Annotated in this window: 55 protein-coding genes and 1 tRNA gene (1 of these 56 running past the window's edge); 25 read left to right on the top strand and 31 right to left on the bottom strand. The window is 56.1% G+C overall.

Annotated elements, in window-relative coordinates; genetic code table 11:
• Positions 1-95 precede the first annotated feature (95 nt).
• The 6 genes from coq7 to CPY64_RS01565 are packed head-to-tail and all read right to left on the bottom strand — an operon-like array spanning position 96 to position 4,984.
• A complete protein-coding gene (gene coq7, locus CPY64_RS01590) occupies positions 96-764 on the bottom strand; it encodes a 2-polyprenyl-3-methyl-6-methoxy-1,4-benzoquinone monooxygenase (protein WP_042482945.1) in 669 nt (222 codons plus the stop codon).
• 31 nt (positions 765-795) lie between these two features.
• The gene (locus tag CPY64_RS01585; RefSeq protein ID WP_042482941.1) at positions 796-1,431 is read right to left on the bottom strand and encodes a hypothetical protein; all 636 of its coding nucleotides are present in this window, start codon (positions 1,429-1,431) and stop codon (positions 796-798) included.
• Positions 1,431-2,066 (bottom strand): SCO family protein, encoded by a 636-nt coding sequence (locus CPY64_RS01580; RefSeq protein ID WP_042482938.1) that lies wholly within the window; start codon positions 2,064-2,066, stop codon positions 1,431-1,433. Before CPY64_RS01580 ends, CPY64_RS01585 begins: the two co-directional genes overlap by 1 nt.
• A 21-nt stretch (positions 2,067-2,087) precedes the next feature.
• On the bottom strand, positions 2,088-2,675 hold the full coding sequence (locus tag CPY64_RS01575) for a c-type cytochrome (protein WP_026485026.1): 588 nt from the start codon (positions 2,673-2,675) through the stop codon (positions 2,088-2,090).
• 55 nt (positions 2,676-2,730) lie between these two features.
• On the bottom strand, positions 2,731-3,321 hold the full coding sequence (locus tag CPY64_RS01570) for a cbb3-type cytochrome c oxidase subunit II (RefSeq protein WP_042482935.1): 591 nt from the start codon (positions 3,319-3,321) through the stop codon (positions 2,731-2,733).
• Between the two features lie 7 nt (positions 3,322-3,328).
• Positions 3,329-4,984, bottom strand: coding sequence for a cbb3-type cytochrome c oxidase subunit I (locus CPY64_RS01565; RefSeq protein ID WP_042482931.1), 1,656 nt, complete (start codon positions 4,982-4,984; stop codon positions 3,329-3,331).
• Positions 4,985-5,495: 511 nt separating this feature from the next.
• Between CPY64_RS01565 and CPY64_RS01560 the strand changes: the two genes are divergently transcribed.
• The 3 genes from CPY64_RS01560 to CPY64_RS01550 are packed head-to-tail and all read left to right on the top strand — an operon-like array spanning position 5,496 to position 7,220.
• Positions 5,496-5,918, top strand: a complete 423-nt coding sequence (locus CPY64_RS01560) for an OsmC family protein (protein WP_009461122.1) — start codon at positions 5,496-5,498, stop codon at positions 5,916-5,918.
• A gap of 7 nt (positions 5,919-5,925) precedes the next feature.
• On the top strand, positions 5,926-6,726 hold the full coding sequence (locus tag CPY64_RS01555) for a thymidylate synthase (RefSeq protein WP_042482928.1): 801 nt from the start codon (positions 5,926-5,928) through the stop codon (positions 6,724-6,726).
• Positions 6,723-7,220: a dihydrofolate reductase gene (locus tag CPY64_RS01550; RefSeq protein WP_042482925.1), complete on the top strand. Its 498-nt coding sequence runs from the start codon at positions 6,723-6,725 to the stop codon at positions 7,218-7,220. The genes CPY64_RS01555 and CPY64_RS01550 overlap by 4 nt, the downstream gene beginning before the upstream one ends.
• A gap of 182 nt (positions 7,221-7,402) precedes the next feature.
• Here CPY64_RS01550 and gcvH read toward each other — a convergent pair whose 3' ends face one another.
• The 7 genes from gcvH to apbC all read right to left on the bottom strand — a co-directional run bounded on the left by gcvH (position 7,403) and on the right by apbC (position 19,091).
• A complete protein-coding gene (gene gcvH, locus CPY64_RS01545; RefSeq protein ID WP_021446974.1) occupies positions 7,403-7,777 on the bottom strand; it encodes a glycine cleavage system protein GcvH in 375 nt (124 codons plus the stop codon).
• A gap of 86 nt (positions 7,778-7,863) precedes the next feature.
• The gene (locus tag CPY64_RS01540; protein WP_080723717.1) at positions 7,864-9,093 is read right to left on the bottom strand and encodes a BaiN/RdsA family NAD(P)/FAD-dependent oxidoreductase; all 1,230 of its coding nucleotides are present in this window, start codon (positions 9,091-9,093) and stop codon (positions 7,864-7,866) included.
• A gap of 6 nt (positions 9,094-9,099) precedes the next feature.
• Positions 9,100-11,373: an arginine/lysine/ornithine decarboxylase gene (locus CPY64_RS01535; RefSeq protein ID WP_042482921.1), complete on the bottom strand. Its 2,274-nt coding sequence runs from the start codon at positions 11,371-11,373 to the stop codon at positions 9,100-9,102.
• A gap of 9 nt (positions 11,374-11,382) precedes the next feature.
• Entirely contained in the window at positions 11,383-11,946 is a 564-nt protein-coding gene (gene dcd / locus CPY64_RS01530; protein ID WP_009461128.1) for a dCTP deaminase, read from the bottom strand.
• A 126-nt stretch (positions 11,947-12,072) separates the two neighbouring features.
• Positions 12,073-16,221 carry a translocation/assembly module TamB domain-containing protein gene (locus tag CPY64_RS01525; RefSeq protein ID WP_042482914.1) on the bottom strand — a complete coding sequence of 1,383 codons (4,149 nt, stop codon included), beginning with the start codon at positions 16,219-16,221 and terminating at the stop codon, positions 12,073-12,075.
• Entirely contained in the window at positions 16,221-17,999 is a 1,779-nt protein-coding gene (locus tag CPY64_RS01520; RefSeq protein ID WP_042482911.1) for an autotransporter assembly complex protein TamA, read from the bottom strand. Before CPY64_RS01520 ends, CPY64_RS01525 begins: the two co-directional genes overlap by 1 nt.
• A 6-nt stretch (positions 18,000-18,005) precedes the next feature.
• The gene (gene apbC / locus CPY64_RS01515; protein WP_042482907.1) at positions 18,006-19,091 is read right to left on the bottom strand and encodes an iron-sulfur cluster carrier protein ApbC; all 1,086 of its coding nucleotides are present in this window, start codon (positions 19,089-19,091) and stop codon (positions 18,006-18,008) included.
• Between the two features lie 102 nt (positions 19,092-19,193).
• Here apbC and CPY64_RS01510 point away from each other — a divergent pair, with 102 nt between their 5' ends.
• From CPY64_RS01510 to CPY64_RS01500, 3 genes are all read left to right on the top strand, one after another.
• Positions 19,194-19,451 carry a hypothetical protein gene (locus tag CPY64_RS01510; RefSeq protein ID WP_042482904.1) on the top strand — a complete coding sequence of 86 codons (258 nt, stop codon included), beginning with the start codon at positions 19,194-19,196 and terminating at the stop codon, positions 19,449-19,451.
• 218 nt (positions 19,452-19,669) lie between these two features.
• On the top strand, positions 19,670-21,739 hold the full coding sequence (gene metG / locus CPY64_RS01505) for a methionine--tRNA ligase (RefSeq protein WP_042482901.1): 2,070 nt from the start codon (positions 19,670-19,672) through the stop codon (positions 21,737-21,739).
• 196 nt (positions 21,740-21,935) lie between these two features.
• The gene (locus CPY64_RS01500; RefSeq protein ID WP_042482898.1) at positions 21,936-22,832 is read left to right on the top strand and encodes a cation diffusion facilitator family transporter; all 897 of its coding nucleotides are present in this window, start codon (positions 21,936-21,938) and stop codon (positions 22,830-22,832) included.
• 45 nt (positions 22,833-22,877) lie between these two features.
• Here CPY64_RS01500 and CPY64_RS01495 read toward each other — a convergent pair whose 3' ends face one another.
• Positions 22,878-23,780: a LysR family transcriptional regulator gene (locus CPY64_RS01495; protein ID WP_042482895.1), complete on the bottom strand. Its 903-nt coding sequence runs from the start codon at positions 23,778-23,780 to the stop codon at positions 22,878-22,880.
• 314 nt (positions 23,781-24,094) lie between these two features.
• Here CPY64_RS01495 and CPY64_RS01490 point away from each other — a divergent pair, with 314 nt between their 5' ends.
• The 9 genes from CPY64_RS01490 (at position 24,095) to CPY64_RS01450 (ending at position 34,812) form a co-directional block, all read left to right on the top strand.
• Complete coding sequence (locus tag CPY64_RS01490; protein ID WP_042483533.1) at positions 24,095-24,931, top strand: bifunctional allantoicase/(S)-ureidoglycine aminohydrolase; 837 nt, start codon at positions 24,095-24,097, stop codon at positions 24,929-24,931.
• 176 nt (positions 24,932-25,107) lie between these two features.
• A complete protein-coding gene (locus CPY64_RS01485; RefSeq protein WP_042482892.1) occupies positions 25,108-25,581 on the top strand; it encodes a nucleoside deaminase in 474 nt (157 codons plus the stop codon).
• 131 nt (positions 25,582-25,712) lie between these two features.
• The gene (locus CPY64_RS01480) at positions 25,713-26,882 is read left to right on the top strand and encodes a YncE family protein (RefSeq protein ID WP_042482889.1); all 1,170 of its coding nucleotides are present in this window, start codon (positions 25,713-25,715) and stop codon (positions 26,880-26,882) included.
• Between the two features lie 370 nt (positions 26,883-27,252).
• Positions 27,253-28,662, top strand: coding sequence for a GNAT family N-acetyltransferase (locus CPY64_RS01475; protein ID WP_042482886.1), 1,410 nt, complete (start codon positions 27,253-27,255; stop codon positions 28,660-28,662).
• Positions 28,663-29,034: 372 nt separating this feature from the next.
• A complete protein-coding gene (locus CPY64_RS01470; protein ID WP_026485007.1) occupies positions 29,035-29,820 on the top strand; it encodes an aldolase in 786 nt (261 codons plus the stop codon).
• Positions 29,821-29,859: 39 nt separating this feature from the next.
• Positions 29,860-31,188: an MFS transporter gene (locus tag CPY64_RS01465; protein WP_042482881.1), complete on the top strand. Its 1,329-nt coding sequence runs from the start codon at positions 29,860-29,862 to the stop codon at positions 31,186-31,188.
• The gene (locus CPY64_RS01460) at positions 31,185-31,793 is read left to right on the top strand and encodes a 2-hydroxychromene-2-carboxylate isomerase (RefSeq protein ID WP_042482877.1); all 609 of its coding nucleotides are present in this window, start codon (positions 31,185-31,187) and stop codon (positions 31,791-31,793) included. The genes CPY64_RS01465 and CPY64_RS01460 overlap by 4 nt, the downstream gene beginning before the upstream one ends.
• Before the next feature lie 690 nt (positions 31,794-32,483).
• Complete coding sequence (locus tag CPY64_RS01455; protein WP_042482874.1) at positions 32,484-33,362, top strand: response regulator transcription factor; 879 nt, start codon at positions 32,484-32,486, stop codon at positions 33,360-33,362.
• 310 nt (positions 33,363-33,672) lie between these two features.
• Entirely contained in the window at positions 33,673-34,812 is a 1,140-nt protein-coding gene (locus CPY64_RS01450; protein ID WP_042482871.1) for a calcium:cation antiporter, read from the top strand.
• Positions 34,813-34,842: 30 nt separating this feature from the next.
• Here the strand turns inward: CPY64_RS01450 and CPY64_RS01445 are convergent, their stop codons facing one another.
• Complete coding sequence (locus tag CPY64_RS01445) at positions 34,843-35,742, bottom strand: LysR family transcriptional regulator (RefSeq protein WP_042482868.1); 900 nt, start codon at positions 35,740-35,742, stop codon at positions 34,843-34,845.
• Positions 35,743-35,935: 193 nt separating this feature from the next.
• Here CPY64_RS01445 and CPY64_RS01440 point away from each other — a divergent pair, with 193 nt between their 5' ends.
• Positions 35,936-36,709: an SDR family oxidoreductase gene (locus CPY64_RS01440; RefSeq protein ID WP_042482865.1), complete on the top strand. Its 774-nt coding sequence runs from the start codon at positions 35,936-35,938 to the stop codon at positions 36,707-36,709.
• Between the two features lie 136 nt (positions 36,710-36,845).
• Here CPY64_RS01440 and CPY64_RS01435 read toward each other — a convergent pair whose 3' ends face one another.
• From CPY64_RS01435 to CPY64_RS01425, 3 genes are all read right to left on the bottom strand, one after another.
• Positions 36,846-37,049: a helix-turn-helix transcriptional regulator gene (locus CPY64_RS01435; RefSeq protein ID WP_042482862.1), complete on the bottom strand. Its 204-nt coding sequence runs from the start codon at positions 37,047-37,049 to the stop codon at positions 36,846-36,848.
• On the bottom strand, positions 37,050-37,460 hold the full coding sequence (locus tag CPY64_RS01430; protein ID WP_042482859.1) for a hypothetical protein: 411 nt from the start codon (positions 37,458-37,460) through the stop codon (positions 37,050-37,052).
• Positions 37,461-37,625: 165 nt separating this feature from the next.
• Positions 37,626-38,573: an AraC-like ligand-binding domain-containing protein gene (locus CPY64_RS01425; protein WP_052362912.1), complete on the bottom strand. Its 948-nt coding sequence runs from the start codon at positions 38,571-38,573 to the stop codon at positions 37,626-37,628.
• Between the two features lie 285 nt (positions 38,574-38,858).
• On the opposite strand from CPY64_RS01425, the gene CPY64_RS01420 reads away from it, so the two are divergent.
• Positions 38,859-39,494, top strand: coding sequence for a cysteine hydrolase family protein (locus tag CPY64_RS01420; protein WP_042482854.1), 636 nt, complete (start codon positions 38,859-38,861; stop codon positions 39,492-39,494).
• Between the two features lie 108 nt (positions 39,495-39,602).
• Here CPY64_RS01420 and CPY64_RS01415 read toward each other — a convergent pair whose 3' ends face one another.
• The 4 genes from CPY64_RS01415 to CPY64_RS01400 all read right to left on the bottom strand — a co-directional run bounded on the left by CPY64_RS01415 (position 39,603) and on the right by CPY64_RS01400 (position 42,908).
• The gene (locus CPY64_RS01415) at positions 39,603-40,640 is read right to left on the bottom strand and encodes a DUF72 domain-containing protein (protein ID WP_042482850.1); all 1,038 of its coding nucleotides are present in this window, start codon (positions 40,638-40,640) and stop codon (positions 39,603-39,605) included.
• Between the two features lie 27 nt (positions 40,641-40,667).
• Complete coding sequence (locus tag CPY64_RS01410) at positions 40,668-41,894, bottom strand: type II toxin-antitoxin system HipA family toxin (RefSeq protein ID WP_042482848.1); 1,227 nt, start codon at positions 41,892-41,894, stop codon at positions 40,668-40,670.
• A complete protein-coding gene (locus CPY64_RS01405; RefSeq protein ID WP_042482845.1) occupies positions 41,894-42,307 on the bottom strand; it encodes a helix-turn-helix domain-containing protein in 414 nt (137 codons plus the stop codon). The genes CPY64_RS01410 and CPY64_RS01405 overlap by 1 nt, the downstream gene beginning before the upstream one ends.
• 527 nt (positions 42,308-42,834) lie before the next feature.
• Positions 42,835-42,908: transfer RNA gene (locus CPY64_RS01400), tRNA-Gly, on the bottom strand.
• 202 nt (positions 42,909-43,110) lie between these two features.
• Between CPY64_RS01400 and trmB the strand changes: the two genes are divergently transcribed.
• The 4 genes from trmB (at position 43,111) to lysM (ending at position 45,639) form a co-directional block, all read left to right on the top strand.
• On the top strand, positions 43,111-43,878 hold the full coding sequence (gene trmB, locus CPY64_RS01395; protein ID WP_042482842.1) for a tRNA (guanosine(46)-N7)-methyltransferase TrmB: 768 nt from the start codon (positions 43,111-43,113) through the stop codon (positions 43,876-43,878).
• Positions 43,875-44,822, top strand: coding sequence for a prolyl aminopeptidase (gene pip, locus CPY64_RS01390; protein ID WP_042482839.1), 948 nt, complete (start codon positions 43,875-43,877; stop codon positions 44,820-44,822). The genes trmB and pip overlap by 4 nt, the downstream gene beginning before the upstream one ends.
• A 42-nt stretch (positions 44,823-44,864) precedes the next feature.
• Positions 44,865-45,065 carry a sulfur carrier protein ThiS gene (thiS, locus tag CPY64_RS01385; protein ID WP_042482836.1) on the top strand — a complete coding sequence of 67 codons (201 nt, stop codon included), beginning with the start codon at positions 44,865-44,867 and terminating at the stop codon, positions 45,063-45,065.
• Between the two features lie 130 nt (positions 45,066-45,195).
• Entirely contained in the window at positions 45,196-45,639 is a 444-nt protein-coding gene (lysM, locus tag CPY64_RS01380) for a peptidoglycan-binding protein LysM (RefSeq protein ID WP_042482834.1), read from the top strand.
• A gap of 153 nt (positions 45,640-45,792) precedes the next feature.
• Here lysM and ffh read toward each other — a convergent pair whose 3' ends face one another.
• On the bottom strand, positions 45,793-47,217 hold the full coding sequence (gene ffh, locus CPY64_RS01375) for a signal recognition particle protein (protein ID WP_042482833.1): 1,425 nt from the start codon (positions 47,215-47,217) through the stop codon (positions 45,793-45,795).
• A 103-nt stretch (positions 47,218-47,320) separates the two neighbouring features.
• Between ffh and CPY64_RS01370 the strand changes: the two genes are divergently transcribed.
• The 3 genes from CPY64_RS01370 to ampD are packed head-to-tail and all read left to right on the top strand — an operon-like array spanning position 47,321 to position 49,056.
• The gene (locus CPY64_RS01370; protein ID WP_042482831.1) at positions 47,321-48,172 is read left to right on the top strand and encodes a cytochrome C assembly family protein; all 852 of its coding nucleotides are present in this window, start codon (positions 47,321-47,323) and stop codon (positions 48,170-48,172) included.
• The gene (locus CPY64_RS01365; RefSeq protein ID WP_042482829.1) at positions 48,165-48,416 is read left to right on the top strand and encodes a PP0621 family protein; all 252 of its coding nucleotides are present in this window, start codon (positions 48,165-48,167) and stop codon (positions 48,414-48,416) included. Before CPY64_RS01370 ends, CPY64_RS01365 begins: the two co-directional genes overlap by 8 nt.
• Before the next feature lie 4 nt (positions 48,417-48,420).
• The gene (ampD, locus tag CPY64_RS01360) at positions 48,421-49,056 is read left to right on the top strand and encodes a 1,6-anhydro-N-acetylmuramyl-L-alanine amidase AmpD (RefSeq protein WP_052362911.1); all 636 of its coding nucleotides are present in this window, start codon (positions 48,421-48,423) and stop codon (positions 49,054-49,056) included.
• On the opposite strand, the gene CPY64_RS01355 is transcribed toward ampD, so the two are convergent.
• The 7 genes from CPY64_RS01355 to CPY64_RS01335 all read right to left on the bottom strand — a co-directional run bounded on the left by CPY64_RS01355 (position 49,044) and on the right by CPY64_RS01335 (position 56,455).
• Positions 49,044-50,156, bottom strand: coding sequence for an alpha-hydroxy acid oxidase (locus CPY64_RS01355; protein WP_042482826.1), 1,113 nt, complete (start codon positions 50,154-50,156; stop codon positions 49,044-49,046). The two genes, ampD and CPY64_RS01355, sit on opposite strands and share 13 nt — an antisense overlap.
• A 21-nt stretch (positions 50,157-50,177) precedes the next feature.
• A complete protein-coding gene (locus CPY64_RS01350; RefSeq protein ID WP_042482824.1) occupies positions 50,178-50,858 on the bottom strand; it encodes a Fe2+-dependent dioxygenase in 681 nt (226 codons plus the stop codon).
• A gap of 97 nt (positions 50,859-50,955) precedes the next feature.
• A complete protein-coding gene (locus CPY64_RS01345; protein WP_307188525.1) occupies positions 50,956-52,689 on the bottom strand; it encodes a TonB-dependent receptor in 1,734 nt (577 codons plus the stop codon).
• Positions 52,686-52,955, bottom strand: coding sequence for a TonB-dependent receptor plug domain-containing protein (locus tag CPY64_RS19265; RefSeq protein WP_307188520.1), 270 nt, complete (start codon positions 52,953-52,955; stop codon positions 52,686-52,688). The genes CPY64_RS01345 and CPY64_RS19265 overlap by 4 nt, the downstream gene beginning before the upstream one ends.
• A gap of 69 nt (positions 52,956-53,024) precedes the next feature.
• Positions 53,025-53,150 (bottom strand): hypothetical protein, encoded by a 126-nt coding sequence (locus CPY64_RS19235; RefSeq protein ID WP_255209288.1) that lies wholly within the window; start codon positions 53,148-53,150, stop codon positions 53,025-53,027.
• A 422-nt stretch (positions 53,151-53,572) separates the two neighbouring features.
• Positions 53,573-55,477, bottom strand: a complete 1,905-nt coding sequence (htpG, locus tag CPY64_RS01340; RefSeq protein WP_042482819.1) for a molecular chaperone HtpG — start codon at positions 55,475-55,477, stop codon at positions 53,573-53,575.
• Between the two features lie 93 nt (positions 55,478-55,570).
• Positions 55,571-56,455 carry an EamA family transporter gene (locus tag CPY64_RS01335; protein WP_042482815.1) on the bottom strand — a complete coding sequence of 295 codons (885 nt, stop codon included), beginning with the start codon at positions 56,453-56,455 and terminating at the stop codon, positions 55,571-55,573.
• A 166-nt stretch (positions 56,456-56,621) separates the two neighbouring features.
• Between CPY64_RS01335 and CPY64_RS01330 the strand changes: the two genes are divergently transcribed.
• On the top strand, positions 56,622-56,933 hold the full coding sequence (locus tag CPY64_RS01330) for a monooxygenase (RefSeq protein ID WP_042482814.1): 312 nt from the start codon (positions 56,622-56,624) through the stop codon (positions 56,931-56,933).
• Between the two features lie 64 nt (positions 56,934-56,997).
• Here CPY64_RS01330 and CPY64_RS01325 read toward each other — a convergent pair whose 3' ends face one another.
• Positions 56,998-57,051: the 3' portion of a carboxymuconolactone decarboxylase family protein gene (locus tag CPY64_RS01325; protein WP_042482811.1), read on the bottom strand. Its footprint extends 489 nt past the window's final position; 54 of the gene's 543 nt are visible here — the last part of the coding sequence; the start codon falls outside the window, past its right edge; it ends in the stop codon at positions 56,998-57,000.

Genomic DNA, 57,051 nt, shown 5'->3' with positions numbered 1-57,051 from the left:
GGCAAACAAAACGGGCCAGTGACTGACCCGTTTTGCTTGTCGCATCCATGAGGTCTCAACGCACAAGCACACGCGACTTGGCTCGGAGACTGCTTTTACAAGCGATACGCTGTGGTTGTCATGACTTTGGACATCATGCGCATCAAGGTTTTTACCGGAGGCGGCAAACCCGCTGCACCATGATTTTCGGCCGTGCGGCGATGCTCGATTTCGTCATCGCGCATTTTTTCCACAATGCGACGCGAACGATTATCGGTGGCTGGCAAGGACTCCAGATGGCTTTCCAGGTGTTCCTCAACCTGACGCTCGGTCTCGGCCATAAAGCCCAGGTTATACGGCACCCCTGCCCGGCTGGCGAGCAAGCCCAAGGCAAAGGAACCGGCGTACCACAAAGGGTTGAACACGCTGGGACGGCTGTCCAGTTCACGCAAACGATCATCGCACCACGCCAGGTGGTCGACTTCTTCCTGAGCGGCTTGCAGCAGTACTTCAGTTGCCTGGGGATCTTTGCACAGCATGGCCTGGCTACGATACAAGGCCTGGGCGCAAATCTCGCCCACATGGTTCACACGCATCAAGCCGGCAGCATGGCGGGCTTCGTCCACCGTGATCTCGGACACTTCCTTGCCAGCGGGATTCGGGCGCGACGCGCGTGCCGAACGTCCCAATACTTCCAGGGCCCGATTCGTCTCGCTCAGAATCTGGTCAAAAAAGCTGTTGCGCCGGTACAGACGGGTATCGCTGTTGGAAACGGTATGGCTCATAAGGACACCTGCAAAACAAAATGGATGGGTATTATTGCCGCAAAAAGGCGATCACTGCCTTGCTCTCAGACAAGAGCCACAGCAATGGCAGCACACAAGCCATGATAACCAGGCCTATGCCGGCAATCTCTTGGTCGGACTGCAGATAGAAATTACAGAGCCGAACCGGATTGTCGTAATACAGCAAACCAACAATGGCCATCATCCAACTGAAGTTACCGAAGAAGAACAAGCGAAACACCAGGTGGGCGCGTCGCCAGGACTCCATGAACAACATGCCCATCAAGACCAGACCGATATATTTGGCGGTGGCCATGGGAGGCGATACCAGAACGTCGTCCAGTGCTTTGGGAACCATCCAGTAAGCCGCGGCAAAGCTGACCATGATCAGGCCGGGCAAACCATATTCATTCAGGGCGTAATACGGGCGCAGCAAGGCCTGCATGGCAGCCGAACGGCCTACGCCCTGATAGCGCAGGGCCAACTGCAAGGTAATGCCTGACAGGACCAACAAGGGAATATGCACCAGCATGTGCAGACTCATGGAGGCCGTCAGGGGCCGGTCCCAAAAGGCGGCAGCGGCAAACAGGAGCGCCGCCAGCAAGGCCAGGGCACTGCCAAAATAAGGACGGACTTTGGGGGATTCGACGACACGCTTCAAAGACATTACATCGCTCCCTTCTTGTCCAGGTCCTCAAGGGCACGTTTGGCGTAAGCCAAGGCCAGCATGGGTTCGCCGTAATCCACAATACGCCCCAGACGCGGTTCCGAGCTGACAACGTGATAGGCCGCATTGTGCTCGTACTCATCAAAGGGGGCGGGAATGACAACGATGCCAAAATCGTCCAGCACGCGCTGGCGCTGTTCGCCGGGCATCATGGTGACAAATTGCCAGACGTCCGGATTGGCCTTCATGGTTTTGCTGTAACGGCGCAGGTGATCGGGCGAATCCGTGGGGTCGAAACTGATGCTTAGCAGGCGTATACGGTCCTGCAAGCCTTCTTCCACAATCGCTTTTTGCAGTTGCTGATACTCCGAGCCCATCGCCAGACAGAGCGTAACGCAGCGGGTATAGATGAAATTGACGATGGTGATGCGACCATCATTTTGCAGCAGGGTGCTTAGCTGGGTACTGCCCCCGGCCGGGAGCAGTACTTCGACATCGGATATCAGACGCGGTGAGGCGGCTACATCGTTGCGACGGGCCGTCTCGGCTGTCAGGGCGGAGAACCCTTGCGTCAAATGGGCCAGTGCCCCAATACCCAGGGCGAAAACCAGGAGAATACTTATAAATAGTCTCATCGCTGGCCCATCATTTCAGTCCTACTCTTCCATGGGAGCCAGGTCGGCGTCCCCATTCCAATGATCGGTTTTATCAGCTGTTTTTTCACGTTCGGCTTTGACAAAGGCCACGTCCACAGGATCGGCGCTATTGCCACCCAGTTCGGTACGCAGGTAATTAACAACGGCCGTCATTTCCTCGTCATTGAACTTCTCGCGGAACTCAGGCATGGCACCATTGTACTTATTACCCTTGACCGTGATCTCGCCCGTAATACCGTGCAGCATGATCTGGACCAACACTTCTGGCTTGCGCAGCACCCACTCGGAACCGACCAGTGGAGGGAACACGCCAGGAACACCGGCACCCGTTGCCTGGTGACAGGCTGCACATTGGGCCACAAACAGCTGCTGACCATCTACTGCGCCTTCTGGCAACTCGAAGTCGGCAACGATACGGTTGTCGCCCACGGTTGCGTCATGGCTCAGGTCACTGCTGAAAATATAGTAGATACCCCACAGGAACAGACCTGCAATGATCAGCAGAACCACCCAAGGGATCGGTGCTGCGTTCTCTTCCGGATCGGAATGCTCACGCAGCTGTGCTTCATATTTACGATTGTCGCTCATTCTAATTCTCCGAGGCGCCCCGCCCTGCGGGGCGCGCTAGCTCAGCAATGCCTGTTTATTTGATAACGCTGGCTGGCGATACGGGATACGTGCGATCCAGCGCCAACAGGTATTGAACCAGGTCCAGGGCCTCTTGCTTGGCCACAACCACCTTGCCTTCGGGTGCGAAATCACCAGGCAAATTGACAACCTTGTCGCCGTCCTCTGCCTTGTCCTTGAGCTCGAACATGAAGGGGTAAGAAGGCATATTGCTGCCAGGGGTATAAGCACGAGGCTGATACAAGTGGCCCAGGTGCCAGTCCACGCTAGGCTGACGTGCACCAATATTGAGCAGGTCAGGACCGGTACGCATGGTGCCGAGCAAGTGTGGTGTGTCGTAGAAGTAGTCACCTGCTACCGAGGCACGACCCCAGCCACGCTGGAAGTCAGGAGCCTGGTTCTGGCTACGTGGCTGCTGCGAGTGACAGTACACACAGCCCATATCAATGTATTGCTGACGGCCGCGCAGCTCTACCTCGGTGTAAGGCTTGAGCCCTGGAGAGGGCTCCACCTTCTTGACTTGCAGGTAAGGGACAACGACCAGAGCCGATGTGGCCAGGGCCAGCGTCACCATGGCGCCGCCCAATAGTTTGTATTCGCTTTCCATGACTAAATCATGCCTCCACTACATTGCGAGTTGCCGAGCGCTGGTGAAACAGGGCTGGACCAATACGACGGCTGCCATAGCGCAAAGCCATTGCCACAAAGTGGAAGGCAAACACAAGGTGACCCAGAGTCATCAAACCACCGCCAATCGAGCGCGACTTCAGGTAAGGCATCGTGACAAACACCGATTCCATGAAGGCTTTGGCAGGATCAAGCATGGCCAGACCTTGCAGCCAGCCGCCAATGCTCAAACCAATGGCGTAGATGGAGAAACCAATCACAACCAGCCAGAAGTGCAGGGAGATCAGTTTGGGGTAAGGCCATTCCCAGGACATCACACGTGGCATCACGTAGTAAATGGCGCCGAACATCACGATGGTAAAGAAGCCGTACAAGCCGATGTGGGCGTGGGCAACTGTGAAGTGCGTGAAGTGGGTGATCGTGTTGATGCTGCGCAGCGCTTCAAAAGAACCTTGAATGGAGCTGACGGTGTACATCATGCCGCCCAGCACGATAAAGCGCAGGGTGGGCGAGTGAATCAGGGTACGGAAGTGACCCTTCATGGTGTAGTGCTGGTTGATCGAGAAAGCCAGCACAGGGATGATCATCATCATGCTTTGCACGATGGACAGGGTAACCATCCACTGCGGCACGGGACCACCAACCAGGTGGTGACCACCGACCTGACCGTAGAAAAATGCCAGGCCCCAGAAACCCACCAGAGACAGGTTGTAGGAGCTGATAGGCTGACCAATGATCTTGGGCAGGAAGTAGTACACCGAAGCCAGAGCCATCGGGGTGTAGAACAGGCCCAGCACGTTGTGGCCAAACCACCAGTTCATGGTTGCCTGTTCAACACCCACGTGCACGGCAGGCAGGTTGCCGACCAGGAACAGGATGGGGAACCAGAACAGGGCAGCGCCCATGTACCACACCGACACATACAGGTGGTGAGCACGACGGTTTTGCAAGGTGAAGACCAAAGGCAAGGCAGCCAGGGCACCACCGATAACCATCAGGATATCAACCTGCCAAGGCATTTCCAGCCATTCCATACCGTCGGTGATACCCATCGCGATACATGTCAGACCGATAGCCAGACCAATGTTCCACAAGATCCCGCCCGTGATGGCGTAACGCGCACCGATCAGGGGAGTCTTGAGCAAACGAGGCAGCATCCACATGGCAACACCGAAAGCGGCCATCGGCGCCCAGCCATAAGCCACACCATTCAGGTGCAGCGTACGCATGCGGCCAAATGTCATCCAGGCGTGTTGCGTCAGAAATTCGGGATCGTGCAGCTTGATCGAGCTGATCAAGCCTGCCGTCGAGGCAAAGATCAGCCAAAAGACCGAACAGGCCAGCAAAATGAACGTGACCTTGGCGGAGGAACGGTCGGCTTCCACGCGTTCTGCCAATTCGAGGCTCAGCGCCTGACGATCTTCAGCAGAAATTGTCTTGCGACCCATTTCTTCTTGAAGTGCCTGACGTTGTTCAGGGGTGGCGGAGGGGTCATCTACCTGCCCGATTTCGCCTTTGGAGAAGATCTCGCGCGAAGCAGCGGGGCTGTGGTCAAAGAAGTTACGGCGTAACGACCAGATGAAAACAAAGAGTCCTGTAACGGACAATATGAAAGCTAGTAGCAGTATTGAAACGGTATTCACAATGATCCAGGCCTGGTTAATGTGAAGCTGCCAAGCAGCTCGGCGGCACCTTGACGCGTCGCAGATCAAAAGAGCATGGACGCAAAAAATCTGCGACTGCCTAGGTCGCGAGAGCCGTCATGTTAAAACACCCGCTTGTGACGTCCGAATAAAGCCCCCATTGAAAGCAAGGTTTATTGAGACAGAACAAATACGAGCACGACATTTTTTGGTATACGGGCGACAGCCATTATAGGCGAGGGTAAACCCCTGTGACATATCTGTTTCAAAATGCCGTGTACCGCACAGCAGTTTATCCTAGGACAAACAACAAAACCAGTCTAAATCTTACAAAGAGCGTGGTTCTGCTCTGATTTGCGTATATGGAATTTCTTATACGGGCACACCATCTGCCTCAAATCACGCCAGGCCAGCTTGTTAACCGGGCGCGACACAGCCCTCATCAAAAAAGTACAATCACGACTATCAATCTACTGACGAGTCTTGGCTCGCACTGCAAAAAGGAATTCATATGGAATGCACAATCGACTGGGGCGGCAAAGACGGAATGTTGTTCGTTGCCCGTACAGGCAGTGGTCATGTGACGGCCATGGACGGTGCACCCGAAGGTGGCGGCAATAACCTGGCCCCACGCCCCATGGAAATGCTGCTGACCGGCGCCGGTGGCTGTGCAGCGTATGACGTGGTGCTGATTCTCAAGCGCGGTCGTCATGCCATTACCGGCTGCCAGGTCAAGCTGACGGCCGAACGCGCCGACACCGACCCCAAAGTCTTCACCAAGATTCACTTCACCTTTGTGGTCACCGGCAAGGACCTGCCCCAGGCCGCCGTTGAGCGTGCCGTACAACTGTCGCACGACAAGTACTGCTCCGCTTCGGCCATGCTGGGCAAAACCGCCGAGATCACCTATTCCGTCGATATTCAGCAAGCCTGAGGCCCCCATGTCCCTCTATCCCTACGAAGACCTGCTGCGCCTGGTCTACACCCAAGGCACTCCCAAAGGTGACCGCACAGGTACCGGCACGAACTCGGTATTTGGTCACCAAATGCGCTTCGATCTGTCGCAGGGTTTCCCGCTGATCACCACCAAGAAGCTGCACACCCGCAGCATCTTTATTGAATTGCTGTGGTTTTTGCGCGGTGAGTCCAATGTGCGCTGGCTGCAAGAGCGCGGCGTATCCATCTGGGACGAATGGGCCGACGAGGACGGCAATCTGGGCCCGGTCTATGGCGTGCAATGGCGCTCCTGGCCGACCCCCGACGGTCGTCACATCGACCAGATCAGCCAGTTGGTGGAACAGATTCGCAAGAATCCCGACTCGCGTCGCCTGATCGTCTCGGCCTGGAACGTAGCGGATGTGGGCCAGATGGCTCTGCCCCCTTGCCACGCCCTGTTCCAGTTCTATGTAGCCGATGGCAAGCTGTCCTGCCAGCTCTACCAGCGCAGTGCGGATATTTTCCTGGGCGTGCCCTTCAATATCGCCAGCTACGCTCTGCTGACCCACATGATGGCCCAGCAATGTGATCTGGAAGTGGGCGACTTCATCTGGACAGGCGGCGACTGCCACCTGTATTCCAACCACTTCGAGCAAGCCGAATTGCAGCTGTCGCGTGAACCACGCCCCTACCCCAAGCTGACGATCAAGCGCAAACCCGCCAGTCTGTTTGATTACGAGTACGAAGACTTCGAAATCACCGACTACGATCCTCACCCCCATATCAAGGCGCCTGTTGCCGTATGAGTTCCACCCCTTTTATTCGTCTGGTCGTTGCCTATGCGGCCAATCGCTGCATAGGCAAGGACAACGATCTGCCCTGGCGCCTGCCGTCCGACTTGCAGCACTTCAAGCGCGTGACCATGGGTTTGCCCATCATCATGGGCCGCAAGACCTGGGAGTCGCTGGGCCGTCCTTTGCCTGGCCGTCCAAATCTGGTGATCAGCCGCAATGCGGATTACCAGGCAGAGGGCGCACAAGTATTCAGCAATCTGGACGACGCCCTGACCGCTTGCCCTGGCTTTGAGACGGCTTGCGTGATTGGTGGTGAGCAACTGTTCCGTCTGGCCCTGCCCGTCGCACAGGAACTGATCGCGACCGAGATCAAGGCTGACGTGGACGGTGACACCTTCTTCCCCGCATTGCTTGCTGGCGAATGGGAAGAAGTTGAACGCCTGCCCCAGCCCGAGGAAAACGGTTTCACTTACGACTACGTGACGTATCGCCGCCGTAATAGTTAAGAGAGCCGCGAAGCAGGGGCCAGAGTTTAGCTGCCCCGGAACCAAGCACTAAGCCCAAAAGCTTACGCTCGAAGCCAAATAAAAGGCCTGAATCCGTGGAATCGGATTCAGGCCTTTTTTACGATCAACCCGCCTGGATCAGGCAGAGCCACCGCGTATTCCTGCTAGCTCAATATCTGAACTTACTCTGCCACCGCGGCATAAGCAGGGCCATCCAGCAAACCTTGCAGGTCAGCGGGATTGTCAGCCTTGAGCTTGAAAATCCAGGTATCAAACGGGGCTTCGTTGATCAGATGCGGCGCATCGGACAAAGCCTGGTTGAACTCCACCAGCTCGCCCGCCACAGGAGCGTAAATGTCGGAAGCGGCCTTCACCGATTCCACCACGCCCGCTGTTGCACCGGCAGCCAAACGAGTACCGGGAGTGAAGTCACCCACAAACACCAAATCACCCAATTGGTCCTGAGCAAAGTCGGTAATGCCAACCAGCACGACACCGTCTTCATCCTTGGCCCACTCGTGGCTTACTACGTACTTTCTATCTCCTGGCAGTTGCATATTGCCTCCCTGACAAACCAGCCCACAATCCTGTTGATTTCAAAAGCGGCCGCAAAAACTGCGTCTTGCCGCTCCCGCTCGTTTACTTAGCTTTGACCTGCTTGCGCCTTCAGTGCACGTGCACACGCCGCCGCTGAAGCCCAGGCCCATTGGAAGTTATACCCGCCCAGCCAGCCAGTGACATCCACCGCTTCACCAATAAAGAACAGACCAGGTACTTTACGTGCTTCCATGCTTTTCTGATTCAGCTCGCGTGTATCCACACCGCCGCTCATCACTTCCGCCTTTTTATAGCCTGCGGTGCCACTGGGTTTCAACTCCCAGGCATTAATCACCTGCCCCACCGCGCGCAATACGCGATCCGGCAAATCGGCCAGACGTTGCTGCCCCACGCCTTTGGGCAACAAGTCCGAGGTATCCAGCCATTGCTCGACCAGACGGCGTGGCCACAAGGTCGACAAGACGGTGAGCAACTGCTGGCGACTACCGGCCTTCAAATCCAATAACTGCTGCGCGATGTCCTGACCGGGAGCCAGGTCCACACTAATAGTCTCGCCCGACTGCCAGTAGCTGGAAATCTGCAAGATACCCGGCCCGGACAAGCCTCGATGCGTGAACAGCAGATCTTCCAGAAAAGCCTGGCGTTGCTTGCCTTGTCCGGTGCTGACTTCCACTTCCAAAGCCATGCCGCTCAAGGCAGAAAATGGCTTCCAGTCCCGACCATCAAAGGTCAAAGGTACCAAGGCCGGATGCGGTTCGATCACTTTCAAACCGAAGTGACGCGCCACACGCAGGGCATAGTCCGTGGACCCCAGCTGCGGAATCGCCATGCCGCCTGTAGCAATCACCACCTGCAAGGCATTCAAATCCCCCAGGCTGGTACGCAACACAAAGCCTTCGTCGCTACGGCCAATGGACTGCACCGAACAGGGCATGCGCCAGGACACCTGACCTTTCAAACACTCCTGGCGCAGCATCTGGATGATGGACTCGCTGGAGTCATCACAGAAAAGCTGGCCTTTGTGCTTCTCATGAAAACCGATGCGGTACTCTCGCACCAGTTCCAGAAAATCCTGAGGGGTATAGCCCGCCAAGGCCGAACGGCAAAAATGCGGGTTTTTGGACAGAAAATTCTCTGGCGAAGTACCCGTATTGGTGAAGTTACAGCGCCCTCCACCGGAAATACGGATTTTCTCGGCCAGCTTTTCAGCGTGATCAATCAATACCACTCGCAGGCCGCGCTGGCCTGCGATACTGGCAGCCATCATACCGGCCGCACCTGCGCCGATGACGGCAACATCAAAAAAAGGGATCACGCGGGTTTACTCGTTGGTTTCAGACTCAAGCACGCAATCTACGTAGTAGCGCGGCAGTCCATCGGGGCCAATATCCTGCGCCAGTCCATGCACATAGGTTTCAAAGCCGGGGAAGCGGGCATTGAACTCGCGCGCAAATTGCAGATACTCCACAATGCGCGAGTTAAAGCGTTCGCCAGGAATCAGCAAGGGAATACCGGGCGGGTATGGTGTCAGCAAGACACCCGTCACACGGCCTTCCAGCTCGTCAATGCCAACGCGTTCGATATCGCCGTGCGCCATCTTGGCATAGGCGTCCGAGGGTTTCAGAGCGGGAATCATGTCGCTCAGGTAAACCTCGGTGGTCAGGCGGGCCAGATCGTACTTGCGGTAAGCCTGGTGAATCTGCTGACACAGATCACGCAAGCCCATGCGCTCGTACGTGGGCTGGGTCTTGCAGAAATCCGGCAAGATGCGCCACATGGGCTGGTTGCGGTCGTAATCGTCCTTGAACTGCTGCAAGGCGGTCAGCAAGGTATTCCAGCGGCCTTTGGTGATGCCAATGGTGAACAGAATAAAGAAGGAATACAGGCCGGTTTTCTCGACCACCACGCCGTGTTCGGCCAGATACTTGGACACCAGAGCGGCGGGAATGCCCTGCTCGGCAAAGGTGCCGGAAATATCCAGGCCGGGAGTCACGACCGTCGCCTTGACCGGGTCCAGCATGTTGAAATTGGTCGACAACTTGCCAAAGCCGTGCCATTCCGCATCGGAGCGCAGAATCCAGTCCTCGCGCTGGCCTATGCCCTCTTCAGGCAGAGTGTCCGGGCCCCAGACCTTGAACCACCAGTCGTTCTCGCCATATTCCTTGGATACCTTGCGCATGGCGCGACGGAAGTCCATGGCCTCGCAAATGCTTTCCTCGACCAGGGCGGTACCGCCGGGCGGCTCCATCATGGCCGCAGCCACATCACAGGACGCAATAATCGCGTACTGCGGGCTGGTGCTGGTGTGCATCAGGTAGGCTTCGTTGAACACGTTGCGGTCCAAGGGGCGGTTTTCCGCATCCTGCACCGTAATCTGTGACGCCTGCGACAAGCCAGCCAGCATTTTGTGCGTGGAGTGCGTGGCGTAAATCATGGTGTCTTTGGTGCGTGGACGATCCGCACCAATGGCATGCATGTCGTGATAGAAGTCGTGGAAAGCCGCATGCGGCAACCAAGCCTCATCAAAGTGCAGCGTAGGGATCTTGGAATCCAGGGTTTCCTTGATCATTTCCACGTTATAGATCACGCCATCGTAGGTACTTTGCGTCAGCGTCAGAATACGGGGCTTCTTGTTCTTGGCCTTGCTGGCAAAGGGATTGGCCTCGATCTTGCGCGCAATGTTTTCCGGCAGGAACTCGTCTTGTGGAATGGGACCAATAATGCCCAGGTGGTTGCGCGTGGGGCGCAGGAACACTGGGATAGCGCCCGTCATGGTAATGGCGTGCAGGATCGACTTGTGGCAGTTACGGTCCACTACCACCACGTCGTTATTGGCCACATTGGCGTGCCAGACGATCTTGTTGGACGTGGACGTGCCGTTAGTCACGAAAAAGCAGTGGTCGGCATGGAAGATGCGGGCGGCGTTGCGCTCGGCATCGGCTACCGGGCCGGTGTGGTCCAGCAACTGACCCAGCTCGTCGACCGCATTACAGACGTCGGCACGCAACATGTTTTCACCGAAAAACTGGTGAAACATCTGGCCAACGGGGCTTTTCAGGAAGGCGACGCCACCCGAGTGCCCGGGGCAGTGCCAGGAGTAAGAACCGTCAGACGCGTACTTGACCAGCTCACGGAAAAACGGCGGTGCCAGGCTTTCCAGGTAGGAGCGTGCTTCACGGATGATGTGACGCGCCACGAACTCGGGCGTGTCCTCGAACATGTGAATGAAGCCGTGCAGCTCGCGCAGAATATCGTTGGGGATATGCTGCGAGGTGCGCGTCTCGCCGTACAAATAGATGGGGATATCCTCGTTGCGGAACCGCAGTTCACCAATAAAGGAGCGCAGGTTCTTGATCGCATTGGCGACATCCTCCGGGGAATCCACATCGAATTCCTCATCATCAATCGACAAAATGAAGGCGCTCGCGCGGCTTTGCTGTTGCGCAAAAGAACTAAGGTCACCATAGCTGGTGACCCCGAGAACCTCTACGCCTTCGGCCTCTATCGCCGAGGCCAGGGCTCGAATGCCCAGGCCCGACGTATTTTCGGAACGGTAGTCTTCGTCGATGATGACGATAGGAAAACGAAACTTCATCCAGAACTCCTAGGTACGAGGCAGGGTAACGCCTAGCTGACCTTGATATTTGCCGCCGCGGTCGCGGTACGACACTTCGCACACTTCATCGCTTTCAAAGAACAACATCTGTGCGCACCCTTCGCCAGCGTAAATCTTGGCGGGCAGCGGGGTGGTGTTGGAAAACTCCAGGGTGACGTGGCCTTCCCATTCGGGTTCCAGCGGGGTCACGTTCACGATGATGCCGCAACGGGCATAGGTGCTTTTGCCCAGACACATGGTCAGCACACTGCGGGGAATACGGAAGTACTCAACCGTGCGGGCCAGCGCGAAAGAATTGGGCGGAATAATGCACACATCACCGACGAAATCCACAAAGGATTTTTCATCGAAGGCCTTGGGGTCCACGATGGTCGAATTGATGTTGGTAAAAATCTTGAATTCGTTGGCACAACGCACATCGTAGCCATAGCTGCTGGTGCCGTAGCTGACGATACGTTGTCCATCTACATTACGCACTTGGCCTGGCTCAAAAGGCTCGATCATGCCTTGGGCAGCAGCCCGCCGAATCCAACGGTCGCTTTTGATACTCATAAGAAATTAGCCGCCTTAAATCAGTAACCGGTTATTTTATCGTTTAGATACACACACAAGCCAGTTGTGGCGCAAATATGTCATTTGCGCCACAAATCGGCCTGTACTGCGTCAAACTGCGCTGTCTTACTCCGGAGAGAACCAGCGGTAAATCAGGGCCAGACCATTAACGGTTCCGGCGCTCAGCTCGGCGGTCAAACCACGAGCCAGTCGGTAACTGGCCCGGCCTACGGTGCCGGTATCGGCCATGGCCTGCTCCAGGCTGACCGAGATATCCGCCGTCAAGGCTTTGGTAATGGCAATGAACTTGCGCTCTTCATTACTGGTGCCGCTGTTCAGGGATTTGACCACACTTTCCACCGGCAAAATGCTACCGGCACTGCCCAGGTCGCCCGAGCGCATGGCCACTTCATCAATCCCGAACTTGCGGTAGAAGGGCTCACCATCGCCCAGGAAGGACGTACCCACGCTAAGCAGCAAGGCCATGTCGCCACCGGAATCATCCGGCCCATGACCCAGCAATAGCCAGGACAATTTTTCAACTTCGCTGACTTCAGGATAGGACACCAGATCGATGCGGGGCTTGCGTGCCGTACCGGCCACCTTAACACCTGCTTCCACAGCCTGGCCGGTACGCAAGGCCTCAATGTCCAGGATAGGGGATGTGATATCGCCCTGGAAGGTCACGGTTCCGCGCTTGAGCAAGAGCTTCTGGCCATACAGTTCAATGCGGCCCCCACGAGTACGCAAGGCTCCCATGCCAGTCAGCTTGCCGCCAATCATGGTGACCCGCAAACTGCCCACCAGACCGGAGTTCACGCCGTAGCCCGTCAGGTAAAAGCGCGGCCCCAGGTCCACATCAATTTCCATGCTCATGTCGGTTGCGGCCTGGGAGGGCTCGGGGGCTGGCTCATCCCCTGCCCGCACAATCACCACATCACTATCAACAGTAGGAATGCCACCGAGCATGTCCAGGTTGAACCAGCCCGCATCAGCTACCACCTTGCCGGTAATGGCAATGCGCGGCAATTCCATGTCCAGATTGATATTGCCGGACATCATGGCGTAACGATCCGAACGCTGCAAAATCGGGAAGCGGAAAATATCGACGTCAAACGCCCCTTGCTGCGTGCTCAGGTTCCATTGCCCGGAAACCGTCAGCTTGCCGTCCTTGGCATCCGGGCTTTCCTTTAACCAGGTGGCCGTACGCCACTCTTGTGGCTCGACTCGTGGGCGGGCCGGGAAAGTCAGCGAATCCAGACGGAAAACATCATCATCAAAACTGGCATCCAGTTGCCCGTCGATCAGACGGATACCGTCGTCCAGGCGGGTAAAGCGCAACTCGCGGCCAGTGACTGTACCACGGCTGGTCCAGGCCCATTTCGCGCCTATATTGATATCCACATCCGCGTTCAGACGTCCGCCCAGTTCCATGGCATCGCCCAGGAACAAGCGCGTCCAGCCCAGGTCGTCGATATTGGCTTTGATGCTGACAGACTTGGGATCATTTTCGTTGATTGCCAGTCCATGAATGGGGGTCTGCGCCTTGGCCGTGACATAGCCCATTTCCTTGGTGCGCACATCCAGCTGCGCATCCACGCGGCTGCTGGTGGCCGAAGTGGGTTTGGCATTGATAACGACGCTCAGGTCTTCCAGACCCAAGGACATTGGGGGATCGGCAAAAACCTGCACATCACCGGCAACCCGATCCACTCTCACCTGCCCAGCCAGGGCCCCATTGAACTTCAAATCCCAACGGGCCTTGATATCAATTTCAGGGGGCTGGGTTTTCTTGTGCTTGGCAATCGTGACCCCGCCCCCTTTGGCTTTCTCCGGGTTCTCCTGCACCCCTACCTTGCGCAACAAACGTGCGATGCGAGGCTCGGACAAAACCAGATCCAGCAATTCACCCCGGCTGGTCCACTGTCCTGGCTGATACGTGGATTCCTGATGGCGCAGATTGATCCAGGGCTCACCATCGACGGTAGTGCTCAAAGTAGCCGCGCCCACGCGTAACGACCAGGGTTCCAGTGGCGGTGGGGCAGCACGCGCCGCGGCAACATCACCCTCGACAGCTGCCGCTTTGTCGGATGTTGTGGCACCGCTTCCATCTGCCGTATTGACTGCCGCACTATTACCTGCACTCTGCTCCACCTCAGCGGGCGTGGCATCTTCATTCACCAAGGCCGGAGCCGCCGTGGACTCTGGTTCTGGTTGGACGGCGGACGTCGTATCTGTCTTGGCAAGGGATTCTTGCTGCGCAGGCTCTGGTGCGCGCAGTGCATCGGTAAAGCGCAGTGGCATGGCCGACTGCAAACGCACAGCCAAACCTGCGTGGTCGGCCTGCAAGCGGCTTAGTTTGCCATCCCAGTAAGCTGCCTTGCCCTGATCGGCGAAATGCCAGCCGCCTTCCAAAGCCAGATCAGCTTGCGCGCTACCCTGGCCCAATTGCCCACTTTCTTTTCCGCCCAAATCATATTGGCCTTTTAGCTGCAAGGTGTGACGCGACACGTCACCTCGCAGTTGGCCTTGTGCTGATGCCTTGCCCAACTCCAGGCCGGGCCACAACTGCTCTGCTTTAGGCATATTGACTTGCAAGTCCAGCGCCGCCGTGCCGCTTATGCCCAGATCGCCCTTCAAGAGCACCTGGTTGTCGCCGACTTTCAAATCAGTCAGGACATCGCTCAAGCTCAACTGACGCCACCAGTCAGGCGCGCCCGGTTGTGCCGGTGCGGAGGCTTTTGCCTTGATCTGCCCTATCGCCGACTGCTTGTTCCAGCGGCTGCCTTGCAGCAGTTGAACATCAACGTCCGCAGAGAGTATTTGCTCTTTATCGGCCAGCACCACATCAAACTTGCCCTGGCTATTGATCAGGGCATCGGGCAACACATCGCCTAGTAATGCATGCAAGTCCAGCTTGTCGCTGCTGAACTGACCTTTGAAATGATCCTGGACATGCACACCTTCCTGAGTGGCATCCCAGGCAAAGTCTGCATCCAGCGAGGACTCGTCCGGCAGCTTCACGGCCAGTTTGGCCTGGCGCACTGGCACGGTATCCAGCGGGCTCAAATCTGCACTGGCATCCAGGCTATAGCCCTGGCCATGCCCCTTGAGCAGCAAGGTGGCTTGTTCCAGAGAGCCATTCAAGGTGATTTGAGCGTTGACCACACAATCAGGCAAAGGCTCGGGTTCAGGAACAGCAACCGGCTCCTGAATACGTTCCTCATCAACAAGACCTGCACTGCCCCCAGGTTCGGAGCTGCTGACTCCGGCGACACTATGGGCATCTACAGGCTGGTCGACTGGCTGGCTAGCAGGAGTTTCATGACTCGATGCGCTGGCCTCAGATTGACCTTGCTGTGTTGTCGCAATCTTTGCAAGTTCGGTACTTTGCTCTGCTGCCTTTTCCGACGTTTTTTTCGATGATTTTTCTGCTGTTTTATCTGCAGTCTGCTTGTCCGCTTGCGCAGCAGCGGGAGCTGCAGCAGCCTTGGCACTGGTCTTGACCGTTTCAGCAGCGGCTGTTTGTTTGGACTGATCCACTACTACCTTCGCGGCAGGTTTGCCGGACTTCGATTGCTCTGCATAAGCCGGCAAATACTGCTTCGCACAAATGGGCGAATCCGCCGTCAAGCCACGGGCGATGATTTGTATATCGGCTCGCGCCGGATAAGGCGCTTCCAGACCGGCCAGCTCCACTTCGCCCTGAAAACCAGCGCGGATGGACTCATTGGCCACCATCAAATCGTAAAGGCGCAGTTGTGCGCTGTCGGAATCCACAGCCAGGGCCGAGGACAAATCCGCAATGGCTACCGGCAAGGGAGTGCCATCTTGCGTGAGCAAGAACTGGCCCAGGGCCAGTTTGTCCACGGCAATACTGATGGGCAGCTCAGGCATCTTGAAGGGTTCGTCAGATTTGGGCTCGTCCGAGGAGGTCAAGGCCACATCCACTTTATGGGCGCTTAATTCCACCACATGCAAACGGCGCTCCCACAACTCTTTCCAGTTGGCCTGCAAGCGCAAACGCTCGATATCGACATGGGTATCCGGCAAGCTCAGGACCAAGTGGTCGATACTCAGACCGTCCCAGATTGTTCCGCGCACGCCTTGTGCACTACCCTGCGCATACGGCAAGGCCGTGCGCAGCGCCCAACTGGTCCCGGCCTGACTGGCCAGCACCCAATACACAAAGCCGCACACAAGCAGCAGGGCAATCACCACAAAGGGAATGCCCCACAAAGCAAAATATCGGAACCAGCGCCGAACCCAGGCCATTAAAATGCGATTCCCAAAGAGAAGCTCAGACGTACACGCTTGTCTCGCTGACCGTACGCCAGATCAAGGTTGAAAGGCCCGGCCGGTGTGCGCACAACTGCGCCCAAACCGTAACCCCAGGCCAGATCCATATCACCAAAACTGGATGCAGCATCACCCACATCCACAAAGGCGCGCATGCCATACATGCTGGTAAAAAAGTGGGTGTATTCCACACTGGCCACTGCCATGGCAGGTGCGCCTACAACGGCATCATTGGCACGCAAGCCAATGCTTTGATATTTGTAACCACGGATGCTGCGCGCACCCCCGGTCCGATAGCCGAAGTCTGGCGGTGTCCGGTCTGTCATGCGCCAAACCTTGCCGACTTCACCGCGCAGGGACAGTACATCCCGATCCCCGATAGGCCACCACTGTTGCAATCGCAGATTGCTGCGGTAAAAGGTTTCGCCCTTGTCCAAGGTGATACCCGCGCCCACACCAAAATCGATCAGATTGCCTTCACGCGGATCGTACTTCTTGTCCACGTCCCGACGCAGCCATTGCCAGGTGGCAATCGCGGAAGGTGTTTCACGGGTGGGCAAACCAGAAATCTTGGTCTTGTCCCAGGCACCCAGCACACCCCATTCGGTTTCGTACTCCACCCGGCTATTGCCAGCAGCCTGCCGTTCCTGGCGCAGCTTCCAACCCAAGGCGGCACGTTCGGTGTCCAGGCCTTCAATGTCGGAGCGATCGTACAACACCCCAAAACTGTTCTTGTAGCCACTAAGTGTGGGTGGCAAGTGAATGTCATAAAAAGCACGTTGGCGCTTTTTATCCACGCCGATACCGGCCTCGGACCAGATCGGCAGTCCAAACACAATGTTTTTACGGTAAAGGGCTTCAGCTCGAACACCGTGATCGCTATCAAAGCCCAAAGAGCCGGTGAACTGGCGGGCCGGTGCCTCTGTGACGCGCACCCGCACAGGCAACTCCACATCTCCGTCAGGAAGCTCTTTCTTTTTGCCATCCCCTTCGTCCAGCGTGACAAAGGCGCCCCGGAAAAACGTAGTGGCCGCCAAGGATTGCTGCCACTCGTCCAGCTTGTCCTGATCGTAAGGATCACCAGGGGTATAGCGCACGTAGCGATCCACCAGTGACTGGGGAACACGCTTCAGGCCGGTGGTTTCCAGAGGCCCCATGCGAACCCGCGGCCCACTATCCACTTTCAGGGACAGGTCGGCCACCCCCTCATCAGCCAGTACCGTTGCCCGCGTGTCTATATAACGAGCGTAATAAAAATCCTGACGCTGTACGCTTTCCAGCAAATCCGCCTTGGCCGAGGCCCAGACCGAGTTCAGGAAAGGATCCTCTTTCTTCAAGGGGAAGCTGGCCTTGATGCCTTCCAGACGCACCTGGTATTCCGGCTCCTGAATCTTGCCCTTGAAGTCCAGATCGATGTCGCGCACCCGCGTGATTTCGCCCGGACGGATGATGATGTCCCAATACTCGCCATTGGAGTCTTCACCCACCTCCAGCGTGACGACTGAATCAAAATAGCCCTGCGTTTGCAAGGCTGAAACGGTCGCATCGTGGGCACGGCGACGCAGACGCGTCACCTCCCCCAAGTCCTGATCTTCAGCCAGACGCGTGATTGCGCTGACCGCACGCTGAATCTCCTTCAGCGCCTGGGGAGGCACGCCCCCCGGATCAATAATGACATCGGGAACAGAAGACTGAGCCCAAACTGCAGGGCTCAGGACTATCGAGAACAACAGGCAAAAGCCGGATTTGCGCATACGTACTCAAAGAGGACGAGGAACAACCTTGGGGCGCTGCCCCGACGTGTCTGGAGGAAGTTGCGACAAGTTAGCCGAAACGCGATTGGCAATCTCGTGATAGAGGCGAGCCTCGGGGCTGTCCGCGCTGGCAATCACGGTTGGGGTACCGGAATCGGTCTGAGCCCGAATGCTCATTGCCAACGGCAAGGCACCCAGCCAAGGCACGTTGAACTGGCTGGCCATATCGCGACCACCATGCTGACCGAAGACCGGGTCAGCATGACCACAGTTCGAGCAGATATGGACCGACATGTTTTCCACAATACCCAGGACAGGCACATTCACCTTCTGGAACATGTTCAAGCCGCGCTTGGCGTCGATCAGGGCCAGATCCTGAGGCGTGGTCACAATAACGGCACCGGTCAATGGCACTTTTTGCGACAAGGTCAACGCGATATCACCCGTGCCCGGAGGCATGTCGATGATCAGATAGTCCAGATTGTCCCAACGCGTTTGTGTAAGCAGCTGTGTCAGTGCCTGGGTGGCCATCGGGCCACGCCAGATCGCAGGAGCGTCTTCGTCCAGCAGGAAACCAATCGAGTTGGCTTGCAGACCGTGACCAATCAAGGGCTCCATCATCTTGCCGTCCGCACTGCGCGGGCGCTCGTGCAGACCCAGCATGGTGGGCACGCTGGGACCATAAATATCCGCGTCCAGCAAACCGACACGCGCGCCTTGCATATGCAGGGCCAAGGCCAGGTTCACCGAGGTTGTACTCTTGCCTACACCGCCCTTGCCCGAGGACACCGCAATAATGTTGCGGATATTGGGCATAGGGCGCAAGCCTTCCTGCACGGCATGTATCCCGATGCGAGGGCTCAAATGCAGCTTGGACAGGGTGGCACCCACGCCCGCCAAGGCTTGCTCGATACGTTCGCGCAGCTGCCCCTGAATGTCATAAGCCGTGTAGGGCAGATGCAAAGTCAGCTCAACCTGGTTCTGGTCAATGCTCAGTTCGCATCGACCCGCATCGACCGATAACTTCTTTAACGTGTTGGGATCGGTCACATTCGCCAGGGCTTGCAACACGCGCTCGGAACTCACTGTCATTTATCCAAAACCTTGATATAAAGAAACATCACCATACCTTTAAACCAGAAAATTAGCGGTTCAAGAGGAATTTTTTTACACTTATGATGTCATACTAACCCTATGAACACATTTAACCAGATTATCCGCACAGCCCTCTTTGTCTTGCTGACAATTTTCGGTGCAATCATGGCGTTTATCTTCATGGTTTCTACCGCTATTGCGATCGGCATTTTATACATTGTGGCGCGTATTAGTGGCCGTCCTTTCGGCGTCAAAGCCTATTGGGACCAGCGCCGCCGCCCTGCCGCTACCAGCAAACAGTCGACTGCACCACGTTCGCGTGATGTTACCGACATCGAGATGCGCGAGATTCCTTAACAGTTCTTGACTGTGCGCCACGTATTTGGCGAGCAGCAACGCTGATTAGGCATTGCCCCCGAACACCCTGAGTCGTCAAAGGCTCAGGGTGTGTGCATTTGTATCATTCGCAATGGCCAATCAGCATTTTGCCCGTGGACATTCCTCTGTCTGGCGCAGCACAAGTGCGCAATAGACCGTAGAATCCTTGTTCCCTTTCTCTTTTATTTTGTTAAGTCATGTCACGAACGATATTTGTTACGACCGCCCTGCCGTATGCCAACGGCTCGTTTCACATCGGCCACATCATGGAATATATCCAGGCCGACATCTGGGTTCGGTCCATGCGAATGTCGGGACATACTGTGCATTTTGTGTGTGCGGACGACGCCCACGGCGCGCCCATCATGCTCAAGGCAGAAAGCGCTGGCATTACCCCCGCCCAACTGGTGGACAAGATTGCGGCCGAACGCCCCACCTACCTGAACGGTTTTAACGTCAAGTTCGACCACTGGCACCGTACGGACTCGCCAGACAACGTCGAGCTGGCCCAGGATATCTACCGCACGCTGAAAAGCGCCGGCTTTATTGACACCCGCACCATCGAACAGTTCTACGATCCGGTCAAAGGCATGTTCCTGCCCGATCGTTACATCAAGGGCGAGTGCCCCAAGTGTCACGCCAAGGACCAGTACGGCGACAGCTGCGAAGTCTGTAGCGCGGTTTACGCTCCTACCGAACTGATCGAGCCTTACTCCACCCTGACCAATGCGCGTCCGGTGTTGAAGACTTCGGAACATTTCTTCTTCCGTCTGTCCGACCCGCGCTGCGTGGCCTTCTTGCAAGAGTGGACCACGGGCAAGAACGCCCAGGGCAAGCCACGTCTGCAATCGGAAGTGCTGGGCAAGACCCGCGAATGGCTGGGTACAGGCGAAGGCGCTGAAGCCTCCCTGAACGATTGGGACATCTCCCGCGACGAGCCTTACTACGGCATCCCGATTCCTGATGCTCCCGGCAAGTACTTCTACGTCTGGCTGGACGCGCCTGTGGGCTACCTGGCTTCCTTGAAAGCCTATTGCGCCAAAGCCGGTCTGGACTTTGACGCCTTGCTGGACCCTGAAGGCAATACCGAGCAGGTCCACTTCATCGGCAAGGACATCGTGTACTTCCACGCCCTGTTCTGGCCTGCCATGCTGAAGTTCTCCGGCCGTAAAGTGCCTGACGCATTGAACGTGCACGGTTTCATCACCGTTAGCGGCGAAAAAATGTCCAAGAGCCGTGGCACCGGCATTTCGCCTCTGCGCTACCTGGAACTGGGCATGGATGCCGAATGGATGCGCTATTACATGGCCGCCAAGCTGAACTCGCACGTTGAGGACATGGATTTCAACCCTGACGACTTCATTGCCCGCGTCAACAGCGACCTGATTGGTAAATACGTCAACATCGCCAGCCGTGCCGCCAACTTCATCAGCAAGCACTTTGATGGCAAGCTGGCTTACCAGGGCGACACCCCCGAGCTGCAACACCAGCTCAAGGAAGTTGCCGAGAAAGTCCGCGCCGATCTGGAAAGCCGCGAATACGGCCGTGCCGTACGCCAGATCATGGCCCAGGCCGACATCATCAACCAGGCGTTCGATACAGCCCAGCCCTGGGTCATGGCCAAAGGCATTGCGACTGCCGAGCAAGCCCAGAAAGATGCGCTGCAAGATATTTGCTCGCGCACCCTGGCTGGCTTCAAGGGCTTGTCCGTCATGCTGACCGCCATTTTGCCCACCCTGACTGATCGCGTTGCCCGCGAGCTCTTCGGTCTGGATCGCAGCTTTGTCTGGGATGACGTGGCCGCCCTGCCCGATCACATCGCCCCCTTCAAGCACCTGATGCAGCGTGTAGACAGCGCCATGGTGGACGAGCTGCTGGCTCCCCCGCCGGCCCCCGTCGTACTGCCCGGTGGTGAAGCCATTGCCGACACCATCGACATCAAGGACTTCATCAAGGTGGACCTGCGCATTGCCAAGATTGTGAGCTGCGAAGCTGTGGAAGGTTCGGACAAGTTGCTGCGCCTGAGCCTGGACGCTGGCGAAGGCCGTTTACGTCAAGTGTTCTCCGGCATCAAGTCGGCTTACCAGCCCGACGACCTGATCGGCAAGCTGACGGTTCTGGTGGCTAACCTGGCTCCTCGCAAGATGCGCTTTGGCGTGTCCGAAGGCATGGTGCTGGCCGCCAGCCACGCTGATGATGCCGTGGATCAAGGCATCTATATTCTGGAGCCCTTCCCTGGTGCCCAGCCTGGCATGCGCATCAATTAAGACGCATTCCTGATACGCAAAAAAGCCTCGCTCACCAAGCGAGGCTTTTTTGTATCCATATACCAAAGAATAGGCTCAAAACAGCCTGCCAAGCCCCTTTCAGCGCCCCGCTGTCCAGGAAAGCCGATACACTCTATATCTTGAAACCGCTGTATTGATGCACAGTCTGCTGCTCTGAACGCAAGGACCTTTTGGCATGGAAAATATCCCCCCCTCAGATCTGGACCGGCACCGTGGTGCCCAACGCACCACCTGGGTCAGTGTCACGGTCAATATCGGTTTGAGCATGCTGCAAATTGTGGTGGGGCTGTTTGCCCACTCGCAGGCGCTGATTGCTGACGCCATCCACTCCCTGTCCGACCTGCTATCGGACTTTGTGGTGCTGATTGCCAACCGCCATAGCCGCCGAGGGCCGGACGCCGATCATCCCTATGGCCATTTGCGCTACGAAACGGCGGCCACCTTGGCCATTGGCGGCCTTTTACTGGCTGTAGGTGCAGGCATGTTGTGGAACGCTGTCTCTGCCCTGCGTGATCCCAGCAGTATTGAAGCCGTACACCCTATTGCCCTGGCCATTGCCTTCATCGCGCTCTGTAGCAAGGAACTCCTGTTTCGCTACATGCTGCGCGTAGCAAAACGTCTGCGCTCGACCATGCTGGTAGCCAATGCCTGGCATGCGCGCTCGGACGCAGCTTCCTCCTTGGTTGTCAGTGTCGGGGTGATGGCCAACCTGGCAGGCTTGCCGCTGGGTGATCCCCTGGCCGCCAGTGTGGTGGGCTTGATGATCCTGCGCATGGGCTGGAAGTTCTCCATCGGCGCCTTTCACGACCTGACCGACAAGGCCGTCGACCAGGAGACCGAAGAGCGTATTGCCAAGCTTTTACGCGAAACGCCTGGCGTGGAAGGCATACACCAACTGCGCACCCGCAAGCTGGGCGACATGATCTGGGTAGAGGTGGACCTGGAAATGGATGGCACCCTGAGCATCGCCCAAGGGCACGAGATTGCTGTAGCGGCCCGGGAGCGTGTCATGGCTCAAGAGCCGGTGCTGGATGTGATGACGCACTTTGATCCAGTCACACCCAAGCGCTAGAACCCGGTCTACCTTTCCCGCTCGCGCAAGTCGAACGCCACATCATCAAGCGCGGCGTTCACTCTCCGGAGCCAGCATCTCCACCAGCACACGAGACAAGGCCGTCACCATGTCATTAGCATGAGGCCGATGCAAGATCGCCAGTTCGAAAGCATCAATACGGGGCAGGCCTTGTGCTTGCCCCAGTTCAATATGATCAGCCCGCACCGCACGTCGTGGCAGCAAGCTGATCCCCATCCCGTCTGCCACCGCCCCCTGAATACCGCTCAAACTGGAGCTGGTAAAACTGATACGCCAACGTCGCCCCAAGGACTCCACTGCGCTGATGATTTCCTCTCGATAAACGCCACGGCGCGGGAAGGTCACCAACGGGATAGGGTCCAGATGAAAAACTGGATCAGTCGCACTATCCACCCAGGCGGTCTGCTCGGGTAAGCAGGCAACCGCTTCACGGGCATTGTGACGCTGTTTGACCAGCACAAGATCCAGCTCGCCCTGATCGTAGGCAGCCAGCAAATCGCTGCTCAAACCGCTACTGACCTCCAGCCGAACCTGCGGAAAACGGCGATTGAAACCCGCCAAGGCCCGCATGGTCTGGCCGTTGGTAAAGTCCTCTGGCACACCCAGGCGTACCGAGATGGTGACCAAGGACCCGGACAAGGCTTCTGACAACTGATGATTCAGAGCCAGCATCTGACGGGCATAACCTAACAGGGTCTGGCCCGCCTCGGTTGTACTGACTCCCCGGCTGGCCCGGTCCAGCAAACGCAGCCCGGCCAACTCTTCCAGGCGTCGTACTTTCTGGCTGATCGTGGACTGCGTGGAATGCAAACGTGTGGCGGCCGCCGTGAAGCTGCCGCAATCGACCACCGTCAACAAGGCCAGCAGCAGGTCCAGGTCGTACAAAGGCCGATTCAGGCTGGGACTGCTTGATAGTTGATGGTCCATTCGTTCAAAACCCTTCTGAAACCCGTCTATGGCACAAGTAAATTGTCGGCTACCGCTTGATATTAGCTTCGCAACAAGGATGAACAGTGAAGCTGTAGCCTACGGCGTGCGGACAACAGTCTCCACAACCCCGTTCATTCAAAAATCAAATACTAGAGATTTATACATTTAATTTGTAAATATCACCAGCAATCGTTAAGGTGTATTGGTCCCGCGCATTACAACGACATCCCGCCTGTGCCTTTTGCCAGCCGCCGGGATTGCGCCGTGCCGTTCGACGGATTTTTCCTTACTGAATTTCAATGGGAATCAACATGTCCAAAGTCAATTACTACGCCCCTCCCGGTGGCCACCCTCCTCAGACTCAATTGCTGACGGATCGCGCCATGTTCACCGAGGCCTATGCCGTGCTGCCCAAAGGCGTGCTGCAAGACATCGTGACCAGCTTCCTGCCCGGTTGGGAAAATACCCGTCTGTGGGTATTGGCACGTCCTCTGTCCGGCTTTGCCGAGACCTTCTCCCAATACATCATGGAAGTTGGCCCTCAGGGTGGCAGCAACAATCCTGAGTCCGATCCTGAAGCCGAAGGCGTGATTTTTGTCGTCAAGGGCCAGCTGGAACTGGTTCTGGAAGGCACCAAGCACATCATGGAAGAAGGCGGCTATGCCTTCATTCCTCCTTCCACCAACTGGACCTTGCACAACCGCACGGGCGAGCTGGCCAACTTCCACTGGATCCGCAAGCGCTACCAGCGCGTGGAAGGCCTGGATGCACCAGAAGCCTTTGTGACCAACGAAAAAGACGTGAAACCTGGCGTCATGCCTGACACCGAAGGCCGTTGGAGCACCACCCGTTTCACCGACATGTCCGACCTGCGTCACGACATGCACGTGAACATCGTGAACTTTGAACCCGGTGGCGTGATCCCCTTCGCTGAAACGCACGTGATGGAACACGGTCTGTACGTTCTGGAAGGTAAAGCCGTTTACCGCCTGAACCAGGACTGGGTTGAAGTGGAAGCCGGTGACTTCATGTGGCTGCGCGCCTTCTGCCCACAGGCTTGTTACGCGGGCGGTCCTAGCCGTTTCCGCTACTTGCTGTACAAAGACGTAAACCGTCATGCAAACCTGACCATTGGCGGCAATCGCTAATAGGGCATGAAACAGAACAGCCGCTGCCCGTCAGCGGCTGTTTTGCATTACAAACACGCCAAACCAGAACGCGCGCCCCCCTTATGCCGCCTGTACCCGCAGGTGTCCCACAAGGCGCAAATAGGGACTCTGGTTTCAAGGCTCATTCCAACCTTGCTTCTCTACAGGAGAAAAACATGAACGATAAACACTATCTGCTGCGCTCCATCCAGATCGCCGAAGAGAATGTCGCCCGCGGCGGCCAGCCCTTTGGCGCAGTGCTGGTGCGCGATGGTCAAGTTCTGGCCGAAGGGGTTAATGAGACCTACATTGCCCATGACCCCACCGCGCACGCTGAGATCCAGGCGCTGCGTACTGCCAGCCAGAACGTGAAAAGCAGCAGCCATGCAGGCAGCACCATGTATGCCAGCGGCATCCCCTGCCCCATGTGCATGGCCGCCATGATCGCCTCGGGCGTGGAGCGCGTGGTGTATTGCGCCGACGATGAGGAAGGCGAGCCCTTTGGCTGGTCTACCGAATCCTTCTACAAAAAAATGCAGCAGGACTTTGGCAAGCAGGGCGTGAAAATGGAGCACCTGCCCTTGCCGGAAAAACGCAAAGTGTATGAAGCCTGGCAAGCCCGATTTGGAAACGGCTCCAAGCAGGACTAAAACAAAGGCCATTCAAAACCCTGCTTGATCGCAGGGTTTTGCGTATTTACATAGACAGACAAGTCAGAAAAGTTTATAAAACAGAGCAGTTATAGTAACGATTCTCATTTATTGAATCCCAAAGGAAATACATGATTGCGTCCCGCCCTGCCTCTTTAAAAATGATTGTTGCCTCCGTAATGGGTGCCTTGCTGCTCAGTGCATGCCAGACCGCGCCGCAATCGCAACAAGCGGGCCAAACATCGTCCTTTAACGCGACTGCCCCTCAGGCACAGGTCACCTTCCGTCAGGACACCATTGATGGTGCCTACGAAATTCTGGCCGCCAAGGACAGCAAGCAGTTGTTTGTTGCCGCCACGCCCTTGTTCGAAGACCGTGCTGCTGGCTTCCTGCACGTTCTGGACCAGGACACCCTGCGTGAATCGCAACTGATCCAATTACCGCGCCGTGCCTTCGCGCTGGGCCTGAACCAGAAAACTCACACTCTGTACGTGGGCAACACCCTGGACGGCTCGCTGCTGGCAATCAACAGCCTGAACGGCACCGTCAAGCAACTGATCCAACTGGGTCAGAAAGAAGACAAGGGCGGCTGGGAACACACCCGTAAAGTCGTGATTGACGAGCAGGACAACCGCATCTTCGTGACCAACCCCTCTGAAGGTGGCCGCGTATGGATTGTGGACGGTGCCGAAGGCCGCATCCTGCATAACATCGATAACGTAGGCCTGTGGCCTGCTGGCGCTGCCTACGATGCCAACACCAAGCGCCTGTTCGTGGGCCACGGTGGCAAGGACGAAATTGCTGTCATCAACCCGGCCACAGGCGCTATCGAACAGCGTTTCACCACTGGCGATGCAAAAAGCGACAAGCGTGAAGACTCCCGCCACTTCTTCGTGAACATCACGCTGAGCGCCGATGGCAAGAAACTGTTTGGTGCTGACGCCAACACCGGCAAGATCTACGTGTTCGACACCACCTCCGGAAAAGTGGAAAACACCGCTGAAGTCGGTCTGGGTCTGCTGGATATCGTGTACAACGACGCTCGTAAAGAACTGATCGCCACCAACCGTGGCGTGGATCGTGAAACGCCTGCCGGCACCGGCTCGGTCACCATTCTGGATGCCAATACCCTGGCCGTGAAACACCGCATCAGCGCCCCTGTGCACCCCAACAGCGTGACTCTGAGCGCTGACGGCCAGACCGCTTTTGTCACCATCAAGATTCCTCATGGCGACAAGAGCCCGCACTACCTGAAAGGTGCCAAAGACAGCGTTCTGCGTCTGAACCTGAATCAGCTCTAAGCTTCTGGCTTGAAGCCTGACCCCAAGCCGAGACTACCCGCAAGGTAGCTCGGCTTTTTTAATACCTGCCACTTTGGTCTGCCAGGCGGCCTGCTCAGCATCTGTGCCTGGGCTGCAGGATAGTTTTGTCTGCTGTTCAAGCCCTAAGCCAGGGCCCGCCATAACTGGCTCTTGGGCGTTTCAAAGCTGTTTTAGCAATGCGGTCTGGAAACAAGCAGCAAAGCGGATTGCTGCAACCAGCCACTTGCTCAATAGAATCAATTAGTGGCCTAGCAAGACACCTCTTGTCTCCCGGCCTCACACTCCCTTTCCCGCCTCCAGTTGTGCCACAGATTGGCATTTCTGGAGCGTTTTCTATTGAAGACAAGTCATGGTTCAGCTGAACGCGTATCACCAGCCTATTGGCCCCCCGCTCCCTCATTGGCAAGCCCGTCCGCAGCCAGCACGCTGCGTTCTGCACGGCAAATACTGCCGTCTGGAAGCGGTGAACCCGGCGCAACATGGCGACAGCCTGTACGAGGCCTACAGCAGCGCCAGCGATGGCCGCGACTGGACCTATTTGTCTGTAGAACCCTTTACCAACCGCGCGCAGTTCGATCAGCACCTGCACACCATCAGCCAGGCCAGCAATGCCGTGCACTACGCCGTCGTGGAGCAAGTCACAGGGCGCGCACTGGGCACCTTGTCTCTAATGCGTATCGACCCGCAAAACGGCTGTATTGAAGTGGGTTTTGTCGCCTGGTCACCCGCCCTGAAACAAACTCGCATGGCCACCGAAGCCCACTACCTGTTGATGGCTTATGCGATTGATGGCCTGGGCTACCGCCGCTACGAATGGAAGTGCGACACACACAATGCTCCTTCACAAGCGGCTGCACGACGACTGGGCTTTCGCTACGAAGGTATTTTCCGTCAGGCAATTGTGTACAAGGGCCGCTCGCGCGACACAGCCTGGTTCTCCATTACCGATCAGGAATGGCCTGCCCTGAAAGCGAATTTCCAGGCCTGGCTGGCACCCGAGAATTTTGATGAGCAAGGCCGTCAAAAACACCGTTTGGGGCAACAACTCACTGTCGCTCCGACTGGCCCGGGGGCCCGCCGCCTGAAACAAATGCTGGCTCTGCAAGCCGAACTGAACCAACTGATTGATCCTGACTGGAGGGTCGCCAAGCAGGACTACTACCGGGCGATCTGGGTGGAATGTGCAGAGCTGGCCAATTACCTGGATTGGAAGTGGTGGCAGCATAGTGAATGCAATCTGCCGCAGCTCCAGCTGGAGTTGATCGACATCCTGCATTTTGGCCTGTGCGATGTCCTGCGTGCCAAGGATGATCTGTGCGAGCAAGAGGCCGCCACCGCGCTGGATCAGCTCCAGCACGCACCAGCCATCGCCAGCGACTCGGCGGCCATCATGTCGGCTCTGGAACGCTTTACCTTGCGTGTCCTGGAGACGCGCCAGTTTGATTTCAGCGGCTTTGCCCGACTGGCCAGCCTTTGCGGCTTGACCCTGGATACGCTCTACCACTCCTACGCTGGCAAGAACGCCTTGAACCGCTTGCGTCAACTGCGTGGCTATCAGCATGGTCACTATCACAAGCAATGGGGCGGTCAGCAGGACAACGAGCATCTGGCGTTGCTGCAATCGCGTCTGCCCACCGAGCAAGACAACTATCCCGAATTGATCCTGCATGCCTTGCAAGACAGCTACGACACGTTTTTTTCGGGAGGCACACCAGCCCGCAACGGTGCCGCCGTACCGCCTCCCCTTTCTTCACGTTGACAAAGGACTGTCCATGTACCTCGATTGCGATTGTTCCATTAGTGTCTTTCTGGACTCGCCTAAACCGGACTCCAATCCCGTGGAAAGCAATGACACGCGCCATCCACCCGATCCCCGGCCACAGCCGCATAAGGTGCAACATCCCTGGTCCCGCTCACGACGCCGCGAGCGATCCCGCTGGCGTCAAGGCTGATCTGCCCCAGTGCCTGCCTCCTTGCCCGGCCCCAGCCGGGCTCGTTCCTTTAGTAAGGCCCCAAGCAAATGGAATAGGAGCTATGAGCCAGCGCGCATAGCTCCTCTTGATGTAAATCAAGACAATGAATCCCATCGTCGGCACAAGGATCGACGAGGCATACCAAAGGAGACAAGCACATGGATACCCCACTCAGAGACAAATCCTATTTTGATGAACGCGCCACCAAAGAGATGGCCACTCATCTGCAACAAGTACAGCGCGACACCCGCGAAACCATGGCATTTGCCTGCCGCATCCTGGCCATGACCGAGCAGGAAGCCGGTCTGGCGGGCCAGATCAGCGTCCGTTCCGAGCGTCCCGGTGCGTACTGGACCCTGCGCTTTGGCCTGGGTTTTGACGAGGCCACCCCCGAAGACTTCATTGAAGTGGACCGCGACTTGAACACCCTTAGCGGCGAAGGCATGGCCAACCCGGCCACCCGCTTTCACCTGTGGGTCTACGAGGCTCGGCCTGACGTCAATTCCATCATCCACACGCACTCGCCCTGGGCCACGGTGCTGGCCACCGCCCGCCAACCCTTGGTGATTTCGCAAATGGACATGACGCCCCTGCACAATGACTGTGCATTTCTGGGCGAATGGCCTGGCGTGCCCATCGCCGATCAGGAAGGCGTCATCATTTCCAAGGCGCTGGGTGACAAGCGCGCCATTATTCTGGCCCACCACGGTTATCTGACCGCAGGCAAGAGCTGCCAGGAAGCCACCTACCTGTCGGTATATCTGGAGCGCGCCGCACGCCTGCAAGTACGCGCACAAGCGGCCTTTGGCCCGCTTACTCCTGTGGACGATACGCTGGCGGCCGAGGCGCACGACTATCTGCTCAAGCCCTCCATCGTGAACGCTACCTTTGACTACTGGTCCCGTCAGACCCAAGGCATTGCGCCCTTAACTAAAACTCGCTGACGCCCGTACCCAATCCCCAGCTTCCACCAGGAGGTCGCTATGACGATGCCTAACCATGGACAGGCGCGTTCGTCGCGCCAGTACGTTACCGCTGGCTTGGCCAGCATGATGGGAACCACCATAGAGTGGTATGACTTTTTTCTGTACGGCACCGCTGCCGCACTGATTTTCAACAAGATCTTTTTCCCCGCCTTTGACCCGATCACCGGCACGCTGGCGGCCTTTGCCACCTACTCCGTGGGCTTTTTTGCCCGTCCTTTGGGAGGATTTGTTTTCGGCCATTTTGGAGACAAGCTGGGCCGAAAATCCATGCTGCTGATCACGCTCTTTCTAATGGGGATTCCCACCATCCTGATCGGCCTGATTCCCTCGTATGAAAGCATTGGCTACTGGGCCGCTGTGCTGCTGGTTCTGATGCGTTTTCTGCAAGGCATTGCCGTGGGCGGCGAATGGGGCGGGGCCGTGCTGATGGCGGTTGAACATGCCCCGGAAGGCAAGAAAGGCTTTTTCGGCAGCTTGCCGCAAACAGGGGTTGCCCCCGGCCTGATCCTGTCTTCCCTGGCCATGGGAGCCGTCGCCAGCCTGCCCGAAGAAGACATGCTGTCCTGGGGCTGGCGTCTGCCCTTTCTGGCCAGCGTCGCCCTGCTGCTGGTGGGCTGGTGGATACGCGCCAAAGTGGCCGAGTCCCCCGACTTCGAGCAGATGAGTAAAAAGGGCAAGCAGGTTCCGATTCCCGCCCTGGAAGTCCTGCGTCATTACCCGCGTGAAGTTCTACTGGTCGTGGGAGGCCGTCTGGCCGAAGTGACCTGGTTCTACACGGTGGTGACCTTTGCCCTGGCCTACGCGACCACGACCTTGGGGGTGGAGCGCAGCGTCATGCTGGATGCCACCGTCTGGGGTGCCTTTGCGGCCCTGTTCACCATGCCGCTATTTGGCGTCCTGGGCGACAGAATCGGCTTCAAATGGGTTTTCATGGCAGGCACCATCTGCATGCTGGCGTTCTCCTCCACCTTCTTTTCCATGCTGGGCAGCCTGGACTCCAAGACCATCACCCTGGCGTTGGTGATTGCAATTGGGCTGGTCTATGCCGCGCTGTATGGCCCACAAGGTGGCCTGTTTTCCACGCAATTCCCACCTGAAGTGCGTTACAGCGGCATCTCCATTGCCGTGCAGGTATCCGGTGCCATCGGTGGCGGTCTGGCTCCCCTGGTAGCGACCTCCTTGCTGGCCTATGGCGACGGTCAACCCGACTACATCGTCTGGTACCTGAGCGGGCTGGGTCTGATTGCCTTTGCCAGTACCTGGTTCATGCACGGCCCTACGCATTTCTCCCTTCCCGCCCTATCCAACCGAAAGGTCCGCACATGAACACGCCCGGTATTCACTACTACTTCTGGATGAATTCGGACTGGGCCTACCTGGGGGCCGACCGGCTGGAGGCGATCACCCATAAACATGGCATCCCTATCCATTACAAACCCGTGGACTTGCCTCAGGTCTATGCCCGGACGGGCGGTGTTCTGTTGGGACAGCGCTCGCCCGAACGGCAGGCTTATCGCATTGCAGAGCTGCAGCGCTGGTGTCGCAAACTGGGCATACACGTGAACCCCACACCGCGCTTCATGTGCCCAGACGCCACCCTGGCTTCCACCCTGGTGATCGCAATCGATCGGGCTGGCTTGCCGGTGCTGGATCTGTACAAAGCCATTTTGCGAGCCCAATGGTGCGAGGAGCAGAACATTGCCGACCCAGCCCAACTGGCCAGGATCTTGCAGGCGTGCCAGCTGGACGCGGAGTACTGGCTGCAGCAGGCACCGCTGATGCAAAAGCAGTATCAAGCCCATACTGAAGAGGCCATTGCAGCCGGGGTCTTCGGTTCACCCACCTATGTGTACCAGGGCGAGCTTTTCTGGGGGCAAGACAGACTGGATATGCTGGACGAGACCATCACTTTGGATCTTGCGCCGGCTTGACACCGGCTCCCCAGATCCACTCAAGCTGCTTTTAAAACAAGGGCGGGACAAGGCTGATCAAGCTTGTCCCGCCCTTCCTGTTCTCTGCTTGGTTTACGGTCTTCAAACCTTCCCCACGTCCTCTGAAGGATTCAAACACGCCATATCAAAACCGATCTAAAAACCATATCAATCATCAAAAACAGACCTTGAAAATTGGTCAAAATCCAACAAAGAAGCGGCAAATAAACGCCTTGTTACTGACTGCGCTTCCTGCTTCGCTGAATCATCACAAAAACAGCTTCACAATCCGCAACGGACAAGCTCATCCGGATGCACACTCATGCGGGCAAAACCAAGGCTGGCCAGCCTGAACTTAGTCCTGCTTTCAGGTGTAAAGCCGTAGAATCACGCCTTCTCCTGCCAAAAAAATTCACCGATACGCCAGCGTAGCATTCCTGAGATTGGACATTTGGGTCCGGCTAGGGGCCCGGGTTTCGGGCTTTCGGCATGCCGCCTGCCAAAAATGAAATGCAATGAGCAATTTTGAAAATTTACTTTTTCCATTGATACAGAATGTTATGTCTGCCGTACGAATCATATCGATAGATTTTATCTATTCATTGAGTCTGTATTCTGAAGAAATTGGCTACTTGAGCAATGCCAGTAAAGGTAGCCGTCTTCGTCAGAAGAAGGGCGCGGGGCTTTATATTGAACAAATACGCCACTATAAAGTATCAGCCAGATCAAAAAATCAGGATTCTGCTGATCTCCAATAACACTCGACAGCACGAACAACTTCTTCAATCCCTGCTGGCTGGTGCTTTTCGGGTTTCTGTTGCCGCTGACGGAGTGCAAGGATATACCAAGGCCCAGTTAACGCTACCGGAACTTATCCTGCTGGATAAGCAATTGACGGGGATTGATGCTTTGTCCTTGACTCATATGCTGCAAGGATTAAAAGCCACCGCCCAAATCCCCATTATTATTCTGGATTCGCGCATGGACGGCAGCAGTGAGGAATGCGTCGCTTTTTTAAAGGCAGGAGCGGTTGATTACATTGGCAATCCGTATGCGGTAGACGAGGTCAAAGAGCGGATCAACGTTCCCTTGCGCTGTCCCAAACAAATGACACCTGCAGTGATCTCGGGCAAGACTCCAAGCCAGCGCCCCAGCACCACTGCCGAAACCAGCATGCTGATCCACGCGATTCAAAAGACCATCGATGCCAATCTGGGCTCGCCTCCCAGCCAGAAAGAACTGTGCGATATGTTCAAGATTTCACGTCGAAAAATCATGAATATATTTCAACGCAATTTTGGCTTGAGTGTGAGCAGTTATATCCGATTGCAACGCATGTATCGGGCCGAATATCTGCTGAAAACCACAGCCTTGAAAATTGATGTCATTGCGACTGATTTAGGATTCTCCAGCCCGGCCAATTTCTCTACCGCATTCAAAGCCTATGCGGGTGTGGCCCCTGGAAAATTCAGGCAGGCTATTGAAAAGAACAAACCCTATACAGAAAACGCGGCTTGTGTCCGCTCCATGGGACCGCCTGTTTTTTCATCAGGTTGGTGTCCGCCGTAAATAGCGATCCAAAATGGATGCGAACATTGGATAGCTGCAAGCAACCCCTGAAAATGCAAACTGCTTGAACGCCATGTCAGGAAGATAAGTAGAAGAGCCCGCCCCTTCCCCGCAGCATCTTGCCTGAATACAGAAAAAGATGGCTCCCCGCCACAAAAAATCCGGTTTCAGGCAGGCCACACTTGCCGCTTGAGGCCCAGGTGATAAAATCGTGGCTACTTGAATAGTTCAATTCAAAACAGATCCAGGACGACCTGGATCTGCTTTTTCAGCACAGGGACGGCCCTACCTCTTTGGCGGAGCATCCACGATGGCCCACCCTGCATCACCCTCAACTCAGCTCATTACTCCCATCACCTGGCTACGCTTGCTCGGTTCCTGGTCCATTGTTGTCCTGTTCATGATTTTTGGCGGGCAGTGGCTGGGAGATTCCTTGAACGGCACCACGGCGGCCGTCGTCTTTCTGGTGCTGTTCGTGACCATTCTGGCGGCCTCATTTGGGGTGGTCCGTGAAGCCGACCACCTGGCCCATCAGTTGGGCGAGCCTTACGGCACCCTGATCCTGACCCTGTCCATTGTGCTGATCGAAGTCATTCTGATCGCCTCGGTCCTGCTGGGGCCAGGTGACTTTCCCACCATAGGTCGGGACTCAATCTACGCCGTGATGATGATCATCCTGAACCTGATCACCGGGCTGTGTCTGATTGCCGGCGCAGCGCGCAATGGCGACCAGGAGTTCAACCGCCAAGGCACCAACACCTACTTGTCCATGATCGTCTTGCTGACCAGTGTGGGCCTGATTCTGCCCAACTACACCAGCACGGCAGGCGAGTTCAGCACGACCCAGGCCACCGGCATTGCGGTCCTGACAGGTCTCGTTTATGCCATCTTCCTGTATCTGCAAATGGGCAGCCACCGTCATGACTATGTACAGCCCAACCAGGCAGTGCAGAACGCTGAAGATGCGGCACCCGCACCGCGTGATCCTCAAGCGACCCGCGCCATGCTGATACGCAGCCTGGTGCTGATCGCCCTGATCTTGCCTATCGTCTTGCTGGCACACGATCTGGCCATTGTGACGGACTACGGTATCGCCGCTTCGGGCGCCCCCGTTGCTGTCGGCGGTGTGCTGATCGCGATTATCGTGTTCACCCCGGAGTCCATTACCGCCATCAAGGCGGCCATGAACAATGAAATGCAGCGCGCCATCAATCTGTGTCTGGGTGCCTTCGTCTCTACCGTGGGACTGACGGTGCCGGTGGTGCTGATGATTGGCCTGATCACCGGCAAACAAGTGATCATGGGCATCAGCAATACGGAAATCGTGCTGTTTCTGATCACGGCACTGCTCAGCATCTTGAGCTTTAGCGGCAAGCGAACCTCCCCCATTCAAGGCTATATGCACCTGATGGTGTTCGCGGTGTTCGGGCTGCTGCTGTTTTATCCCTGACAGCTTTTCCTTGCTGCCTATTGCCCCACACTACAAGGCGGAATGGTGCAGCAAGGTTTCCAGCCAATCCGCAAACACCTGAAAGCGGCGCGACAAGTGCTGGCGATGCAAATACAGCAAGGACATGGGCATAGGCGCGGCACGGTGATCCGGCAGCACCTCCACCAATTCACCTGCCTGCAAGTGCGCCTGTACATCGTAGGCAGGAATCTGGATCAACCCCAGGCCGGATAAACAACAGGCGATATACGCTTCGGCATTATTCACCGTTACGCGGCCTGGCAGATCCAGCACCTGACGCTTGTCCTGCTCCATCCATTCCCAAGGAGCCACACGTTCGCTGGTGGGCGAGGCATAACGTACCACTTGATGGTTGTCCAGATCCGCAGGCGTCTGGGGCATGCCATACCGGGCAAGATAGGCGGGACTGGCCACATTGATCAAGGGCAAGCTACCCATCTTTCTGGCGATCAGGCCCGAATCACTTAAGGGCCCCACCCGCAGTACACAATCCACCTGCTCCTCGATCAAGTTCACCTCGCGGTCCGTCACGCCCAGATGCACATGGACATGCGGATAGCGCTCCAGAAACTCTGGCAACGCAGGCGCCACAATCAGGCGACCTACCCGCCCCGGCACATCCACCTTGATTGTGCCCGTTGGCCCCACACTGGCCTGGCGAAACAGGTTCTCGGTTTCCTGCACATCGGCAATCACGCGCAGGCAACGCTCGTAGAAGGCCGCCCCATCTTGCGTGACCGTTACTTTGCGCGTGGTGCGATTCAGCAAGCGCGCCCCCACTCGGCCCTCCAGCTCCTGAATGGCCGTCGACACGGAAGAGCGCGGCATACCCAAGGTATCCGCTGCGCGGGTGAAATTGGCGCACTCCACGACCCGCGTAAAGATGCGAAACAGGTCAATGCGGTCCATGGCCTTCTCCAGATAAGCAGCAGCAAAACGCAGGGCGAATCGCCAGCCTCAGTCTGCTCAAGCAGCGATGCTGATTGTTCGTTTTTTCAGACAAATGATGTCAGAACTGGATGATTTAAACAATTTCATCGACTTATATCATGGAAAAACGAAACGGCTTGCAGCCCGCAGCCCACACTAGCAAGGAGTCATCATGGCAAAGCACAGCATCAAAGGTAAAACCGTTCTGATTGCAGGCGGAGCAAAGAATCTGGGTGGCCTGATCGCCCGCGACCTGGCAGAACAAGGGGCGCGCGCCATTGCCATTCACTACAACAGCGACAGCTCCAAAGCGGCTGCCGAAGCCACTGTCAAAGCCATCCAGGCCGCTGGCGCACAAGCCGTCGCCTTCCAGGCCGACTTGCGTTCGGCCAGTGCCATGGAAAAACTGTTTAGCGATACCGTCGCCGCCATTGGCCGCCCCGATATCGCCATCAACACGGTCGGCAAGGTACTGAAAAAATCACTGACCGAAGTCAGCGAAGCCGAGTACGAGGAGATGAGCGACATCAACTCCAAAACCGCTTTTTTCTTCCTGAAAGAAGCCGGCAAACACGTGCAGGACAATGGCAAAGTCTGCACCCTGGTCACGTCCCTACTGGGGGCTTTCACCCCGTTTTACGCCGCTTATGCTGGCACCAAAGCGCCGGTAGAACACTACACCCGCGCTGCCGCCAAAGAGTATGGCGCACGCGGTATTTCCGTCACGGCAGTTGGCCCTGGCCCTATGGATACACCCTTCTTCTATCCTGCCGAAGGTGAAGATGCCGTGGCCTATCACAAGACTGCCGCCGCCCTGTCCCCCTACTCCAAGACCGGGTTGACAGACATTGAAGATGTCGTGCCTTTCATTCGTCATCTGGTCAGCGATGGCTGGTGGATTACCGGCCAGACCATTCTGATCAACGGTGGTTACACCACCAAGTAAGAAAACGAGCCAGTACTTGAGACTGCAAGATCATTGCTTCAAGTTTGAACACTGGCTTTTTTCGACACCCGCTTGTTGATGTCCAGGAGGCATCAACAAGCCACAGTGTCACCCAGGGTGCAATCCCCGTCCAGACTCAGGAGTCCCAATACGGGTTCTCGAAAATCTCTTCTACGGTCTGCCCGAACACGGCACTGATCTTGAAGGCCAGATCCAGAGATGGCGCATGTTTGCCCGTTTCCAGCGCATTCACCGCCTGCCGGGACACACCCAAGCGCTCTGCCAACTCTGCCTGCGTCCAGTTCGCCTCGGCCCGCAATACACGCAATCGGTTTTTCATTTAATCGCTAGTCCGGACAAAGGGTGAAACCAGGGCGAAGACAGCCCAAAAGAAGGGGTAAATCAGCCAGGCAGGAATATGGGGCGCAGCAGCGTAGGTTTCCCCAAAACCCCAGGCTGTCCACAAGGTCAGAGTCGCACCGGCGGCCAGCACAAAGCATTTAGCCACAATCACCCGCACGAACTCATCGCTTTGCGCCATTAAGCGCAAGGTGGCCCAGACTTGCCCGGCAACCGGCAGGGCAACGGCAATGGCAATCAGCCAACCAACAGGTCGACCCAGCAGGCTGTCGAACAGCCCCACAATGGTCAAGGCATTGACCAGGATATACACGCCCATAAAGAGCAAAGTGCGAATCAGATAGCGGCGGCCTGCTGATGGCGTAGAAGAGGAATTGCTGTTGGTGAGCATGTTTGAGCACCTGAATGTAAAGTAAACCTGACTTTACAGAAGTCAAAACAACCCGTCAATAAGTAAAGTAAACTTTACATTCATGAAGATCGAGTGAGTCAGCCAGCAAGCATTGGTCCGCCACAACAACCAGCCTGGATATAAAGCCGCTTGAACAAGCAAAGTTCAAGACCTGACCGCGTATCCTAGCGTCGAGGGAGCTTGCCCAAACCGCGCCTGAAACAAACGGCTGAAATGGGAGAGGTCCTTGAAGCCACAGGCCATGGCCACCTCGGTCACCCGTTTGTGTTTCCCCTCCTCCAACAAACGGTAACTCCGGATCAAACGCTGCTCCCACAGCCATTGCATAGGGGTGGTCGCTTCAAGCGCAAAGAGCCGATATAGCGTGCGAGTCGCCATGGACGAAGCACGCGCAATTTGCTCCACATCCAGTGCATCCTCATGCAGATGCGCCCGTATATAAGCCTTGATCTGTTCCAGACGCCGCTCCTGACGATTGGCCAGAGAAAGCGCAGAAGTTTCAGACTCGAAGACCGCAGAAAAGATGTCCAGCACCGAAGCCGTCACACGCTGATCCATGCCGTCCTCAGCAGATCCCCCCATACCAAGCAGTTGCTTGACCAAAGCCCCCGCCATCGGCCCCAGACGCGAGTTGGCCGCAATACGGCGCGCAGCCAGATTCCCCAGCGAGGGCAGGCGCGTTGCCAGCAAGGGACGAGGAATCATGACCATGGCCGCATGAGCCAAAGGCCCCAGCTCCAGATCAAAAGGCCGTGACTGATCCTGAAGTACCAGATCCCCTGCTCCCAGGCTGACGTAGCGTCCGTCCTGACTCAGTTGAATATGGCCATCCAGCATGAGCCACAGCATGAAACAGTCGCGCTGGTCTTTACGGATATCGGCCTGCCGTCTGTTCACCCGTATAGCCTCCCCCTGAGGGGTGGCAGACCAGATGCTGCTCAAACCCAAACCACCAAAACTATTGAGGGTGACCCGCGCCTGAAACTGGGGCCGGGCAATCTGGCTGCATTCGGTCTGTGAAAACTGCCTACAAGTGACCTCGTGCCAGTGCTCAAAGCTGTCTCCGGGCTTGACCGCTATGATCGCTGTCATAGGTTCAGTCTCCATAATCGGCGCTCTCTGCACCGATGGATTAATCGTTTTTCAACAAGATTACGTCCATTCCCCAAGCACAGACAAGCCCGGAAAACACCCAACCCCAGCACGCTGCCGATGCGCTGCGCAAGATGGCAGGCACAGTCAAAAAAACCGTAACGATGGCACGGACAGCCAAGCCAGATCCGCCCCATCCTCCTACTCTAAAAACGTCTATGACACCGGCAGCGGCAATACCAACTACACAGCCGCCCGACCTTGAGCAAACCAAAGGAGAATGAGATGGCTATTCAGATTGATCAAATCAATCCTGGCAGCACGGCGGTCATTGTGATCGACATGCAAAACGACTTCATCGCCCCCGGCGCCCCGCTGGAAACGCCCATGGGCATGGAGTTGATGCCCCGCCTGCAAAAACTGCTGGGCCATGCCCGCCAAACCGGCATGGAAGTGATCTTCACCGCCCACGCCCACCGCCGCAACGGCTGCGATATGGGGCTGTTCGGGGAGATTTACCCTCCGATTCAAAACCAGGTGGGACTGGTCGATGAGACCGCTGGCGTTGATATTTACCCCGAAGTGGCTCCACAAGGGGACGAGGTCGTCATCAAGAAGCATCGGTACAGCGCGTTCTTTGGCACAGACCTGGACATCATCCTGCGTACCCGCAAGATCGATACGGTTGTGATCACCGGCGTGACCACTGAGAACTGCTGCCACGCCACGGCCCGCGATGCCATGTTCCATGGCTACAAAGTGGCTTTCATCTGCGATGCGACCGGCACCTACAACTACCCGGATATGGGCTTTGGGACGATTCCCGCTGAAGAAGTGCACCGCGTCACCCTGGGAGTGCTGGCGGTATCCACCGCTCATGTCATGACGACAGATGAGCTGATTCAGAAATCCAGACAATAATCACGAGCGGGGCCAGAACCCGCACGCATTGAGCCCCCAGCTCATCAGGCAACACAACAGGTCTTGTGAATCGTCACACTTTTGAGGATCGCTTCTCAAGACCTGCGGTTATTTTTCTTGTGCCACAACAAGTTGCGCCAGCCGCTGTATGGACAGCGGCGCACAGCCTTCCGCATCATTGCTGATCGTCACATAAGCCGCCTGCCCCGCCCCCGTAATTCCACGAATCGTGCGCGCCAGCACCGTGCGGGTATGCAAGTCCTCGCTGACGATGGCATCGAAGGGGGTATGCTTTTTTTGAGCATCGGCATAGCCGTAAGCACCAAACTCCCGGTTCAAGTTCCAGCGACACACCAAGGGTCCCGGCCACAAGGCGCGCAATACAGGCAGTTGCTCCTCAATCGGCGGCATCTTGCCGTGCAGGCCCAAGCAAAACGTCGCGCCATTGGCCTTGAGCGTATCGACAAGACTTTGGGTCAGCAGCTCCGGATCTCGGACTTCTACAGCAAGCACCACTTGTGAACCCTGCGGTAAAGCCTCTCGCGCCGCCGCCAGCATCTGCCCCAACTTGTCAAACAACTCTGCCAGACGATTCAACCAGCCCCAGGACAACGGACTTAACTGGAAGACCAAGACACCCAACTTGGCACGCAAGCCCTCGACCGCAGGCTGCACAAACTGCTCTACAGCCAGACGACTATCCAGAAAGTCCGGATTTGACTTGCGCACCTTGCCTTGCTCATCACGGACCTGAGCATCCGTGATCATGGAGGGACATTTCACGACAAAGCGGAAATCCTCATCCACCTGTGCGGCGTAGGCAGAATACTGCGTGACCGTCAAAGGACGCCAGAAAGTGCGATCAACACAGACGGTACGCATCAAGGGATGCTGGTGATAAGCCTCCAGCCCGTGCTTGGACAAGATGTTCGACTCGTACTCGCCATCCCAGATCAAGCCTTCCCAACCGGGGTAAGACCAGGTGGAGACACCGAAGCGCAAGGTTTCAGGAAGCTGTGCCGCCAGATCACTCAGCTCCAGCGCGGAGGCGGCAAGGCTGACTTTGGTGATTTTGCGACGGGAGGCAGCGGCGGGCTTTGCAGCGGGAGGCTGAGGAATGGCATCGCCAAAAAGATCTTCTTGCATGCTGGATATAGTGCCATGGGAATAGCGTTAAGCAAATGCCGGTTCAAAATCCACCAGATCCGTACTTTGCATACCTAGCCCTTTGGCGACGCTGCGCCACCGACTGACAGCCTGAACAAGCTCTGCCCAGATTGCTTCTGCATCCCCCACCGTTAACCTGAAGTATGGCGCCCCATCCATCAAAATAGCCCGGCTATCAATAGGCCCGGAATCCTCTGTCAGCCACGTTTTACTTTCCCGCCTGTCACCAGGCATTGGATTCAAGTCAAACGCCGGAGCCAGGCGCCATCCATGATTACGTGCGTCATATAGAAAGCCCGTATTACGCAAGTGATCATCGGTATTACAGATCAAGAAATTGAAGGCCAATCTGCGCCACAACTGATGAATATCAGCAATCGGATTGGCCCCGTCCTGTAACAAAACATCCACCAATTCGGTATAAGCATGAATGGCATCACGGCCATCAGACTGCAACATGCTGGCTGCGGATAGATAGGGAATACGTGCGCCTTCGTCATTTCGATCAAAGCGCCGAATAATGGCTACCGCTGTGCCATTAATCAGCTCGATACGAGTCTCTGCGACCGTGATGCCCGCATTGGCAGCCAACTTCATGGCGAGCACCTCACCCCGAATCACATCACGCTGGTCAGCCTGACTGGGAAACTTGCCCAGGGCCAGACGGCCATCCGTATCGCGAACGGTAGATTTTGGGCGGGCACCACCCAAGGATGTTCCTTGCCCAAGCAGGTACTGCAGATCCTGCTTACTTTCCGTCCCGTCCTCCAAGGCACGCGCCGCCTGTAAAACACGATCCAACTCCAGCAAAGGCGGGACGTGTCGGGCTGCATCTCCCGAACGCAAATAAACTTTTTTCTGTGGATCAAAAAGACGCAGAGCACCTACCCGTGCTTCATCATCAACCCACATCAAAAAATCTACCGGCTCCAGAGCGAGCAGATCACGATTTTCTTGCCGCAACTTGGCGTGTGCACGCCGAATGACTCGCTGTCCCCAGGAGTCAGGAGCCGTATCCTCCAAAGCCAGAAAAAACGTATTTTGGGGATATTGAACCCCCGAGGCTGATTGCAAATCAGGAGAGAGCATAAAAAAGCGCTCGTCCTGGAGCCAGGCCTCGTTATAGCTAAAGGCACTGCGTCTGCCATTACCCAGATACAAGCGCCCCACAATATGCGCACTGGAACCCAGGTGCACCTCCAGGTCTGAGCGCTTGGCAGATCGTGTCATCATCAGAAACCTTCCAACTTGTCAGGATCCACAGAGTCCGAATCATCTTGCGACTTGGCCCCCGCGGTTTGATCCGCTTTGATACGCCGTGGGCGCCTGACGCGCTGGGGTAACTGCTCACGCAGCAAGTCCATCCCCAAGGCATCATTTTCCATGGCCATGACTTTAGTCATATCATTCAAGCGTCCCAACACATGCAAAGCGCTTAAAAAGGTATGCAAGGCAGTACCGGCATTACCATCCTCCATGCGCCGGACTGTGCTCAACGACGTACCAATACGCTGGGCCAAATCCTCTTGGCTTAATCGTCGCGCACGGCGAGCCGCAGAGATATCCCGCCCCAGCCGCAGCAAGGCACGGTCTACAGGACGGGAGATGACATTACGAGGAGCCTTTTTATTCTCTGAATCAGTCATATTTCTATCCATTCATATATGAATAAATATAAATCATAAAAACTCAAATATGAACATATACCAGATTTAGCCCAGAACCCATAAAGCTCTCATATTTGAACCTTTAATTATCAGATATATTCAAATATGAACAATCAACACACAGTACATGCTTTCAGTAAAACTCTCCATACCCAAGTGGGTACAGCCGGAAACACCGAAAAGCGGGATCTCAGAATAAGAAGTCTTTCCAGCTCACTCCTGGGAGACAAAGTGAGTAACTGCGCATCAAGCTGATTCGGACTCCAAGCCGTAGCAAGAGCCATGGTTCAACATTCCGATTTCGTCGACACGTCAATAAAACGTGTACCCATTTTCGATACTTAACGGCATGTATCAAGTTTCGCTTGAAGGATCAGCGGCTACCACCGCCTAAGAAGTAGAAATGCAGTAGTGTTGCAGGCCAACACACTCGAATCCCGAGAGCTCCAAAGCCTGTCTTGGGAAATCGTTACAGAACAACGGGGGAGTTGGAAACAAAGCAGAACTGGAGCGGGTGATGGGAATCGAACCCACGACGGATGCTTGGGAAGCATCAGTTTTACCATTAAACTACACCCGCCCTGATGGAGAGGTCTGCATCTAAAGCAGACGATCCCGCGAATGGGGAAGCGAAAATTATAGCGCGATCTTTTCTTGATGCGTGGTTCCCGCCCTATCTTTTTCACGTGCATCCCCATGAATTCAGTGGCAAGACTCACTACAATAGAGCTTTCCCGCTTTTAGCTAATACGCGAGCCATTCCTGATGCCCGCGCCACAACCATGACCACCAGCAACGAAAAACCATCCCTGCTGTCGCCCAATGTCGCGAACAGCAATTCCGGCGAGACCCATATCCGTAGCTTTGTTCATCGGCGCGCGCACATTACGCCCAGCCAGGAACAGGCCCTGGCACGCCTCTTGCCCCTGTGGTCAATCAGCTACCGCGACAGCATCCTTAAACCAGAAACAGTGTTTGGCAATGACAACCCCTTGATTCTGGAAATCGGTTTTGGCATGGGTGAAACCACCCAGAAGATTGCCCAGGCTCGTCCCGACGACAACTTCCTGGGTGTAGAAGTGTTCAACGCCGGTGTTGGCGCTTTGCTCAAGCGTATTGATGACAACCAGATCAGCAATATCCGCATCATTCAACATGACGCGGTGGAAGTGGTGCGCGACATGATCGCCCCTGCCTCGCTGGCTGGCATTCATATCTACTTCCCGGATCCCTGGCCCAAGAAGCGCCATCACAAGCGTCGTCTGGTGCAATCGCCCTTTATTCAGCTGCTGACCAGCCGTCTGAAACCCGGTGGCTATATTCACTGCGCCACCGACTGGGAAAATTACGCCGAACAAATGCTGGAAGTGCTGTCCGCCGAGCCCATGCTCAGCAACACGCACGACGGCTATGCTCCCCGCCCTGACTTCCGTCCACTGACCAAGTTCGAGAACCGTGGGCTGCGCCTGGGCCATGGCGTGTGGGATCTGATCTTCACCCGCAATGACACCCCTACCCCTGAACTGAACTGGCCCAAGAAAGAACAATGAGCGCTACCCTGTTCCCGCCTATAGAGCCTTACGCCCAAGGCACCTTGCACACCGATGATGGGCACCATATCTACTGGGAATGCTGCGGCAACCCGGCAGGTAAACCCGCCATTTTCCTGCACGGTGGGCCGGGATCAGGATGTTCTACCGATCACCGCCGCTTGTTCGACCCACAAAAATACAATGTGCTGCTGTTTGATCAGCGCGGTTGCGGGCGCTCCTACCCTCATGCCAGCCTGGAGAACAACACCACCTGGCATCTGGTGCAGGACATGGGGCGGCTGCGCAAGGAAAAGCTCAAGGCCGACAAGATGCTGGTCTTTGGCGGCTCCTGGGGCTCGACCCTGGCGCTGGCCTATGCCCAGACTCACCCCGAGCACGTCAGTGAGTTGATTGTGCGCGGTATCTTCATGGCCCGCCCTGAAGAATTGCACTGGTTTTATCAGGAAGGCGCCTCTCGCCTGTTTCCGGACATCTGGGAACAGTATCTGGCCCCGATTCCCAAGGAAGAGCACGGGGATCTGATTAGCGCCTATCACAAGCGTCTGACGGGCGACGACCCTGCTGTGCAGCTACGCGCCGCACACGCCTGGTCGCAATGGGAAAGCAATACGATCACGCTCTTGCCCAGCCAGAATCACCTGGACGCCAAGTCCAGTGATAAAGCAGCCTTGGCCTTTGCACGTATTGAAAACCACTACTTCATGAACCAGGGCTTTTTGGAGCCGGATCAACTGCTGAAAAACGCCCATCGCTTGCATGGCATTCCAGGGGTGATCGTGCAGGGACGCTATGATGTGTGCACACCGGCGCATACAGCCTGGCAACTGCATCGCGTCTGGCCACAAGCAGAATTTCACATGGTTGCAGACGCAGGCCACGCCTACGACGAACCCGGCATTTTGGCCAAGCTGCTGGCCGCTACCCAGAAATTTGCCATCTGAATCACTTGTCCGGCGCGGCCCGGACCATATCCAGAGACAAGAATGAACATTACCCTGAATGGCCAGAGCAAGACTCTGAAAAACTCCGACACGGTTGGCACGCTGATTATCGAGCTGGGCTACGAGAACAAACGCATTGCCGTGGAACTGAACGGCGATATCGTGCCCAAAAGCCAGCACGCCAGCACTGCTATCAAGGAAGGCGACACGATAGAAATCGTGGTTGCCGTCGGAGGCGGCTGATACTCGCCCTGTAAAATGCACAATTGCTGACATTCAGCTACGGCTTCAGAGCTGAAAATGAGGTCATAATGGGCCGTCTCGCCTGCCATCAAGCAGGCGGCCATGGAACCCTAACTTCAGGAGCAAAGCGATGGGCGTATTCAGTTTTCTTAAAGATGTCGGCGAAAAACTCTTTGGTGCCAACGAAGCCAAAGCAGCAACTGCAGACGAACTCCAGAAAGAACTGGCCAAACACCAACTTTCCGCCGACGGTCTGAATCTGACGGTTGATGGCGACAAAGTTACGGTTAGCGGCCAGGCTGCCTCCACAGAACAGGCCGAAAAAATTGTGCTGGCTTTGGGCAATACCCTGGGTGTCTCGCAGGTCGACAACCAGCTCAGCGTTGCTCAGCCTTCCGCTGAAGCCACCATGTACACCGTACAGAAAGGCGACACCCTGTGGAAAATTGCTGAAACCCACTACGGCAAGGCGAACGGTGCGAAATACACCGTTATTTTTGAGGCCAACAAGCCTATGCTCAGCCATCCTGACAAGATTTACCCCGGTCAGGTACTGCGTATTCCGGCGCTGTAAAACCCGATTCAGCGTGCCGTTATCCATGGCTGCCAAGCCATGGATTCATGGACAAGCCAAAACAAAATGCCCGATGCAATGCATCGGGCATTTTGTTTTGTGACAGGCACTGACGGGAACAAATCAACTATTCCCGCAGCTTGCGACGACGTCTTAACGAAAGCCCTTGAAGCCTTTACCAGCCAGACCTTTCAAGGCCCCCATCCCACCCAGGCCGCGCATCATCTTGGCCATGCCGCCTTTTTTCATCTGCTTCATCATGCCTTGCATTTGCTCGAACTGATTCAGCAAGCGGTTGACCTCTTGTACCGATACACCGGAGCCGGCTGCGATACGACGCTTGCGCGAGGCCTTGAGCAATTCGGGCTTGGCACGCTCGGTAGGCGTCATGGAGTTCAAGATACCTTCGGTACGACGCAGTTGCTGCTCAGCTTGGCCGCCTTGCAACTGGGATGCAGCCTGGGAGAACTGCGCAGGCAGTTTTTCCAGCAAGGAACCCATATCACCCAGCTTTTTAACTTGCTGCAGCTGGTCGCGAAAGTCGTTCAAGTCGAACTTGTCGCCCGCCTTGATCTTGTCGGTAATCTTTTGCGCATCGGCAATATCGATATTGCGCTGGGCCTGCTCGACCAAGGAAACAATGTCGCCCATGCCCAGCACGCGCTGAGCCATACGCTCGGGATGGAACGGCTCCAGGCCATCCAGTTTTTCCGACACACCTACAAATTTGAGCGGTTTGCCAGTGACATGGCGCACCGACAAGGCGGCACCACCACGTGCATCACCGTCCAGCTTGGTCAGCACCACACCGGTCAGCGGCAAGGCGTCTGCAAAGGCTTTGGCAACGTTAACCGCGTCCTGACCCTGCATGGCATCCACCACGAACAGGGTTTCGATAGGGTTCAGCAGGTCGTACAGAGCGCGAATCTCGCGCATCATTTCTTCGTCAATACCCAGGCGACCGGCCGTGTCGACGATCAGCACATCAAAGTGGTGACGTTTGGCGTGGTCCAGGGCATTGCGGGCAATGTCTGCGGGCTTCTGGCTGGGATCGGAGGGCAGGAACTCGACGCCCACTTGGGCGGCAACGGTTTTCAGCTGTTCGATAGCGGCGGGACGATAGACGTCAGCACTGACCACCAGCACTTTCTTCTTGCCTGTTTTACGGCCATGCTGAACGTGACCACCTTCGCTCAGCCATTTGGCCAGCTTACCAGTGGTAGTCGTTTTACCTGCACCTTGCAGACCGGCCATCAGGATGATCGCGGGTGGCTGTGCCGCCAAGGACAGTTCGCTGGCGTTGTCGCCCAGGTCTGCCCCCATCAGATTGGTCAGCTCCTGGTGGACAACCCCCACCAGCGCCTGGCCAGGATTCAAGCTGTCGGCAACTTCAACACCAAGCGCTTTTTCTTTGACCCGTGCCACAAAATCGCGCACGACGGGCAAGGCCACGTCCGCTTCCAGCAAAGCCAGACGGACTTCCCTCAACATCTCCTGAGTATTGGATTCGGTCAGACGAGCCTGTCCGCGCATGGTTTTCACCACACGCGACATACGCTGGGTCAGATTTTCAAACATAGGACTGGGTTCGCTTAAACTAGGTTATCGTGTGGTCTACGAATAAGAATAAAATGGCCACTTGAGGTACGCCCCGTACCGTTTTTCAGGAAATCCGGGACTTATGTCTGCAAGTATTGTATTTCACTTGCTCGCCGCACTGGCGTACATCGTGCTGTCGATCTCGCTATGGCGTCCTTTGACTCGCGGCAGCACCCGAACCGTACTGAACGCCCCCAGCCGGGTGGCTTTGCTCTGCGCCATCATTGTGCACGGAGCGGGCCTGTTGCTGACGATTGTGCTGCCCCAGGGGCTGCATCTGAGCTGGGCGTTGGCCCTGTCGGCGGCAATCTGGCTGGGCATGGTGGTGTTCTGGTTCCAAAGCCTGTATCTGCGTCTGGACAGCCTGCTGCTCATTCTACTGCCTGCAGCCACAATCGTCAGCCTGCTGGCCATGGCCTTTCCCAATGGCCATATCGTCAACCACGTCGGCAATGAATGGCTGCGCATCCACTTGATGATTGCACTGGTCGCCTATGGGCTAAGTACCGTGGCCGCCCTGCATGCGGTCTTGATGACGGCGCTGGACCGCCAGTTGCACCGCCCTATTTTGCATCAGGAACAACGCGGTTTGTTCAGCCGGGTTCTGGATACCATGCCGCCCCTGCTGGTGCAGGAAGAGCTGCTGTTCCGCCTGATCCGTGTCTCTTTCGTGATTCTGACCTTCACGATCCTGAGCGGTGCCGCCGTCTCCATGGCGATAGACGGTAAATTTTTGCCTGCTGACCACAAAACTGTCTTTACCTTGCTATCCTGGGTTACATTTGGTGGCTTATTATGGGGTCGAAAACAGTATGGATGGCGTGGTCGCGTTGCCTTGCGCTGGACCTTGGCCGGTTTTGCCTTCCTGCTGCTAGCCTATACAGGCAGCCACTTTGTACTGGACGTCATCTTGCAACGAGGGAAAATTGGGTAAAGTCTTATTTTGGGTTGTAGCCATCCTGGCGGCCATGATCATTGCCCGCATCGTGTCACAAAACAAGGCCCGCAAGCGCAACCCACCCAACCCGACCATGCGCCCGCCCCGCAAACAAGGCAGCGCGGAAGAGATGGTTCGTTGCGCGCACTGCGGCATTTTTCTGCCTCGCTCCGAAGCCCTGATGAGCAATCATCACACCTGGTGCAGCCTGGAACACGCCAAGCGCGGCCCGCGCAGTTAAGGCCATGGCCCGCATGCACCACGCCTACGACCTGGACCGCCAGGGCTGGCTGAAACCCCATGCCAATGTCCTGCGCGCCCTGTCTCCTAATCAGGATGAGCGCCCCGAGGGCGACACCCCGACCTTGCTGGTGCTGCACAATATCAGCCTGCCCCCGCAAGAGTTTGGCGGACCCTATATTCGGGATTTTTTCCAGAACAAGCTGGATATCGGTGCTCATCCCTGGTTCGAGAACATCCGGGACCTGAAAGTGTCAGCGCACTTTCTGATCCAGCGCACAGGCCACATCATTCAGTTTGTTCCCACTACCCGCCGTGCCTGGCATGCGGGTATGTCGCGCTTTGAAGACCGCGAACGCTGCAATGATTTTTCTATTGGTATCGAGCTGGAAGGCAGCGATTTCGAGCCTTTTACAGAAGCGCAGTACCGGGAACTGTCCCGCCTGAGCCGCGCCCTGCGTATGCGCCATAACTTGACCGCGGTACGTGGTCACGAGCATATCGCCCCTGGACGCAAGACAGACCCGGGGCCATTCTTTGATTGGGAAAGGGTGAAGCGGGAACATGGCTGGCCCAAAGAAACCTTGCCGGAACAAGAGCTGGAACCCAAGCCACGAGCCGCGTCGGATCAGGATCGATAAAGTAGCTCAGGGCCGATATCGGCCAAGGTATTGCAACCCGTCAGTGCCATCGCCACTTCCAGTTCGGCCCGCAAAATATGCAGGACATGCGCCACACCGGCCGCTCCTGCGGCAGCTAGACCATATATGTAGGGACGGCCAATCATCACAGCAGTTGCACCAAGCGCCAATGCCTTGAGCACATCGGTTCCGCGTCGAATGCCACCATCCATCAAGACCGGCACCCTGCCCTGCACGACCTGACAAACCTGTGCCAATACGTCCACAGAGGCGGGAGCACCATCCAAAGTTCGCCCTCCGTGATTGGACACAACAATTCCGGCAACCCCCGTATCCAGGGCTCGCTGAGCGTCTCGGGGCCGCATCACGCCCTTCACCCACACAGGTAGAGGACTATTCTGCACCAACCAGGCCAGATCACCCCAGGTCGGCGCCGTCTCTAACAACCCACTACCAAACAAAGGGCTGGTGCCTGCTGCACCTAACACCGCCTGTTGCTTGGGAGCTCCTCGCAGATTCACGGCGTCCACGCCCTCCGGCAAGGCAAAGCCCGCACGCTGCTCCTGATTACGTACACCATTGACCGCGGCATCTACCGTCAACATCAGCGCGGCATAACCTGCCGCTTCAAGCTGAGCCAGCAAATCCAGAGTAAATGCCCGATCCGTTTGCCAATACCACTGCGCCCACAAAGGAGCATGGGCCTGTGCAGCGATCTCTTCAAAGGAATGACTGGCCTGCATGCTGATTACGCTAGTCGCCCCCATCGCACCCGCACCCAGTACGCTGGCCAATTCACCTTCAGGGTGAGCCAAGCGCTGATAAGCCACGGGGGCCAGAAGAATCGGGTAATCCATGGACTGCCCTTGCAGCGTCAAGCGGGTTGAGGGCTGATCAAATTCACTTAGGGCGGCAGGCCATAGCCCCCAACGCCCGAAGCTGGCCAGATTGTCTTGCAGGGTAAGCTCATCCGCCGCCCCCGTGCTGAAGTAAGCCCAGTCCTGCGCACGCATACGCTGACGGGCATAAGGTTCGTAATCCCTCAGGCAGGCAATCTGGGCCGGGATGTTAGCGAGTGGGGGCAGTCGTTCTTGGGACATGGTCAAGCAAGCTCCAGGCGATCAGACATCGCTCCATTCACGCAGCAAATTATGATAAATCCCCGTCAGGCGTGACAGCTCCTGGGCATCCGCATTCTGCCTGGCCAGTTGCTGAATGCTCTGATCCAGCTCCCACAACAATTTGCGTTGATGCGCGTGGCGCACCATGCTTTGCGTCCAGAAAAAGGAGGCATAGCGCGTTCCTTTGATCACCGGCTGTACTCGATGCAGGCTGGTACCGGGATACACCACCATATGCCCTGCAGGCAGCTTGATGGACTGAGCGCCGTACACATCCTCGATGATCAGCTCGCCACCTTCATACTCGTCGGGATCACTGAAAAACAGGGTTGTGGAAACATCAGTACGCAGGCGCTGAGCCGTGCCAGGAACGGTAAAAATCGCGTTATCGATGTGGTTGCCGTATTCCCCGCCCCCCTCGTAACGATTAAAGCGTGGGGGCAGCATACGCAGGGGCAAGGCAGCGGCAATAAAGCCGCTGTGCTGCCCCAGTACGTGCATTAGAAACTCGCCCATCTGGCGGGATACGGCAGCATCCAGAGGCAGTTGCAGGTTCCGTTTGCTGTGCTGGGCCAGATAGCCCGCCGTCGTGCGCCCGTCCTCCCACTGCGCCTGCTCCAGGGCCTGGCGACAGTCTCGTAACTGTTCGGTATTCAGAACGTCAGGGATAGTAATCAGCATGGGCACCTGCCAAAACAAAAGGAATACAAGGCTAAGCAAGAAACAGACAGGCCGCCCCAAAAGGCGGCCCATCTGAATTTACACTACAAGGCGCAACTTACTCGAAGCGGTAAGAGGCATTGAACATGTAAGAGCGGCCTGGGCCGACGTTGGCAAAAATGCCGACGTGGGAAGCATCATACATGCGCACATTGCTGATGTTGTTCACGTTGAACTGGAAAGATACATTCTTGTTCAGGTCGTAGCGCGCCATCGCATCGTAACGCCAGTAGGAAGGCAGCTTCAATTGATTGGCGTCATCCACAAAACGTTTACCCACAAACGTGGCACCCGCGCCCAAAGTCAGCTCGGGCATGACTTTGTACGTCGTCCAGACGTTGAAGCTCTGCTTGGAGATGAACTTCATCTGGTTGCCGTCAAAGACATTATTGCCGCTGCGATATTTCTTGATCTTGGGGTCCAGATAGGTGTAACCAGCCCACAGGTTCCAGTTCGGCGTAATCGCACCTGCTGCGCCCAGCTCCAGGCCACGTACACGGTTGCTGCCGCTCAAGGACACATCGCCGGTCAAAGGATCGGTAGAGCGAGCATCTTTCTTGTCGGTCTGGAAAATGGCCGCTGTCAAAGACAACTTCTCGTCCGCCACATCCCATTTGGTCCCCAGTTCCCAGCTGTAGCTGCGCTCGGGCTTCAGGTCACGAATCGCTGCGCCACCTGCCGGGCCGTCAGCACCACCGGCCTGCCCCAGGTTCTCCCCTGTCGGGTTGGAAGAGGTGCCATAGCTCAAGTAGATAGAACCATTGCGCGCTGGTTTATAGACCACACCCAGCTGATAATTCCACATATCATCTTTGCGGGAATCCTTGGTGTTGTCGGCCTCAAAACGATCAAAGCGCAAACCACCATTCACCATCCACTGCTCGCTCAGCGTCAAAGTATCAAAGATATAAGCCGAGCGTGTTTTGATATCGCCTGTCTTGGTCTTGGGACCGTACTGCAACGAGTAGTTGTACTGACGATTGGGATTCGGATCATAGAACGAATCAGTATCGCGGCCTGGGCCACCCGTCATCGTCTTGTTGTGGATTTCCTCTTTGCTGATTTCCACACCCGCAACAATGTCATGCTTGATCCAGCCGGTATTAAAGCTGCCGTAGACATCCGTCTGATTCAGCAGGGATTCTGCAACGCGGTAGTTCGTCCGATCATCACGGCGGAACTGCAAGCCAGCACCTTCCGTCGCGCAAGCACCACCCGCACCTGCGGCGCAGTTGTCAAAGGACGGACGTGTCATCAAGTAGTGATTCAGCGTCTTGCTGTAGCGGGTGACGTTCCGAACCGTGAAACGGTCGTTCAGATCGTGCTCAATGCTGGCCGAGGCCGTATCGGCAATGTATTTGCGGAAGTCTACATTACGACGACCGTAAAAGTTGTCGCGATCCGCTTCCAGTGGGGTAACACGATCCGGATTGGCGGCATTTTTGAAGGGGAAGCCCAAATCCGGCATGTCTTTGTTCTCAAGACGCGAGTAAGACAAGGTCACACGCGTTGGCGTACCCAAACCAAAGGCGATGGAAGGAGCAATGCCCCAACGGTCAATCTTCACCCCGTCGCGGCCTGCCACTTCCCCACCCATGCGCATCAGGTTAAGACGGATCGCGCCTGTTTCCGAGAAAGCATAGTTACCGTCTGCTGTCAGACGATACTGGTCCGAGGTGCCGTAACCTGCTTCCACCTGGAAGAAATCTTTCAGCTTGGGGGACTTGGTCACCAGGTTCAGGCTGCCGCCCGTACCGCCACGGCCTGTGTACGCCGAGCTGGGGCCTTTCAGGACTTCAACGGACTCCAGGTTGAGGTCTCGTGCGAGCCACGGGAGTAGTCGCGCACGCCATCAATAAAAATATCGGTACTGGCTTCGTAACCACGGATAAAGGGACGATCGCCCATGGGCGTTCCGCCTTCACCTGAACCCAGCGTGATGCCCGGGGTGGTACGCAATACGTCTTGCAGCGAGGTCGCTCCACGATCTCTGATCACCTCCTCCGGGATCACAGTGATGGAACGCGGTGTATTCAACAAGGACTCGGAAAACTTCACCGATTGCGCTTTATGGGCTTGAAAACCATCAATGCCATTGGCATCTTCCGAAGCCTGAACTTTAATCGACTACAGCTCTGTCACACCTGGATTGGCAGTTTGAGCAATAACAGGGCTTGTCAGGGCCGCAAACAGAGCAGCAGACAAGACCGTCTCGGCAAAACGACGAGGCGGCAAAGGGGAAACGAACGACATCACCAGCTCCATGTGGTAGGTATCACTTTTCAAGGCAGGGCGATCAAAGCAGGGCCAATCGCGCGTGTTAGCGGTGTTTCACTGCCAGATAAGTGCTTTTAATAGGAGACCGTAATATCAATCATTCTTATTATGAAGTCTATCCAAATCTTACGCTTTCCTTAAATTCAGCTAAAAATCAGCTTGTTTTTGTCCACAGTGTGGCGTTCATGCATCGTATTACGATCAATTCTCATTAAGATGGACAAAAAATAAAAAATCGCTTAGCAATTTAACTTCTACTTACCTGCTATGTTCTCGCTTCTACCTGTAATGGTCTTTCAACAGGCACAAAAAAGCCCCTATCTTACAAATCAAGATAGAGGCCATTACACTGATAGCTTGCTGGCTCCACCCTAAGGCAAAGCCAGCAAGCCTCAGGCTTACAGATTCAACAGCAAACGGTTCACGCGTTTCACAAAGCTGGCAGGATCTTGCAATGCGGCACCTTCGGCCAGCATGGCTTGTTCCAGCAACAATTGAGCCCACTCACCAAAAGCCTCGTCGTCAGCAGCCTGAACCTTGGCAATCAAAGCGTGCTCCGGGTTGATTTCCAGAATCGGCTTGACCTCGGGGGCTTCCTGGCCGGCGGCTTGCAGCATGCGCAGCAGGTGCGGGCTCAGTTCGTTGGCATCGACCACCACGCAAGCAGGGGAATCAACCAGACGTGCGGTAATACGCACTTCCTTGACCTTCTCGCCCAGCGTAGCTTGCAAACGCTCGACCAGAGGCTTGAAGGTTTCAGCCACTTCAGCCTGATGTTTCTTTTCTTCCTCGTCTGCCAGCGAATCCAGGTCCAGGCCGCCCTTGGCCACGGAAACCAGCTGCTTGCCTTCAAATTCGCGCAGGTAGGACAGCATCCACTCGTCCACACGGTCGGACATCAGCAGCACTTCGATGCCTTTCTTGCGGAATACTTCCAGATGCGGGCTGTTGGACGCAGCAGCAAAGGTATCAGCCGTGACGTAGTAGATCTTGTCCTGACCTTCTTTCATGCGACCGATGTAATCGTTCAGGGACACGGTCTGGGCCGAGCCTTCCTGATTCGTGGACGCAAAGCGCAGCAAGGCAGCGATACGGGCCTGATTGCCCATGTCTTCGCCGGTGCCTTCTTTCAGTACCTGGCCAAATTGATTCCAGAACTCGGCGTATTGCTTGGGCTGGTTCTCGGCCAGATCTTCCAGCAAGGACAGAATGCGCTTGGCACTACCCTCACGGATCGCACGCACATCACGGCTTTCTTGCAGGATTTCACGCGAGACGTTCAGCGGCAGGTCGGCCGAATCGATCACACCGCGCACAAAGCGCAGGTAAGCAGGCAGCAGCTGCTCGGCGTCGTCCATGATGAATACGCGTTTCACGTACAGCTTCACGCCACGGCGAGCATCGCGATCCCACAGATCGAAAGGGGCTTGCTTGGGTACGAACAGGAGCTGGGTGTATTCGCTACGACCTTCGACCCGGTTGTGTGTCCAAGCCAGAGGATTCTCGTAATCGTGAGCGATATGCTTGTAGAACTCCTGGTACTGCTCGTCGGTGATTTCCGACTTGGAGCGTGTCCACAAGGCGCTGGCCTGGTTCACGCTTTCCCATTCGTCCTGCTTGACTTGTTGCTGCTTCTCTTCGTCCCACTCTTCCTTGCGCATTTGCACGGGCAAGGAGATGTGATCGGAGTAGCGACGCAGCACATTGCGCAAGCGCCAGCCGTCCAGGAAATCGTCCTCGCCTTCACGCAGGTGCAGGGTGATGGTGGTGCCACGCTCAGCTTTTTCAGCGGCAGCAATGGTGAATTCACCTTCACCGGCAGACTCCCACAGCACGGCTTCCTGATCCTCACCGGCACGACGTGTCAGCACAGACACTTTGTCGGCCACGATAAAGGAGGAGTAAAAGCCCACGCCAAACTGACCAATCAGCTGGGTATCTTTTTGCTTGTCGCCTGTCAGTTGAGAGAAGAACTCTTTGGTGCCCGAGCGCGCAATGGTGCCCAGGTTGGCAATGGCCTCATCACGCGACATGCCAATGCCGTTGTCGGAAATGGTGATCGTGCGCTGCTCTTTATCGAACTCCACACGGATACGCATTTCTGGATCGCCTTCCAGCAAGGCTGGATTGTCGATGGCCTCGAAGCGCAGTTTGTCACAGGCATCCGACGCATTGGATACCAGCTCACGCAGGAAAATCTCCTTGTTGCTGTACAAGGAGTGAATCATCAAATGCAGTAATTGTTTGACTTCAGCCTGAAAACCCAAGGTTTCGGACGTATTCGCAGTGTCAGTCTGGCTCATGGTGAAAAAGCAAAAAATGGGTTGATTGCCGCGCGCTGGTGCGCGCCCTATTGAAGACAGATAGGGACAGCTTGCGATATTTCAAGAGAGCAATCAGGCCGCCGGGCCGGAGGTCAGGGCAATGACCCCGCTGATCATCACCGCACAGCCCAGCAAACTCCAGACATTGGCTTTTTCACGCAGCACCACCATACCCAATAGGGTGCCGGCCATCATGGACATTTCACGGGCCGGGGCCACCATGGACAGGGGTGCCCCCATGCTCAGAGCCTGCAAGACCAGGATGTAAGACATGGGCGATAACAAACCCACTGCCGCCGCCAGCTTCCAATAAGGTTTGAACTTGACGAAACCTGCCCGCCCTCGCTTGGCGATAAAGGGAGCCAGCATCCCCAGACGCAGCACATTGCTGAACCAGTCCAGCAAAAACGGCGAGATCAGCAACACCTTGACCCCATACGCATCCACCACGGTGTAGGCCGCAATCAGTATCCCGGTTTGCATGCCCCAACGCACGCCCGTTAGCGCTGCAGGGCTGAAAAAACGGCGCAGACGCCCTTGCGTGGCGATCAGCAAAATTCCCATCACCACCAACAAGATACCCAGCACACCGAAAGGACGCACAGGTTCGCCCAACAGGATAAAAGCACCAATGGAAGACAACATGGGGCCGGTGCCACGGGCAATGGGATACACCACTGACAGGTCGGCCACCTGATAGCCTTTTTGCAAACTCAGGCTATAGCACATGTGCAACAAGGCACTGAGCACCAAACAGGTAATGGTCTCGCTGGTCCAAGGCATATTGCCTTGGGTAAAGACAACCCACAGCGTGATGGGGAAATAGAACAGAATGGCAAAAAAGGAGTACGCAAATACGAAATGCGCTCCTGCCATAGCGGCCCGTTTAGAGAGCAGATTCCAACCCGCATGAATGAACGCAGCACACACCACCAGCAACAAAGCGGTCCAGGACATGAGGGCTTCCAGCAGCAAATAGCAAAAGAAAAACTATACGCCCCCTTCAAGGGCGAGGCCAGCCAATCGCGCCGCTTTCAACGTCCCATGACAAATAAGAGACAGTGCTGGACAATTCAAACCTCAAGGTATGATATTTGGCACGTATTTTGATATGGAGCCGATCATGAGCACCTTGCTGTATGTTGATTTTCCCTACCCCGGCCCTTGGGGTTCAGAGATGAGTGAAGCCATGCAAGAACTGGCGCAATCCATTTCCAAGGAGCCCGGCCTGATCTGGAAAATCTGGACAGAAAACAAGGATCAGTCCAAAGCCGGTGGTGTGTATCTGTTCAAGGATAAAGCCAGCGCACAAGCTTATCTGGACATGCACAGCAAGCGGCTCAACAGCTTTGGCATCAGCGGCATTGATGCTCGCTTTTTTGAGGTGAACCAGCCGCTGACAGCCATTAACTCCGGTCCCTTGTCGGCCAAGTAAAACAAAGTCATCAGACGCAAAAAAGCCCGCCTGCCCATTAGCAAGCGGGCTCTACCTTCGGTGTTTAGGCAGTCAGCTCAACAGCCTTGAAATCCACCGGAACTTCCAGCGCATTGTT

The organism is Alcaligenes faecalis (assembly GCF_002443155.1).
In the GTDB taxonomy this organism is placed as follows: Bacteria; Pseudomonadota; Gammaproteobacteria; order Burkholderiales; family Burkholderiaceae_B; genus Alcaligenes; species Alcaligenes faecalis.
The sequence above is the reverse complement of the archived record's forward strand: the minus strand, read 5'-3'. Positions and strand labels throughout refer to the sequence as shown.

Bases quoted from the DNA above. Each gene is read 5' to 3' on its own strand.
- coq7 (WP_042482945.1), bottom strand. From the start codon at position 764: ATGAGCCATACCGTTTCCAACAGCGATACCCGTCTGTACCGGCGCAAC.
- CPY64_RS01585 (WP_042482941.1), bottom strand. From the start codon at position 1,431: ATGTCTTTGAAGCGTGTCGTCGAATCCCCCAAAGTCCGTCCTTATTTT.
- CPY64_RS01580 (WP_042482938.1), bottom strand. From the start codon at position 2,066: ATGAGACTATTTATAAGTATTCTCCTGGTTTTCGCCCTGGGTATTGGG.
- CPY64_RS01575 (WP_026485026.1), bottom strand. From the start codon at position 2,675: ATGAGCGACAATCGTAAATATGAAGCACAGCTGCGTGAGCATTCCGAT.
- CPY64_RS01570 (WP_042482935.1), bottom strand. From the start codon at position 3,321: ATGGAAAGCGAATACAAACTATTGGGCGGCGCCATGGTGACGCTGGCC.
- CPY64_RS01560 (WP_009461122.1), top strand. From the start codon at position 5,496: ATGGAATGCACAATCGACTGGGGCGGCAAAGACGGAATGTTGTTCGTT.
- CPY64_RS01555 (WP_042482928.1), top strand. From the start codon at position 5,926: ATGTCCCTCTATCCCTACGAAGACCTGCTGCGCCTGGTCTACACCCAA.
- CPY64_RS01550 (WP_042482925.1), top strand. From the start codon at position 6,723: ATGAGTTCCACCCCTTTTATTCGTCTGGTCGTTGCCTATGCGGCCAAT.
- gcvH (WP_021446974.1), bottom strand. From the start codon at position 7,777: ATGCAACTGCCAGGAGATAGAAAGTACGTAGTAAGCCACGAGTGGGCC.
- CPY64_RS01535 (WP_042482921.1), bottom strand. From the start codon at position 11,373: ATGAAGTTTCGTTTTCCTATCGTCATCATCGACGAAGACTACCGTTCC.
- dcd (WP_009461128.1), bottom strand. From the start codon at position 11,946: ATGAGTATCAAAAGCGACCGTTGGATTCGGCGGGCTGCTGCCCAAGGC.
- CPY64_RS01525 (WP_042482914.1), bottom strand. From the start codon at position 16,221: ATGGCCTGGGTTCGGCGCTGGTTCCGATATTTTGCTTTGTGGGGCATT.
- CPY64_RS01520 (WP_042482911.1), bottom strand. From the start codon at position 17,999: ATGCGCAAATCCGGCTTTTGCCTGTTGTTCTCGATAGTCCTGAGCCCT.
- apbC (WP_042482907.1), bottom strand. From the start codon at position 19,091: ATGACAGTGAGTTCCGAGCGCGTGTTGCAAGCCCTGGCGAATGTGACC.
- CPY64_RS01510 (WP_042482904.1), top strand. From the start codon at position 19,194: ATGAACACATTTAACCAGATTATCCGCACAGCCCTCTTTGTCTTGCTG.
- metG (WP_042482901.1), top strand. From the start codon at position 19,670: ATGTCACGAACGATATTTGTTACGACCGCCCTGCCGTATGCCAACGGC.
- CPY64_RS01500 (WP_042482898.1), top strand. From the start codon at position 21,936: ATGGAAAATATCCCCCCCTCAGATCTGGACCGGCACCGTGGTGCCCAA.
- CPY64_RS01495 (WP_042482895.1), bottom strand. From the start codon at position 23,780: ATGGACCATCAACTATCAAGCAGTCCCAGCCTGAATCGGCCTTTGTAC.
- CPY64_RS01490 (WP_042483533.1), top strand. From the start codon at position 24,095: ATGTCCAAAGTCAATTACTACGCCCCTCCCGGTGGCCACCCTCCTCAG.
- CPY64_RS01485 (WP_042482892.1), top strand. From the start codon at position 25,108: ATGAACGATAAACACTATCTGCTGCGCTCCATCCAGATCGCCGAAGAG.
- CPY64_RS01480 (WP_042482889.1), top strand. From the start codon at position 25,713: ATGATTGCGTCCCGCCCTGCCTCTTTAAAAATGATTGTTGCCTCCGTA.
- CPY64_RS01475 (WP_042482886.1), top strand. From the start codon at position 27,253: ATGGTTCAGCTGAACGCGTATCACCAGCCTATTGGCCCCCCGCTCCCT.
- CPY64_RS01470 (WP_026485007.1), top strand. From the start codon at position 29,035: ATGGATACCCCACTCAGAGACAAATCCTATTTTGATGAACGCGCCACC.
- CPY64_RS01465 (WP_042482881.1), top strand. From the start codon at position 29,860: ATGACGATGCCTAACCATGGACAGGCGCGTTCGTCGCGCCAGTACGTT.
- CPY64_RS01460 (WP_042482877.1), top strand. From the start codon at position 31,185: ATGAACACGCCCGGTATTCACTACTACTTCTGGATGAATTCGGACTGG.
- CPY64_RS01450 (WP_042482871.1), top strand. From the start codon at position 33,673: ATGGCCCACCCTGCATCACCCTCAACTCAGCTCATTACTCCCATCACC.
- CPY64_RS01445 (WP_042482868.1), bottom strand. From the start codon at position 35,742: ATGGACCGCATTGACCTGTTTCGCATCTTTACGCGGGTCGTGGAGTGC.
- CPY64_RS01440 (WP_042482865.1), top strand. From the start codon at position 35,936: ATGGCAAAGCACAGCATCAAAGGTAAAACCGTTCTGATTGCAGGCGGA.
- CPY64_RS01435 (WP_042482862.1), bottom strand. From the start codon at position 37,049: ATGAAAAACCGATTGCGTGTATTGCGGGCCGAGGCGAACTGGACGCAG.
- CPY64_RS01430 (WP_042482859.1), bottom strand. From the start codon at position 37,460: ATGCTCACCAACAGCAATTCCTCTTCTACGCCATCAGCAGGCCGCCGC.
- CPY64_RS01425 (WP_052362912.1), bottom strand. From the start codon at position 38,573: ATGACAGCGATCATAGCGGTCAAGCCCGGAGACAGCTTTGAGCACTGG.
- CPY64_RS01420 (WP_042482854.1), top strand. From the start codon at position 38,859: ATGGCTATTCAGATTGATCAAATCAATCCTGGCAGCACGGCGGTCATT.
- CPY64_RS01415 (WP_042482850.1), bottom strand. From the start codon at position 40,640: ATGCAAGAAGATCTTTTTGGCGATGCCATTCCTCAGCCTCCCGCTGCA.
- CPY64_RS01410 (WP_042482848.1), bottom strand. From the start codon at position 41,894: ATGATGACACGATCTGCCAAGCGCTCAGACCTGGAGGTGCACCTGGGT.
- CPY64_RS01405 (WP_042482845.1), bottom strand. From the start codon at position 42,307: ATGACTGATTCAGAGAATAAAAAGGCTCCTCGTAATGTCATCTCCCGT.
- trmB (WP_042482842.1), top strand. From the start codon at position 43,111: ATGACCACCAGCAACGAAAAACCATCCCTGCTGTCGCCCAATGTCGCG.
- pip (WP_042482839.1), top strand. From the start codon at position 43,875: ATGAGCGCTACCCTGTTCCCGCCTATAGAGCCTTACGCCCAAGGCACC.
- thiS (WP_042482836.1), top strand. From the start codon at position 44,865: ATGAACATTACCCTGAATGGCCAGAGCAAGACTCTGAAAAACTCCGAC.
- lysM (WP_042482834.1), top strand. From the start codon at position 45,196: ATGGGCGTATTCAGTTTTCTTAAAGATGTCGGCGAAAAACTCTTTGGT.
- ffh (WP_042482833.1), bottom strand. From the start codon at position 47,217: ATGTTTGAAAATCTGACCCAGCGTATGTCGCGTGTGGTGAAAACCATG.
- CPY64_RS01370 (WP_042482831.1), top strand. From the start codon at position 47,321: ATGTCTGCAAGTATTGTATTTCACTTGCTCGCCGCACTGGCGTACATC.
- ampD (WP_052362911.1), top strand. From the start codon at position 48,421: ATGGCCCGCATGCACCACGCCTACGACCTGGACCGCCAGGGCTGGCTG.
- CPY64_RS01355 (WP_042482826.1), bottom strand. From the start codon at position 50,156: ATGTCCCAAGAACGACTGCCCCCACTCGCTAACATCCCGGCCCAGATT.
- CPY64_RS01350 (WP_042482824.1), bottom strand. From the start codon at position 50,858: ATGCTGATTACTATCCCTGACGTTCTGAATACCGAACAGTTACGAGAC.
- CPY64_RS19235 (WP_255209288.1), bottom strand. From the start codon at position 53,150: ATGTCGTTCGTTTCCCCTTTGCCGCCTCGTCGTTTTGCCGAGACGGTC.
- htpG (WP_042482819.1), bottom strand. From the start codon at position 55,477: ATGAGCCAGACTGACACTGCGAATACGTCCGAAACCTTGGGTTTTCAG.
- CPY64_RS01335 (WP_042482815.1), bottom strand. From the start codon at position 56,455: ATGTCCTGGACCGCTTTGTTGCTGGTGGTGTGTGCTGCGTTCATTCAT.
- CPY64_RS01330 (WP_042482814.1), top strand. From the start codon at position 56,622: ATGAGCACCTTGCTGTATGTTGATTTTCCCTACCCCGGCCCTTGGGGT.